Source organism: Lysinibacillus sp. Bpr_S20, from assembly GCF_023337835.1.
In the GTDB taxonomy this organism is placed as follows: Bacteria; Bacillota; Bacilli; order Bacillales_A; family Planococcaceae; genus Lysinibacillus.
The window spans coordinates 1-57,671 of record NZ_JALNLQ010000005.1; the positions used below are offsets into that span (position 1 = coordinate 1).

Consider the following 57,671-nt stretch of genomic DNA (forward strand, 5'->3'; position numbering starts at 1 on the left):
GGTAAATAAGAGAAACCGCTGTTGGTAAAGAAATACACCAACAAGTATGCTCTGTTCCCAAGAATCTCCCACTTCAATCAGGCCGTAAGGTCGATAAGTGGGGGTAGTTCAAGAATAGTATTATTCTACTTTGTACAAGCATGTGCAAAAGTACGTTCGTTTACTTTTAGTATAATGATTAATCTTATAATGACGTCTACCAAAAAGGCTTAGGACAATGTAAAAGCTGTCTTGAGCCTTTTTCTACTGTTATTTACAAAGGCAAAACCTTCACCTAAAATCTGCAGTCTCATGGGTCAATGGGGACAAAGATTGCTACTTTCGTATAAAACTAGTGGGATCATATAAAGATGTTAGCTGGAAAGGGATAGTATGTCGGTATTTGGTAAATACTAGTGTACGTCTTTTTTTCGTCCAATATGCATATAATTAGACTATATTAACTTTTTTCCAACTTAAAACGTCAAAAAGAGGGGTAAATTTTTTTGCAAGAGAGGACTTATGTATGGAAAAAAATATGAAACGCTCTAAGAAAAAGAAGAGCAAGAAGAAAATTTTACTTTGGATAGTAGGTGCTTTATTAACAATTTTTTTAATTTTTATAGGTACTGCTTATTACACTATCCAAAAGACAATGAATAAAATAAATACACCATTAATGGAAACGACAGGTGATGAAAATAAAGAACAAAAAATAGTTACGAAAAAAGACCCGTTTTCTGTGTTAATGCTTGGGGTGGATGAACGTAAAAATGATAGTGGACGTTCAGATACGATGATAGTCATTACGGTGAACCCTGAAAAACATACGATGAAGATGCTTAGTATACCTCGAGATACTCGTACAGAAATTGTTGGCCATGATTCCGTCGATAAAATCAACCATGCCTATGCATTTGGAGGCGTTCCAATGGCGGTGAATACGGTGGAGCATTTTTTAGATATACCTATTGATTATTATGTGTTTATTAATATGGAAGGCTTCCTGCAAATTATCGATACGATTGGTGGGGTAACGATTGATAATGACATGGATTTAACTTACAATTCCTACCATTATCCGAAGGGGGAGATCACTTTAGATGGTGATAAGGCATTGATTTTCTCTCGGATTCGTTATGAAGATCCACGTGGTGATTTCGGTCGTCAAATTCGCCAACGACAAATTATTGAAGCTGTTCTAAAAAAAGCCTCGACGACACCTTCTATATTATTAAAGGCTACAGATTTGCTTGATGTAGTAGGAGAAAATGTTCGTATGAATTTTACGATGAAGGACTTAGTCCAGCTACAAAGTATTTATAAAAAGATGGATAGTAATATCGAGCAGTTGTCATTCAAAGAGGGAAATGGCAAAAAGATTGATCATATATGGTATTTTATTCCAGAAGAGACAGAGCTAGAAAAAATCAAATCGGATTTAAAAGCTCATTTGCAATAAAGACTTTGTGACAATTGCTGAAAATTTTTTGACAATGAAGGGAGGGAGATATATGAATGGGAGGACCCAGGTGCTTAGGTATACAGCTGTAAACAATTGCATGCAATGCTATGTGCCTAAGCGTAAAGTTCAAAAAAATCCTGTCAGTTCAGCTATGCGTCACTTACAATTATTGTGCTTAAAAATTTTCATGTGAAACATAAAAAAATCATTCAGGTAGGGTGCATGCCTAGTTGAATGGTTTTTTTATGTAACTTCCCCCAACGTTAGAAAAGAAATTCTCATGTAAATAGACCGCAAAGCTTTCTTCAAGAAATGCTTTGCGGTCTATTGATGTTTTGTCTTAAGGTTTTTGCACTAGAACCTCGTTTGCTAGTATCTCTTCTTCTCCTAGCTCTCCCTTTTTTTCCGATATTTCTCCTTTTGGATCGTTTTCAAAAGTATCATACATTTTCTCTTTAATGAATAGTGCAGGAATTAACCCCATGAATGCATAAGAGATACCTAAGACAGCTAGTCCAAATCCAATTGATTGTGTAGTAGCGATAATTCCAATAAGGATAGGAGCTATAGCTGCACCTACTCTTCCTGTATTATAAGCCGCACCTACAGCGGTTCCTCTAATATGAGTTGGGAAGCTTTCACTTAAATAAGTAGCATTTACACCATACGGCGCTCCATATACGAAACCTAGAACAGTCATTAAAATAATGATGTTTCCTGGTGTTTGATAAAAATAGATGACGGGTAGCATGACCGCTGTAGATAGTCCTGCAAGCACGAAAACCCCACGACGACCTATTACATTGGCAACCCAACCAGCAAGTGCCTTACCAAGAATCGATGCTGTATATGTGCCAATTAAGTAACCTGTCATTTCTTTGAAATTAAAGCCTAATTCTTTCACAATATACGTTGGTAACCAAGTACCTACTCCATAATATCCGAATTGCAATAGGGAAGACGTTAATATCCATAACAGAAAGATGGTAAAAACTTTTTTATCCCTAAACAACGCCAACCATTCATTGGATTTCTTAACTTTAGATGTTTTAACTTGTTTTTTAGCCAACCTCCAACCAGTTGGTTCGGGTACTTTTACTCGAATATAAATCGCCACAATTACTGGGAAGATTGAGATTAAGAATAATGGTCTCCAACCATAGTCAGGGAGAATAGCGCCCGCTAATAAAACAGCGACTAAATATCCCAATGAATAGGAAGAACCTAATACGCCCATAATAGTTGCTCTATGTTTAACTTTTACATATTCAGCCATTACCATTGTGGCTAATGAATATTCAGCGCCCATACCAATTGCTGATATGAAACGAACAATAATAAATTGTTCATATGTCTGTACAAAAGCTAAGAGAGCGGTTCCAATTGAGAATAATATCATCATATAGGTCATCATTTTAACGCGACCAAAGCGGTCAGATAACCAACCACCTAATATCCCACCAAGTGCCATCCCTAATAGAGAGAAAGTACTGATCCAGCCAGCAGCCTTAGTGTCTAAGACGAATTCGTCCATTAAGCTCGGCATTGTTAATGACAGCATTTGGATATCCATACCATCCACTGTTAAACCTATAAAACTAGCTACAAATACAATTTTCCATAGATTTGAGTTCTTTTCCATAACATATCTCCTCCGCATTCCTAGGTTGTTTTAAAAGAATTACACATGAAGATTCTGTATAGAATGTTTTGGTAGATGGATTTAATAGTTTCGTTTTCTAGTATATAAATGTCAAGTAGAGGCCAATACATAGGGGGCGATGATACTTTTGAAGATTTGCATCTCCTACTTGTTAACCGCGAATTATAATTCTAAATGTATAGCAATGAAACCAAAACATTTATTACCTTATTTTACTAATTATACATTTTATTGAGTTCTTTTCAAATAATTTAGAATATTCAACTTGTTAGAGTGGTTGGAATCACGGGTTTTAGATTGCAGGTTTTGTTATTCAACAAACTGTAAAGGAGAGGATTGTTAAAGGGGAATGTATACAGAAAGTTTGTTCATAGTTTAAAGATTTGTCCGTATTCTAAAGCGTCCTTTTTATATTAGCAACGTAAGGATTCCTTCCGTAGTGTTTGAAAAATCAGAAAATTGATGTATAATTTTATTAGAAATGGTTGAGGGAGTGATTGTGATGATTATAGGCACAATTTTGATTGCTGTTGCATTACGTACAGGTATTGTTTTAGCAATAGACTTATTTAATAGCAGCATCACTCTACTACACAAAGTAACCATTCATACTCGAAAAACAAAAGAATAGGATGCACCTAGGCAAAGCTATAAAGTAGCTTTGTCTATTTTTGTGGCTGTTGAAACGGATCAGCAACGCGTTTTTTGTGACCAAGAGCTACTCTTTGAACACCTTCAGAAAAGCGCCTAGTTGGAACGAAAATACCTCACGTTAGGGTGATTAACCATTTTTGTGAACTTGAAACAATTTATGTGATTAATTCGTCAATATACTGCAGAAAATGTTATACTATAAAAAAACAGTATCGGGGAATGAGCATGCAAGAAGAGAGAACAAGTAGTTTCAAAAAAGAATTAATATCCTATCTTAAAATCATTGTCATTACAGCTATTGTTGTTTTAGGCTGTAAGCAATTTTTATTTGCGCCGATTAAAGTGCAAGGGGCTTCTATGTACCCAACTTATCATGATAAAGATATTATTATTGTAAGTAAAATGAGTAAAATTGAACGCTTTGATCAAATAGTCTTCCAATCACCAACAGAAGATGAATTATATATTAAACGAGTGATTGGTCTTCCAGGTGATACAGTTGAAATGAAGGACGATGTTTTGTATGTAAACGGCAAAGCATATAAAGAAGATTATGTGAATCGTCAAACAGATGATCCGAATCAATTACGTATTACAGAAAATTTCACGTTAGAGCAATTAGTAAAAGAAAAAAAGGTTCCTGAGGATATGTATTTTGTACTTGGTGATAACCGTTTAAAAAGTTCCGATAGCCGCCACTATGGTTTAATTTCTAAAGATGCCATCTATGGTGAAGCTAAACTAACATTATATCCGTTTAATCGTTTCCATATTGGTCCAAAATAAGTGAAAAAAGAGGCTACGATGAGTGAGGGTACTGAAAAACTTACGGTTTTATAATAGCGAACTTTTTCAGATAAAAATAAGGCACTTCTTGTTCAATTTTGAACAGGAAGTGCCTTATTTCTGTCTTTATTTTTTCGTTTAGTAGCTTTAATATACGTAGATAGCCATGTATGGACTTAAGTTAAGAGTTTCTTGATTTGAAATCATCAGAGGACCACCTGCACAATTCTTTTAAAGGAAAGCGCGACTAAAATAACAGTATGATACATTGCGTTGTTTGGAGAAGCATCGCTCGACTCCTGCGGGAAAGCGAGACAGACGAGACCCCGCACGAAGCGAAGCGTAGGAGGAGGCTCGGCGCTCGCCCGCGGAAAGCGAGCGGAATGCTTCGGAAAACAACAGTAGAGTCATAATGCCATATGAAAAAAGCGAGGTATTCGACGATTAACCGCTGAATACCTCGCAATGTGAGAAAATATGGACTTTTTCAGTGCCCTCCGATGAGTAGCTTCTTTTTTCATTTTTTGTTTGCTGGTAATGCTGTGCAAACTTTATAAGTGGGGTAATAGACACAAACTGTTGAATTTTCAACCGTTTCTTTTATGGGGATTTGCTGTTTGCTCACACTAGGAGAATTGATTGCTTGTTTATCGATTGAGAGCCCTTCTGTTACTGGTTCTACACCATAAAACAACAATAAAAAATAGCATACTAAACCTACTATACGCAAACAATCACCTCGCAATGTTCTGTTATATTAGTATGTATGGTCAAACGTAAAAAAATATAAGTAAAATCTGAAATTTCTCTCTTTTGCAATGGATTTTTTTTATTGGGTAAACTTTACATTTTTGTATGTGAACTAATTTTATGGATGATCAGGAAGAGAGAGGTGAGACAAATAAAAAAATCTTGTCATGCAAAATTCAATATGCTAATATAGCTAACGTAAATATTTGATCTGTATAACCTCAATGATATGGATTGAGGGTCTCTACCAGGAACCATAAAATCCTGACTACAAAAATTTGCTTCATTTTTGTAGTCAGGATTTTTTTATTTAAATCTCCCTACAAAAATGAAAGTGTAAAAGAAGGGTGATTATTATGAATTGGAGAGTGTATATTCTTGCCGTTACTACTTTTGCGGTAGGATTGGTGGAATTAATTGTCGGTGGTATATTACCAACAATTGCGGAGGATTTAAATGTGTCCTTAGCAACAGCGGGACAATTGATTACACTATTTGCTCTTGTCTATGCAGTATCTGCGCCTGTCCTTTTATCATTAACCGCAAAAGTGGAAAGGAAGCGCCTTTATCTTATTTCTTTATTTATCTTTACTTTAGGTAATCTTATGACGTATTTTAGTACGACATTCTTGATCGTTATGATTGCTAGAATTTTTACAGCGATGAGTACTGCATTGGTCATCGTCTTATCTTTAACGATTGCCACAAAAATTGTTGAACCAAGACATCGTGCAAAAGCTTTAGGACTTGTTTTCATAGGTGTAAGTTCTGCACTTGTCATCGGTGTGCCTGTGGGGATATTTGTGTCAGAAGCATTTGGATGGCGAGCGATATTCTTGGGAATAGCCCTTCTTTCAACAGTATCTATGATTCTTATTGCGTTATTGCTTGAAAAAATGCCAGTTGTAGAAGTTGTCCCATTAAAGGCTCAAATTAAATCATTAGCGAATTTAAAAATCTTAAGTGCACAATTAACAACACTGTTTATGCTGGCTGGCCATTATATGCTTTATGCATATTTAACGCCATTTTTAGTAGAAGCATTTGATATGAGTGCTTCTTGGATTAGTATTTGTTATCTAATCTTCGGAATAGCGTCTGTCAGTGGAAATGCTCTTGGTGGTTGGCTAAGTGACAAAATTGGTACGGGTAAGGCGATTCTAATTGTTGTATCTACATTTGCCGTTGTATTATTTAGTATTCCTTACACAATTGTTGCTTTTCCACTCTTTTTAGTCGTGACGGTTTTATGGGGTGCGCTTAGCTGGGCACTTACACCTCCGTTACAAAATTATTTAATACAAACTGATCCAAAAACGTCTGACATTCAACAAAGTTTAAACACTGCTGCATTACAAATCGGTATATCCATCGGCTCAGCTCTTGGTGGAGCTATGTTTACTATTACAGGATCTGCTAAGCATTTAGCTGGCTTTGGTGCCATTTTAGTTTTATGTGCTCTAGGCTGTGCTATTTTCTCTCTAAAAAGATCACCTGTTTCACATGGGACTGACTTAGGGATGAAATCCGCTCACAACAACTCATAGTTTATCGTCGCCAATAACGAAAGACACTAAAACAATAAAATAATTGCAAGCTGGCCTATAGGGGTCTAGGCATGTGACGAAGGGCATTTGGAGTAGCCATATTCCAAATGCCTTTTTTTGTGCTCATGGCTAGTATGAGGATATTATTTGTGAGGATGAAGAAAACCCACTGATTCTTATAGTATATTTTCACCTATAAACAAATATTTAATTTCTATATCGATTATTATCATACTGGAATAGGACAAGGAATAGATTGTTGTAGTTAAAGTATTTTAGGGACTCGAGTAGATAGAGAGTCTAATGATTCAATACTATTTTTAGGATATATAAGTTTCTCTCTGCCTAAGATAGATAATTCAAAGGAGTCTACTGATGGGAATCTAACGTATTAACTAATAACAACACTTTCACCTGAATTAGTCCAATGAAAAAGAATTCGGGATAAGGTGGCTGCTGTGGGTTACTTAATAATTTCAAATGGAGGGGGAATCGAATGTCAGACTATCATCAACAATCATCAGCTGAAGTGATGAAAACTTTGAACGTGACAGATCAAGGATTGAGTGATTATGACGTTCAAAAGAGGCAAGAAGTATACGGCTATAATGTATTAAAGGAAGGAAAAAAAACAAGTGCATTTGCCGTTTTCTTTGGGCAGTTTAAAGATTTATTAGTCATTATTTTAATCATCGCTGCTTTCGTTTCATTCCTATTAGGTGAAGTAGGAAGTACGGTTGTCATTATGATTGTCGTTATATTAAACGCTATCCTAGGCACTGTGCAGCATGTCAAGGCAGAACAGTCTTTGGATAATTTAAAAGCCCTGACCTCTCCAATTGCCAAAGTAATGCGGAACAATCAGCTCATAGAGATTTCTTCGGAAGATATAGTGATTGGAGATCTTCTTTATTTAGAGGCTGGCGATTATATAAATGCAGATGGGCGGTTATTAGAAAGCCATAATTTGCATATTAATGAAAGCTCGCTAACAGGTGAATCTATCGCTGTAGCGAAGAGTATCGATCCTATCAAGGAAAGCAATGTAACTGTTGGTGATAAAAAGAATATGGTGTATTCTGGAAGTTTTGTGACAACTGGTCGTGGTATTGTCATGGTAACAGCTATCGGAATGCAGACTGAAATCGGCAAAATTGCAAACTTACTAGATACCGCGAAAGAGAAGAAAACACCGTTACAAGTAAGCTTAGATCATTTCGGAGAAAAATTAGCTTTAGGGATTACATTAATCTGTTTAGCGATTTTCGTGATTGACCTTATTAGAGGACGTGCGCTTGTAGAATCGTTTATGTTTGCTGTTTCACTTGCTGTTGCAGCAATTCCAGAAGCACTAAGTTCGATTGTTACCATTGTGCTTGCTTTTGGGACGCAAAAAATGGCAAAGCAAAATGCCATTATTCGAAAGCTATATGCTGTTGAAAGTCTTGGAAGTGTATCTGTTATTTGCTCAGATAAAACAGGAACATTAACTGAAAATAAAATGGTTATACAAGAAGTATATGTGGATGAAAAAGTTATTCCACATAATCAACTACGCACCGAAAATGCACTTGAGAAAGATTTGATGTTAAAGGCAATACTATGTAGTGATGCTGTGGCAAGGGACGGTAAGGAAATCGGGGATCCTACGGAGGTTGCACTCGTAAAATTAGGGAAGCAATATGATTTTGATGAACTGCTAGTAAGAAATCATTATCCAAGAGTGGCCGAAATCCCATTTGATTCAGATCGAAAGCTTATGAGTACTGTCAATACTATTAATCAGCAATCTATCATGATTACAAAAGGAGCACTAGATGTCCTTCTTCCTAAAATTATCAAAATAGAAACTTCAAAAGGTGTATTTAATATTACAAAACAACAGCGCCAAAAAATTGAAGAAGTAAATCGCGAATTTTCTATGAATGGGTTAAGGGTGCTAGCTGTTGCCTACAAAGAGGTAAGAGAAAATCAAGCAATCGATGTAAAGGCTGAAAAAGATTTAATCTTTGTTGGTTTAGTCGCAATGATGGATCCTCCAAGGCAAGAATCTAAAGGTGCGGTTGAAAAATGTATAAAAGCTGGTATCAAACCGGTGATGATTACAGGGGACCATAAAATCACGGCAACGGCTATTGCCAATCAAATCGGCATTTTAAATGATCCCTCTGAAGCAATTGAAGGGCATGAAATTGAAGGCCTAACAGATCAACAGCTTCAAGAAAAGGTTAATGATTTTTCAGTTTATGCCCGAGTAACACCAGTTCAAAAAATCCGTATTGTTAAAGCATGGCAGGAAAAAGGACATGTTGTCGCTATGACAGGAGATGGTGTTAATGATGGCCCTGCCTTAAAACAGGCCGATATCGGTGTGGCAATGGGTGTTACTGGCACAGAGGTCGCTAAGGATGCCTCCTCTATGATACTTACGGATGATAATTTTTCAACAATTGTGAAGGCTATTGCAAACGGTAGGAGTATCTATACGAATATAAAAAATGCAATTTTGTTCTTATTATCTGGGAATGCAGGTGCCATTTTCGTTGTTTTATATGCAACAATATTAGGTTTACCAGTTCCTTTTGCGGCTGTGCATTTATTATTTATTAACTTACTAACGGATAGTTTACCGGCGATTGCAATCGGTCTAGAGCCGAACAATAAAAAAACAATGAAAGACAAGCCACGAAATATTCATACACCATTATTAAATAAAGCATTTATTACTCAAGTGGTGCTTGAAGGATTACTAATTGCCATTTCTACAACTGTTGCTTTTGAGATTGGATTGTCAACAGGAGATACTTTAACGGCGAGCACTATGGCGTTTACAACATTATGCCTGTCACGATTAGTGCATGGTTTCAACTCCAGAGCTAAAGAATCGATCTTCGCCATTGGACTATTTTCGAATAAATATACTTGGCTTGCATTTTTAATCGGTTTCTTAAGTTTACACGCAGTATTGTTTATTCCGATGCTTACAAGTGTATTTGAAGTTGCCACATTAAGTCCCGCACAATTAGGCTTTATGTATAGCTTGTCTGTACTACCGTTCCTTGTGAATCAGTGGTACAAGCTGTTGTTTGTGAGAAGGCGCTAATGAGTAAAAAAAGATGCTGAAAGTTAAGATATCATATTAAATAGGGTATAGTCTTCGGCAAAATGAGGGGGTGATTTCCGTTCCGACTGGGCGCTTTGTTGCTGCCGCTTCGCTTTCGCTACAGAAAACATTTGTAGCTGCCGCTTCGCTTTCGCTACAGAAAACATTTGTAGCTGCCGCTTCGCTTTCGCTACAGAAAACATTTGTAGCTGCCGCTTTGCTTTCGCTACAGAAAACATTTGTAGCTGCCGCTTCGCTTTCGCACAGATAAAACATTTGTAGCTGCCGCTTCGCTTTCGCTACAGAAAACATTTGTAGCTGCCGCTTTGCTTTCGCTACAGAAAACATTTGTAGCTGCCGCTTCGCTTTCGCACAGATAATACATTGCCGCTGCCGCTTCGCTTTCGCGCAGAGCAGAGCTTCCTGGGGGCGTCCGATGAGCCGCTTGGGCCAACAGATGTTTTTTTGCGCGAAAGCGTAGTGTTAACGCAGCGGCAGCAGCACGATGTTGGTCACGAAGGCGTTATCACAGGGATGTGATGGCTTTAGCCTTCGTTCCCCTATAGGCTCGCTCCAGGGTCTCGGGCCAACAGATGTTTTTTGCGCGAAAGCGTAGTGCTAACGTAGCGACAGCAGCACCGATGTTGGTCACGAAGGCGTTATCACAGGGATGTGATGGTTTTAGCCTCCGTTCCTCTATTGCTAATCCCCAAGGAGTCGCCCAGTCTCCACTCCAATCAACCTCTTCACAGAGCCTGTGCTTTCTAGCATGTCACTCTAATTTATAGTGATTAAACAAAACTTTTGCATGAGGTTTGTCTGAAAAAGCGAAGCAACAATAAAAGCTCTCGTTTTGTTGAAACGAGAGCTTCTTAACATTACTTTGTAGCAGGGGCCAGTAGCCAGCCTTTGTCATTACTAAGCCGTACTAGCTTTGCGCCAAGTATGGCATACCTCATATGAAGTTCTCCATATTTTGCAGTATGCTTCTTCTTAACAGACATTTCTAAAGCCTGACTAACTGAAATAAGTGACGACGCTATATTCATCGATAAAATGCTGCTGATTTCTGCATCATTAATAGCCTTTTTTCTTCGGGGATTGCTCATCTTTAACTTACTGTAATCGATTGATGTAGTAGGGGCAAGCACCCCATTTTCCTCTAATACCGCCATTAGCTGTTTATTTTCATCTTTTAAACATTGCACAAAATCCACGATAATAGTCTTCAACTTTTTATTAACAACGTGCTTGAAAAATGCATGATTTGAAGCTATATAGCCATTATTAACGCCAAGCTGCGCCCAAATCTCAAAAATTCCCTTATAACGTAATGATGTTAGATTTCCATTTACCAATTCCATAGTGACACATCCTAACTCTCGTTCATTAATTATGAGATTAGGGTGTGTTAATAAATGGATTTCTAATCATTTTTTACATTGATAAAAACTGAAATTGTTCCGATAAAACGAGAAAATATTCCGATAAAAGCTAAAATTGTTCTGATAAAATGAGATTTTGTTCCGATAAATCTTCAAAGAATTCATTTGAAAATGAATTCATCACAATACGTATTCCTGCCAGATTGCAGACAAACGTTACTTCTGATTGACGTTTTAATAAAAATTATAATGCCATTTCGCTTATGATGAAGAGCTGTTGATTTTTCACGGAGAGTGGCGACTCCTGCGGGATGAGCTTGAGCTGAAAGCCCCGCAGGAACGGAGTGACGAGGAGATTGAAGCCAAGCCCGCGGAAAGCGCCAGCTCGTAGTGAAAATCAACCTTTGTTGATTGTTTTACATTATTTGTAGATAAGCTGAAAGGTTTATTCCTTTAATTTCTTTCTTTTAAAACTATTAATGGTTGTTTTTAAGGCAGCAAAGTTGCCAATAGCTGCGTAACCATAAAAAAAGCCCATAAATATTCCTGCAATAAGATTGTGTTTATGGCTAATGAAGATAGAAATAATCAAGCCAATAGCAAGGGCGATCGCGGGAACATATTTAGGCTGAACATGCAAAAATACCTTAATGAGCTGTGTAATAATTAACACAGCTGGAACGGCTATTAGAGCATCCCAAAAATTCGTATGGATCACTGGAAATAATTCCATTTTTTACACCTCTTTTAGTAATAACGAAGCTATGACTTTAATATATAGATTTTCCGTTTTATTTATTTTTATGCGATGAAAGGTGTAGCGCTTATGATGTTGGATCATACATTCGATTGCGATTTTCGTTTTTTGACTATGCTTAATAATAAGAGCCATAAGGATTTATATATGGATAGCGATATGGCGGATAGGGATTCATAAATTGTGAAGGTCTATACTTATTTTTATGTTTATGATGAGGATCTTTTTGATCTTTTTTCTTCTCAGCAGTTGATTTTACACGGTTGCAGTCTTTAGGTGGACCAATATATGTTGATGGCACAATAGGCTCAATTGTTTTCTTCCACTGAGCTTCATCTAAACAATACGTGTGAGCCATCACATTGGAAGGTGTAAATTTCAATATATCTGAGCCTAAAATAACTTCGGGAGTTGGCGCATCAAAAATAGCTAGTAAATGCGTGTCATTCTCAGTAGCAATTTCATAATGCCACCATCCTTGCGGTACATTGGCGACTTGGCCAGGCTCGATAGGATAGTTTTTAATCTCTTTTGTAAAGGGATTAAATATAGAAACAATGGCAGCACCGGAAATACAATAAACAAGTTCTGATGCATTTTGATGATAGTGAGGCTCTATCACCTTATTCCTACTTAGAAAAATATCAAGCAAAGATATATTTTCTAACGTATTTAATTGTTCTATACCTAGAACATTAATAAAATTTCGATCATCTTTTTTAAAAAGAGTACTGTCATTTACATCAGAGGTGAACTGTGTTGACGGTGAAGTATAGTCAATATTTGAGCTAATACTTACATCCTTTCTCTCATTATTTTTCAATACATGTCTTAAGCACAGAATATGTATAAAGGTATTTTAGGCTTACACAAATGCCCATCATCTTCATTCAGTGAATGTTTTTGCAATTACGGCAAGGCGTAATTGATTTGTATGGAGCCACTCAAGCCCTCCCTTAAAAATTAACTAAAATTCCCTCTTCTAATTAAGAACGTACGTGCGTATAATAAGTTTACGAACGTTCGTTCTGTTTTTGAGGGATAGCCCTGTTGAGGTCAGTGCATATAACAGAGTGAAAAGGAGCAACTAGGATGAAAGAACAGTTAATAAAAGCAATGCAGCGCCAACAAGTAGTTAGCATGATGTATGTAGCCAAGTCGGGTGTCATTACGAAAAGGCGTGTAAAAATCATAAAGATCGTTGGTGATTCCTTTACGGCATTTTGCTTTACGAGGCAGGCAAAGCGTACGTTTATTATTAACAATGTTCTAGCAATATTGCCTGTTACACATCGGAAGCGTGAGGTGATATGAATTACGACAATCTGCCGCACAAGGACATTTTTTGTATTGACATGAAGTGCTTTTACGCAAGCTGTATGGCAATGCTAGAAGGTTTAGATGTCTTGAAAGACCCTATTGCAGTCATTGGCAATTTCGAGCAACCCGGTAGTGTCGTACTAGCAGCCTCGCCGGTGATGAAGGAAAAATTTAAAATCAAAACGGGAAACCGCCGTTATGAGATACCTAAGCACCCAGATATTAAGCTTTTTGAACCTAAAATGTCATTTTTTCTTGACATGTCTATGGCGATCACTCGCCTTATAGCTCAGTATGTACCTACTGAGGCGATTCATGTTTATAGCGTCGATGAAAGCTTTGTGGATTTGACAGGTACAGAACAACTTTGGGGTCCGCCAGAGGAAACGGCCAAAATGATTCAACAGGCGATTTACGAACAATTCCGTATTTCTTCTGCAATTGGTATGGGACCAAACATGCTAATAGCTAAATTAGCGTTAGATTTAGATGCGAAAAAAACGGGCTTTGCTAAATGGACATATGAAGATGTTCCTAAAAAACTTTGGCCGGTACGACCTCTGTCTGAAATGTGGGGCATCGGCAAACAGATGGAAGCGAACTTAAAAGCAATGGGCATACAAACAGTTGGTGGATTGGCTAATGCGGATTTAGAAGAATTAGAAAAGCGCTTCGGTATTATGGGCAATCAATTATATTACCATGCATGGGGGATTGATCTTTCCACATTAGGAGAGCCTTTAGTGACGAATTCAGCGTTAAGCTTCGGTAAAGGGCAAATGTTAATGAGAGATTATCACACTCGAAAAGAAATTGCTGTCGTACTACTTGAAATGTGTGAGGACGTTATGAGGCGAACGCGTGAAGCGGGGTATGTTGGTCGTACAATCAGCTTAGGACTTTCCTATAGTCGAAATGCTATGACAAAAGGATTCCACCGCTCTAGAACGATTGCAGTGCCAACAAGTGAAACGCTAGTTATGTATAAAACTTGTCTAGAATTACTGGATGAGCACTTTGCTGGCGAGCCAGCACGTCAATTGTCAGTTAGGATAACGAACCTAGAACCGGCGTGCAGCATCCAGTTGGATTTATTTGATGAGCGCAAGGAGCAACGACAAATAATTGGCCACGTTATGGATGCCATTCGAAGAAAATATGGAGCAGTGTCATTACTAAGGGCGGCTTCTTATACAAAGGCTGGCACAGCAATTACACGTAATCGCTTAGTAGGCGGGCATTTAGCGTAAGGGGGAATGAGATAAGACGAGATAGAGGAACGATTAAGAATTCGAGGAGTGTTGACATGATACGTGACCGTGGATCAATGAAGTGGACGGCGATGATGCTTCCTGAGCATCTTGGCCTCATTAGAGAGTGGAAGCAAGAGCAGTTTTACGATAAAAAGAGAGAATTAACCGAGTGGGAGTTAGAGGAAATAGAACAGACGATACAACGTGCTTTTAAAATGCAAAAACGGATTACGTTAACGCTGTGGAGCAACAATCATTTACAAGACGAGACAGGGCTAGTTACAGGAACTGATACAGTCAAAAAGGAATTGTTACTAGAGACGGATGTAGCTATCAAACGTATTGCACTTGATGAAATCCAAGACGCAAAGATGGTGGATGTTGATGATTAATGGTGGGGATCGCAGTGTATTGTATGAGTTTATTAAATTAGATATGGCCATCAGGTCATTACAGCAAGACTATTCATCACTTGAAAAGTTAAAAATGTCCAAAGTCTACATCCGTATTGTAGAAGATTTATTAAAAGATATAAGAAATGATTTTTACAATAAAAGACGATTTCTAGCTAATAAAAATATTGCTGTTGTGAAATGGGTTAAAATTGATGAATATTTCAGCGATGTAATCGTCAAAACAGCAGGCGAAGATGAAGTGCTTCGTTATGCCAATCAAGCTCTAAAAGCACAGGTAGAGGAGCTTATTCATAGCCGTATAAACAAATTCTTGTAGAATATCAAATTTGCATGCAAAGAATTTTATGCCATTTGACTATAAGTGAAAATAAAAAAGTAGCTTTAAATAATTAAATATACAAAAAAGCTGTGAAGAGATTTTTCTTTATAGCTTTTTTGCATTTAAACATGAATACATATGGTTACTATTTGTTTGTAGTGTTTATTCATGATTTAAAGGTTCTAGAAGATTACATCTACTTTAGAAGAAACGATAGTTCATTCTATTAATCTAAATAATCAGATTATTATTGCAACACGGAAAATTTCGTGATAGTATTAATAAAACGTTTTACTAAAACGTTTTATTAAAGAAGGGAATGAAAAAATTGAGAAATAAACGAATTGCAACGATAGGTGATGCAATGGTCGTTTTTAATCCATCTAAAACAGGTCCTCTACGATTCGTTCCTTCCTTTGAGCGAGCGGTAGGTGGTGCAGAATTAAATTTTGCAATAGGTATTACACGTTTAGATATGGAAGCAAAATGGATTAGTTGTATTGGAGACGATGAATTTGGCAAGCTGATTTATAATTTTGCCCGTGGCGAAGGTGTTGATGTATCACATGTAAGACAAACACCACATATACCAACTTCTATTTACTTCAAAGAAATTAGGGAAGGAGGTGCAGGTAAATCGTTTTATTATCGCAATCCATCACCTTTACTTGAGTTAACGGAAGAACATTTAGATGAGACAGTACTGGATGATGTGGATTTATTACATATTAGTGGTGTGTATTTAGCGGTCTGTGAACATAACATTAACGTCGCATTGAAATTAATTGGTTTAGCTCAGGCAAAAAATATTCCTATATCCTTTGATCCGAATTTACGATTAAAGTTATGGACTATAGAAGATGCCCGTGCAGTATACGAAAAAGTGTACCCATCAATCAATCTCCTTCTAGCAGGACAGGATGAATTTGAACTTTTATTTGAAGGGCGTACAGTCAAAGACGTTCAAGAGAGTTACAAAATAGATGAAATTATTATTAAAAAAGGTGAACATGGAGCCTCAGTTTATACAACTACTGAACAGTATGAGCGAGAAGCATTTTCCGTTCATGCGATTGATACCGTTGGAGCAGGGGATGCGTTTGATTCAGCTTATGTATATAGCTATTTAAATGGTTATGATATTCCGGAAAGGCTGCGTTTAGCAAATGGTGCGGGAGCACTTGTAGCGATGATTAAAGGAGATAATGAGGGTCTTCCATCATTACGAGAATTAAAGCAATTTATCGGTGATGAAAAACTAATTGAGCGTTAGGAGTTGTCAGGAATGCAAAAAATCGAAATTTTGAAAGCGTTATCAGATGCAAAAGTTGTAGCCGTCGTTCGAGGAAGCTCACCTGAAGAAGCAACAGAAATTTCAAAAGGTGCAATTGCAGGTGGCATTCGAGCAATTGAAATAACGTATACCACGCCTTTTGTAGGAGAAACATTTAAAGCGTTACGTAATTGTGATGCATTAATTGGTGCTGGGACGGTATTGGATGTTGAGACTGCGCGCCACGCGATTTTAAACGGTGCGAAGTTTGTTGTTAGTCCAAGCTACAATGCTGCCATTGCAACAATTTGTAATCGCTATAGCATACCGTATTTACCAGGTTGTATGACGATTACAGAGATGGTGACAGCTCTTGAAGGTGGAAGCGACATCATTAAATTATTCCCGGGAAATCAATTTGAGCCAAACTTTATTAAGACCGTTAAGGGGCCGTTACCACATGTAACGATTATGCCTACGGGCGGTGTTGGTTTGGCTAATATGAACGAATGGTTAGAAGCGGGGGCAGTCGCGGTTGGTATTGGTAGTGATTTAAATAAAGCATATAAGAAAGATGGTTATGCGGGCGTTGTTGAACGTGCAAATGCATATATAGAAAAATTATCAAACTAGGAGGTAATTAATATGAATATGACGTTTAGATGGTATGGTCGTGGCAATGATACAGTGACATTAGAAGAAGTGAAGCAAATTCCGAATGTGAAAGGAATTGTATGGGCACTACATCACCTACCAGCCGGAGAAGTATGGACAAAAGGTGCCATTCAACAAGAAGTCAATTATATTCAATCTTTCGGATTCCATACAGATGTTGTGGAAAGTGTTAACGTACATGAAGACATTAAATTAGGACTACCGACTCGTGATAAATATATTGAGAACTATAAGCAATCGATTCGTAATCTTGGCGAGAATGGCGTGAAAGTAATCTGTTATAATTTCATGCCAGTATTCGATTGGACGCGTACAGACTTATTCCATCCTTTAGAAGATAGCTCAACTGCCCTTTATTTCGATAAGGAAAAAGTAATGAATTTAGATCCTCAGGAACTTGTGAATGAAGTAAGTGCTTCTTCGGATTTAACGCTTCCAGGATGGGAACCAGAACGATTAGCCCGACTTTCAGAATTATTCGAGCAGTACAAAGAAGTAGATGAAACCAAGCTTTGGCAGAACTTAGCCTACTTTTTACAAGCAATTTTACCAGTAGCAGAAGAATCAGGTATTCAAATGGCGATTCACCCAGATGATCCACCGTATTCAATCTTTGGTTTGCCACGAATTATTACGGGAGCAGAAAGCTATGAAAAGTTAATCAGAATTTCAGATTCAATGGCGAATAGTTTTACGTTCTGCTCAGGTTCAATGGGTGCAGATCCACAAAATGATATGGTAGCTATTGCTGAAAAATATGCATACCGTGCTCCATTCGCCCATATTAGAAATGTGAAAATCTTGGAGAATGGTAGTTTCTTTGAAACTTCACATTTTACATCGGATGGTTCAATAGATATTAAAAATATTGTCCGTACATTAAATCAGCAAAACTTTGAAGGCTATGTACGCCCAGATCATGGTCGTCATATTTGGGGAGAGCAGTGTCGTCCAGGTTACGGCTTATATGACCGAGCACTTGGCATTATGTATTTAAATGGTCTTTGGGATGCTTATGAAAATCTAAAGAAATAGGTGAAGTGTATGAAAGCATTACAAGTAATCAAACCTTTTGAAATGACTTTAATTGATGTAGCAGAACCAGTGATAACAAAGCAATCAGATGTCCTTGTCCAAACAGAATATGTTGGCATTTGTGGCTCAGATATGCATATTTATCACGGCTCGAATCCATTAGCGACTTTGCCTCGTGTACCAGGGCATGAAGTTGTTGGACGCGTGTTAGACATTGGCCAAGGGGTTCAAGGATTAAAAGTTGGCGACAAAGTCGTTGTTGAACCAATCCGTTATTGTGGTGAATGTTATGCTTGCCGCAAGGGACGACCAAATGTCTGTGAAAAATTATCTGTTTTTGGTGTGCATGAAGATGGCGGTATGCGTGAGCGTTTTGTTGTTTCTGAAAAGCAACTACATAAAGTAGCAGACCGAACATCTTTTGAAGAGGCGGTATTAATCGAGCCGTATACAATTGGCGCACAAGCAGTATATCGTGGTGAATTGCAGGCCGGTGAGACGCTATTAATTCAAGGAGCAGGACCGATTGGCATTTGTATTTTAAAGATGGCTAAATTAATGGATGCTCGTGTCATGATCTCGGATTTAGATGATTCTAAGCTTACTTATGCAAAGGAACTTGGTGCGGATGAAATTGTTAATGTGAAAGAACAAGATTTATTAGAAGCTGTTGATAGATGGACAGATGGAGAAGGGGTTAATGTATCAATTGATGCGGTATGTATTCCACTAACGTTTAAGCAGTCTATTGATGCAGCTTCAGTTGCTGGAAGAGTGGTTGTACTTAGTTTTGCAGAAGAATCAACTGAGCTCACGCCACTACCAATTACGAAAAAAGAATTGTCGATAAAAGGATCACGTTTGCAAACGTTCCAATTTGAAAACGTAGTGCAGCTTGTAGATACTGGAAAGCTACAACAACAAGGTTTAATTACACATACTTTTTCATTACATGAAGCAAAAGAAGCCTTTCAATTTATCGAGAAAAATCCAAATGAAATACGTAAAGTCATTTTAAAAGTAGGTGAGTAGGGTGCATGAAGCTTTACAAAATAAAGTAGCTGTTGTTACAGGTGGTAGTGGTGTTCTTTGTTCTGAGATGGCAAAGGAGTTGGCAAAACAAGGAATGCGAGTGGCTATTTTAAATCGTACAGCCCAAAAAGGAGAAGCAATCGTCCAATCGATTAAAGAAAATGGTGGAGAAGCGATTAATTTTCCTGCTGATGTTTTGAATAAAGAGTCATTAATAGCAGCACGACAAGCAATTTTACAGCAATATGGTCAAATTGATGTGCTAATTAATGGAGCGGGGGGCAATCATCCAGATGCCATTACTGCTGATGAAGTATATAAAGAAGAATCTATTACACCAAATTTCTTTGAATTAACGCCAAGCGGTTTTGAAAGCGTATTCTCGAATAATTTTACAGGAACATTTTTAGCCGTCCAAGTTTTTGGTGAAGCATTGCTGAAAACGAAGGGGACAATTATTAATATTTCATCCATGAGTTCCTTTGCACCTATGACAAAAGTGCCTGCATATAGTGCGGCAAAGGCAGCGATTAATAACTTTACACAATGGATGGCTGTTCATTTTGCAGAAGCGGGTTTACGTGTTAATGCTATTGCACCTGGATTTTTTATTACCGAACAGAACCGTAATCTTTTGCTTACAGAGGATGGCTCATTAACAGCACGTTCAGAAAAAATCATTGCAGCTACACCACAAAAGCGTTTCGGAAAACCACAAGATTTATTAGGAACATTATTATTTTTAGCTGATGATACATACTCAGCATTTGTCACTGGTGTAACGATTCCTGTAGATGGTGGATTTATGGCCTACTCAGGGGTTTAACGAAGGGAAATATTACAAATATTAGGGGTGAAATATATGAAACAACAAGGTATTTTTGGGGATGGCAAAACTGTTGTTATTATTATGTTGTTTTTAGCTGGTGTCATTAACTATTTAGACCGCTCGGCATTATCGATTGCGGCACCATTTATTCAAGAAGATATTCATCTAACTTCGACACAATTAGGAATTATCTTTAGTAGTTTCTCTGTTGGATATGCGATTTTTAACTTTTTAGGTGGGATGGCATCCGATAGATTTGGTGCAAAGTTAACCTTATTTGTAGCGATGATTGTATGGTCTTTATTCAGTGGAGCAATGGTATTAGTCGTTGGATTCGCTTCATTGATAATTGTTCGTATCGTCTTTGGTATGGCGGAAGGGCCATTATCATCAACCATTAATAAAATGGTGAATAACTGGTTTCCCGCAGATAAGCGTGCTTCTGTAGTGGGATTAGCCAATAGTGGTACGCCACTTGGTGGAGCCATTGCAGGTCCAATTGTTGGCTATATTGCATTAGCATATGGCTGGAAATATTCATTTATTGCGATTATGATCCTCGGATTTGTTTGGGCAATTGTATGGTTTAAAGTGGTAAAAGAAAAGCCAAAAAACGTGGACATTGAAGAACCAATAGCCAATTTAGAAATTGCAGCAGATGAAATCAATCATAGTCGTGGCCTATCTTACTATTTAAAACAATCAACAGTATTATTTACGGCCTTTGCGTTTTTTGCCTATAACTATATCCTATTCTTTTTCTTAACTTGGTTCCCAAGTTATTTAGTAGAGGCTCGTGGCATGGCTGTTAAAGATATGAGTATCGTGACTGTTATTCCGTGGATTTTAGGATTTTTAGGTTTAGCATTGAGTGGAATTGTATCGGATTTCATTTATAAACGCTTTATGAGTAAGGGTGTTTTATTCTCTCGTAAAGTTGTGCTAGTTACATGTTTATTCTTAGCAGCTGTATCCATTGGTTGTGCAGGTATTGTAACAACAACAGTTAGTGCTGTTGCGCTTGTTGCTACCTCTGTTTTCTTCTTATATTTAACAGGTGCTATTTACTGGGCAATTATTAATGACGTTGTGGAATCAAAATATGTTGGATCTGTTGGTGGCTTTATGCATTTCTTAGCAAACACAGCTGGTATTATTGGGCCAACTTTGACAGGTTTCCTAGTAGATAAAACAGGAACATTCTCTGCAGCATTCTTGCTTGCAGGCGGTTTAGCAGTCATCGCGTCATTAGCAGTTATTAAATTCGTTACACCAATTGTTCATAATGAAATAGCTTATAAATAGAAAGGGTGGATTCAAATGAACAATCAATCATTTATTAAAATTCATCCGATGGACAATGTTGCCATAGCCTTGAGTGATCTTCCTCAAGGCTTTTTACTTCCATTGGATGGGACAGAAATAACTTTACAGCAACAAGTACAACGTGGGCATAAAATTGCCATCACTACTCTTTCTAATGATGAACATATCATGAAATATGGTTTCCCAATCGGTCATGCAACAAAAGAAATTCCAGCGGGTAGTTGGGTTCACTCACATAATATGAAAACCAATTTATCGGGTGAATTAAGCTATGAATTTAAACCGAAAGCACATCCCGTAGCTACATCTCGTCATGCACAACGCACGTTTAAGGGTTATCGTAGAACAGATGGACAGGTGGGTGTACGAAATGAAATCTGGCTTATTAATACAGTCGGGTGCATTAACAAAGTAGCTGAAAACTTGGCAAAGCTAGGCAATCAATTATTGAACGCTGACAATTTTGACGGTGTACAGCATTTTGCTCATCCATATGGTTGTTCTCAACTCGGCGATGATTTAACGTATACACAAAAAATCTTAGCTAATTTAATTCACCACCCAAATGCAGGGGCAGTTATTGTATTAGGGCTGGGGTGTGAGAACAATTATATTGAATTATTTAAGAAAACAATCGGTCATTATGATGAACATCGCGTAGCGTTTTTAAATATTCAAGAATCAGCAGATGAAATGGAAGAGGGTCAACGATTGCTTGAAAAAGCATTTGAATATGCGACGACATTTGAACGACAAGAGGTATCCATTTCGGAGTTGAAAATCGGATTGAAATGTGGTGGTAGTGATGGTTTCTCTGGTATTACAGCTAATCCAATGATTGGAGTATTTTCTGACCAGTTGATTTCTGCAGGTGGAGCAACCGTGTTGACGGAAGTTCCAGAAATGTTTGGTGCTGAACAGATTTTAATGGAACGTGCAAAAGATGCATCTGTTTTTAGGGATATCGTGCATTTAGTAAATGACTTTAAACAGTATTTTATTAAATATAACCAACCTATATATGAAAACCCATCTCCAGGAAACAAAGAAGGTGGTATTACAACATTAGAAGAAAAGTCACTTGGCTGTATTCAAAAAGGGGGATTCCAAGAAGTAAAAGAAGTGCTTGATTATGGCGACCGTATGACAACAAAGGGGCTACATTTACTAAATGGCCCAGGTAATGATCTTGTATCAACAACGGCTCTTGCCTCAACAGGTTGCCAAATTGTTCTTTTCTCAACAGGGAGGGGAACGCCGTTTGGAGGACCAACACCAACTGTCAAAATTTCAACAAATACACCCCTTTATGAACGCAAAAAAAATTGGATTGACTTTAACGCAGGGCAATTAGTGGAAGGTAAACCGATAAATGTATTAGTCGATGAATTTATGGATTATATATTAGCGCTAGCTTCAGGAGAAGTGCATACGAATAATGAAAAATATGGATTTAAAGAAATCGCTATTTTTAAAGATGGCGTTACTATGTAGGAGAGAAATAAGATGAAGCATCCTATTAAAATTATGCAAATAGGTGACGGAAATTTTATGAGAGGCTTTTTTGACTTAGCAATTGAAAAACTACAAGTCCCTTTTAGTATCGTTTCAGTCGCAGCAACAGAAAGAGGAAAAACGGTAAGGCAGTTAGAAGAACAACAGTTGCAATTTACAGTGAAGGAACGAGGGTTAAAAGATGGTGAGGTGGTAGAAGAAGAAACTATCGTTAAAGCTATTCAAGATACCATTAATCCATATAAAAATTGGCATGGATTTTTACAATATGCACAATCTGAAACACTAGAAATGATTGTTTCTAATACGACTGAGGCAGGAATTTATTACGAGAATATCCCTTTTCCTACTGCTTGTCCAACAAGCTATGCAGCAAAATTAACGGTATTCCTAAAACATTATTACGATCATTTTCAAGGTGAAAAACAATTGGCCATCGTTCCTCTTGAATTGATCGAACAAAATGGTAAAACATTAAAAAATATATGTCTGCAACATGCCAAAGACTGGGCTTTCCCTACAGCATTTCTTGAATGGCTTGCTACTTTAGCTTTTTGTAATACACTAGTAGACCGTATCGTAACAGGTTATCCGCTAGATTATAAGGGGGAAGATGCCCTATATACGGTTTGTGAACCCTATTTTTTATTTGTGATTGATCAGAAAGAACCTTTTAAACATTGGCCAACAAGTCTTGAATTACCTTTTGTCTTTGATGATTTAGACATGTATCGCAAACGCAAGGTCGCCATTTTAAATGGTAGTCACATTTTACTTTCTGCATTTGGCAAGATTTATAATTATAAAACTGTAAGAGAGGCATTTTCTAATGCAGGTATTCGAGCCTTTATCGAAAAAGTAACAAATGATTTTACACAACGATTTCAAGTGGATGAAGACTATCAGCAAGATGTTTTTGAACGTTTTTTAAATCCATTTATAGAGCATCACTTATATGACATTCAATTAAATGAGTTATCAAAGTGGCAAGCACGTATTGCACCATTTGCTGAGACGGAAATATATTATCAAGCTTTAGCAATAGGTATATTTACAATGAATCCAACACGTTTTTCCATTCGTGAATCTGATAATGTTATTGAAAAATTGACAGAAATCCATGAACAATTTGAGCAAGGACAAGCAGAGCAAATGCAACAATTTATCGAGCAGTATTTCCAATGTGATGCAGCAGAAGTTATTAAACAATTATCAACAATTAATAGATTATTGGAGGAAATAGCATGCGACAATTGATAATAAATGAACCGTTTAAAATGATACAACGTGAGGTAGACAAGCCAAGTATTGAAAAAAGCCATGATGTTCTATTGAAGATAACACATATCGGTATATGTGGAACAGATACACATGCTTTTGCAGGTGAACAGCCATTCTTTAGCTACCCACGTGTTTTAGGTCATGAACTGGCAGCTATTGTGGAAGAAGTCGGAGAAGCAGTTAATGATATTCAAGTAGGGGATCGTGCAACAGTTATTCCGTACATCTATTGTGATGAGTGTGTTGCATGTCGCCGAGGTCAAACGAACTGCTGTAAATCGCTGAAAGTATTAGGCGTACATATGGATGGTGGTATGGGTGAGTATATCGTAGTCGATGAAAGTATTGTGATTACTGATAATGCAGTGTCAGGCGATCAATTAGCCATTGTTGAACCTTTAGCTATCGGTGCTCATGCGGTACGTCGTTCAGAGCTAACAGAGAATGATATGGTACTAGTCATTGGTGCAGGTCCAATTGGGTTAGGAGCGGCACGCTTTGCTAAATTACGTGGAGCAAAAACAATTTTAATGGACTTGAATGAGGAACGTCTCAAAGAAGGTCAGGGATGGTCGAAAGCGGATGACGTGATTGTTGTAAATAATGAAGTAATGGCTCAGCTTTATGAAAAATTTAATGGTGAATTGCCAACCGTTGTATTTGATGCAACAGGCAATCAACAATCAATGGAATCTTCGTTCCAGTACGTAGAAAATAGCGGAACACTAGTGTTTATTGGCTTAATGAAGAAGACGATTACATTTAACGATCCTGAATTTCATTCAAAAGAGTTAACATTAAAAAGTAGTCGTAATGCAACATTAGAAGATTTTAAGACAGTTATGAACTATATACGATCAGGAGACATAAAGAAAGGCTATGTAACGAAAAAAATTGGATTTGATGAAGCGATTTCTTACTTTGAGGCAAAACAATACAACATGAATAAAGCACAAATTTATTTTAAGTAATGAGGAGGATTTCAATGAATATTTCCGTACCAGCATTAAAAAAATTAGTTGTTCGAAAGTTTACAGCTCAAGGTGTTGACATAGAAACAGCTGCACAAGTAGCGGATGTTTTGATTTATGCAGATTTACGGGGTGTAAGTTCTCATGGTGTAATGCGTGTGGAGCATTATATAACACGTTTGAAAGCAGGCGGAATTACGAAAAGCCCCAATTTTTCAGTCGAAAAACGAGGCACAAATCATCTTATTTTTAAAGGGGGTCATGGTTTCGGACATGTCATTTGTAAGGAAGCAATGGATGAAACCATTAAAATAGCAAAAGAACATGGCTCATGTACAACCATTATTCAAGAAAGTAGCCATTGTGGGGCGCTCGGCTATTTCCTTGAACAAGCAACAAGTGAAAATTTAATTGCTATTATGTGCTCTCAAACAGACTCAGCAGTTGTACCTTTTGGTGGAAAAGAGCCGTATTTTGGAACAAATCCAATAGCTTTCGGTTTTCCAACTGACGAAAAGCCAATCATTCTGGACATGGCGACAAGTAATGTAGCACTCGGTAAAATTTTATATGCACGTGAAAAAGGTGAGGCGATTCCGAATACATGGGGAGTTGACGCACAGGGGGCACCAACCACAGACCCTCACCAAGTAAAATCTTTAACACCGTTTGCAGGACCAAAAGGATATGGTTTGGCACTAGTAGTAGACGTACTTTCTGGCATTTTAGCAAGTGCAGCTTTTGGTCCGCATATTTCAAAAATGTATGGCGATTACGAGCAAAAACGTAATCTAGGACAATATTTATATGTATTAGATCCAACTATTTTTTGTGATGTAAAACAATTTAAGGCAAGTGTCTCACAAATGGTTCATGAATTACATGATGCTCCAACGGCACTAAATTTTGACCAAGTACTTGTTCCAGGTGAGATTGAACAAAAACGTAGTGCAAATACAATAGAAAAGGGTATTGATTTACCAGAACAAGTGTATAACTATTTGAATTGTTAATTTAACTACTAAAATATGTTATGCTACATAATACCAAGGAGAGTTTTCATATTTATAGGTAGGAGATTGATTTTAGTGAAAAAAACAACAATTGCCGATGTTGCGCAATATGCAAACGTTTCCAATAGCACCGTATCGCAATATCTGAATAAGCGATATGAATATATGAGTGTAGAAACTCGTAAAAAAATTGAAGAAGCTATTGAAGCATTGCAATATCGTCCTAATTTAATGGCTCGTAGTTTAAAACAGAAATCCACCTTTACTATTGGTGTTATCGTAGCAAATATTATTCATGATTTTTCTACAAAAATTATAAATGCACTTGAAGCAGAGTTTGATAAAGAAGGCTTCCATATGATTGTTTGTAACTCTGCGGATAATCCACAAAAAGAGAAGAAACATGTCGAAACTTTACTTGAAAAACAAGTAGATGGCATGATTGTTTTCCCAACGGGAGAAAATAAGAATCTATATGTAAGACTTCATCAACAAGCAATGCCAATCGTTTTTATCGACCGTTTTTTAGAAGGAGTAGACATTCCTGCTGTTTTGCTTGATAATTTTTCTGCAATGGATATGGCAGTTGAGACATTTCGAAAACAACCATTGGCTATTGTAACAACATCTTTAACCTTACCGATTACTCCTCGTGTCGAACGTCTAGAAGGATTTCGTCAAGCTTTAAGAAATAGAAACCTCTTCATTGATGAACGCTATATTAAAAATGGCGAGCCTGCTAAAATGGAAGAGGTTTTCAATCAATTATTTGCATTGGAACAACCGCCTAAAGGAATAATTGCGGCGAATGATCGTATTTTTCAAGAATTAATGATCTATATAAAAAAGCGAAACTTGCACGTACCTAACGATTTACAAGTGATAGCGGTTGATGATGTGCCATATGCAAAGTTTACACATCCTTCTATCACAACATTGGAACAACCTATTTTACCAATGGCTCAAAAATCGGCTTCAATTCTCTTAGCAAAAATCAAAAAAGAACATATAGCCAATGATCAAAAATTATATCGCTTTAATCCGATATTAATTCAACGAGATTCGACTAACTAAAAAAGGCAATCCAAAAGCTATAGAAAATAGCTAGGAGTAACTTTTGTACGGATGAAATGGCAGCTCGTAAAAAAGGAGAAGTGTAACATTGGAGACATAGGAAGAGAACTAACTTATCTCCATTCTTTTTAATGATGATGATTTGTCAAATTAAGGAAACAACTGCTCATTACAAGCCTCATTTGCAGTTTTCCAACCAAGACATTTTCTTGGTGTACCAATGTTAAATCTCCCCCTTAAACAAATAAAATGGCAGAAGAACACCTTATGGCGATGGGGGATATACGTTTAAAGGTTGAATATCGAATTAAAACAAAAAACACTCTTTTACGCCAATAATCGAATGTTGATTGCAGAACTTTGTAAATTAATTGTGCATGCACACATGTTATCACTATTCCGAGAATATAATAGAACAAATGCCATGTGCAAGTTACGCTTTTAATTACAATTATTAAAAAATTAGGATGGATACGAAGGAGTGTAAAATTGTCGATTTTAAATCCTCAATACGCATTTTTAAAGGCTGATTTTCATAATCCTAATTTAACTCAAGCAGAACAGCAAGTTGAGAATATTTCTGAAGGGGTACGGAAAAATAATGAACTCGTAGGAAATACAAAAATAGCATTGAACATAATACCACCTAATGTATATATAAAATTACACTGGATAATAGGATGCCTCTTATTGATACCAATAGATATTTATTGTGTTACGGCTTTGGTGGTAACTAAATTCTTATCATAATACAATCAAGTAAATCTCCATCAACATCGTATATGTTACCACATATACCTCGCACCGCTATAAAGCAAAGGCGCGGTTGGAGTTAGTATAGAGACTAATGTAGAACGAATTCCTATTATGGGAATTCGCTTTTTTAGTTTTTGAACTTATGGAGCAGCGACAGCGTTCTTTTAGAAGGTAATAAAAATATTATGTAAACTATATAAGGAAATAGGGGCAGACAGAAAAAATCACCCATGTCATGACGAGTGATTTCTAAAAAAAAAACTATTAGATGGCTAGATTCATTACAAGCTGCTCGCCAATACGACCCATTCTTCTTTCCCCGTTATCGACAAAGCCCACTTTTAAATATAAATTTTGAGCCGGAATATTTTTATGATTAACGACTAAAACGACTTCATTACAATCTTTAAAATGGCTTTTTATAAATTCAGGCAGTGCCAACATCCCTTTTTTGGCATACCCATGTCCTTGTTGTTTATGGTCAATAGATAATGCAGTCAGTAACATTGCTTTTGGATTAGTAGAGTACTCTTTTACTCTTTCCGTTGCGTGCAGGACAAAAAATCCAACAGGAACATGGTCACTCAAAATAACAATCGGATATTGTCCAACCATTTCTATAGAAATCTCTTTTGGAAGGGCAGTAAATTGACTTTGTTCTTCCGGAAGGTCAAAGTCATTCAAACTATCCACATACTCTTCAGAGAAATGTACTAATTCAATGGTGCTCGTTTTTTGCATAAAATTGCCTCCTTTTTTTATTATTCTAATACCGGAACAAATGTTCGTCAAGAGGCTTGGTTTATAAATGATATGATTCAGCTTTAATTTCATAGTGGAAGATGGTAAGCAACTCGTAATGACTGGTATGTCAATACTAAACTGGAGGAGTGCTGTTCCTTGAATCCCACTGAATTCATTCTTAACAAATTTTACAAAGAGGGGCCGCCACCTTTGTAGGGATAGTTTTATATCGATTGGTTGCTATTAACATCAAGCGTTAATCATCTTACTCTTAAGACTTTAAGATTTTTATAGTAAGAAAGAATTATTTTATAAAGAACAAATTTCAACTTTAATGTATACTTAATGGTATATATTAACTTTTAATATTCATACTAAAAACAGTGGTATCTTACAATGATTTAACTATTTTTTTATACATATATTTAATAGCATTATTTCAAACGTTTGTTCTTGCTTTATTAAGTGGACTTTAGGAGGAATGTATATGGCTGATTGTAGAACACAATTCAGTAAGTTTCACGAGAATATAAAACTTAAAAAAGAAAATGAGATTTTACAGCAAACAGATTACGAATTCAGCGTTTTTAACCAGGGTTCTTATGCTATGCATACCGAAAGTCTCTTTCTAGGAGAATTGCGATGAAAGTAGATTGTTTAATTGTTGATGATGAGATTGCTTTAGCTGAAACAACTTGTGAATATTTTAATATGTTCGAAGTCAAAACGGCTTTTGTGGCAAGTGCAGAGGATTGCGAGTTATTTTTGAAAGAACATGAACCATCATTGATTCTTCTAGACATCAATCTCGGTAGTGAATCGGGGTTTGATTTATGTAAAAAATTACGTAAAATTACGCAGATTCCGATTTTATTTATAAGTGCTCGTTCCAGCGATGACGACGTTCTAATCGCACTTAACATAGGTGGGGACGATTACATTCAAAAACCATATACACTAAGCATATTATTAGCCAAAGTAAAAGCAGTACTCAAAAGATATGGCAGTGGTTCTACCCAACAGGAGGTTTTAGAATTTGGTCAAATTCAGATTGATACAAAACTTCATCGTGTTCGAGTAAAGGGTATTGATATTCAGCTAAAAACAATGGAATATAAGCTTCTGTATTATTTGGTAAATAATAAAAACCGTATCATTACTAAAGATGAATTGTTTCAACATGTATGGGGAGATTCTTTTGTAGGGGATGGGACACTGAATGTGCACATTCGGCATTTACGTGAAAAGATTGAAGAAAATCCAAAGGACCCGCAATTTATAAAAACGGTTTGGGGAACAGGATATGTGTTAGAGGACACGAAGCGATGAGAATAAAATTGCTTAGTGCCTTGTTTTTGGTTATTTTTGTTGCAGGAATTACTGCCCCAATAATGATGATTAACAATAAAGATATTTCAGAAGTGAATATTGTAGCCATTAATGATTTAGTTAAAACCGTCGAAAAAAATTGGGGACAAATTAATAATGAAACACTTAATAACAGCGGCTTTCAACAACCATTCATAATTATAGATAATTTAGAAAATGTCATTTATCAAACACCGGGTATTCAGTTTATTAATATCTATGATGCCATCAAAAATAGAGATTCGATTATTGATGTGATGCAAAATGATGAGGTTGCAGGGAAAATTATTATCCGCAATAACGAAAAAGACATAGTGCAAGAAATGAAAAAGGAACTGGTTACATCTTTCAGTTTAATAGTTGGTTTATTAATGATTATTAGTATTATTTACAATGTCTATATTTACAGAACGTTATTGAAACCTTTTATGCAGCTTAAGCATTTCGCTGCGGATGTTGCTAGGGGTAATCTAGATGTTCCTTTAAATATGAATAAAAATAATTATTTTGGTGCATTCACGGAAAGCTTTGATCTATTACGTGAAGAGCTTTATGCTGCCCGTCAAAGAGAGTATGAATCCAACCGTAGTAAGAAAGAGCTTGTGGCCACATTAAGTCATGATATTAAGACGCCTGTTGCTTCAATAAAGGCAGTAAGTGAATTGATGCTTCTGCAGGCAAGGGATGAAAAAGTCATGAAGCAAGTGAATACAATCTATTCGAAAGCAGAGCAAATTGACTTACTTGTTACCGATATGTTTCATGCCACTTTGGAAGAACTGCAACAGTTACAAATAACGGTCATCGAAGAATCGAGTGAAGTACTTGTTGATATGATTGAAAATGTAAATTACGATAATCAAATCATCTATGATTCAATTCCACAATGTATTATTTTAACGGATTCTGTACGTATGCAGCAGGTAATAGACAATATTATCAGTAATTCGTATAAATATGCAGGAACGAAGGTCACTATTCAGTCCCAAATCCAGCAGGGATATCTTGAACTTCACATCATGGACTTCGGGTCCGGAATTAGCGAAGAAGAATTACCTCTACTGTTCAATAAATATTACCGAGGAACAAATATCGGAGGCAAGAATGGTTCAGGACTGGGTCTCTATATATCGAAGTATTTCATGGAAAATATGTGTGGCCAAATTAGCTGTTACAATGGGCATGATGGCTTTATCGTAGTATTGAAAATCAAGCTTGCATGATAATTAAGAATTAGTTAATAATTGCACAAAGATTTCATAAGAATTCATTTTGTATGATAAGACTGTAATCTTCATTACGGTCTTTTTTCTTTGATTTGCAAATTCAAACATGAGCTTAATAAAGGGAGAGTGCTAAACAACATGACAAAGACAATTATCAAAACGGAGAAGTTGTGTAAAACCTTTTCCAGCGGTGGAATTCAACAGCATGTATTGAAAAATCTAGATATCAGTTTAATAGAAGGGGATTTTACAATCATAATGGGTAGTTCAGGGTCTGGGAAGTCCACTCTACTTTACGCAATGAGTGGAATGGATAAACCGACATTAGGCGAAATCGATTTTGCTGGTAAAAATTTAGCTAAATTAAACAATGACCAGCTAGCGATATTTAGAAGGAATAATTGTGGCTTTGTATTTCAACAAATTTATTTACTGGATAATATGAGCGTACTCGATAATGTACTGGCAAGTGGTCTTTTAGTAAATAAAAATAAGCGTGAACTCGTAAAAAAAGCGAAAGAACTATTAAAACAAGTAGGGATTCATGAAAACGCATGGTCTAAATTTCCGACACAGCTTTCTGGTGGGGAGGCTCAACGAGTTGGAATTGTTCGAGCATTAATTAACAATCCGAGAATACTTTTTGCCGATGAACCAACTGGTGCATTAAACTCTGCATCTAGTGATAGTGTGTTAGATGTTTTAACAGATGTAAATCGAAATGGGCAAAGCATCGTCATGGTCACGCATGATATGAAAACAGCATTGCGGGGAAATCGAATTTTATATTTGCGAGATGGCGTAATTTGCGGTGACTTGCAGTTAGGCGCGTTCAGTGAGAAAGAGCATGTCGAGCGTCATGAAAAGCTCGGGGCTTTCCTTGCAGAAATGGGGTGGTAAGGTGAAAATCATGAATTTAGCCCTTGCAAATATTAGGAAAAGTAAATCTGCAACAGCTTCCTTATTTACATTTATTTTAGTGGCTGCGCTACTACTGAATATAGGTCTAATGGTCATTACTCAAATCAATACATTTTTTGATAGTAAAGTTGAACAATTAAAAGATCCTCACGCAATAATTGTGATGGATTATCCAAGTTATAATTCAAGCTATGGAGAATTTATAACGAAATATCCTGGGGTGACAGAGTCAGAAACAGAAGAAATTATTAATATGGACATTGCCAAATTTAATTTTGGTGATAGTGTATTAGCTAATCGTATCGCTATTTTTAATGCAGATAGTCATCGTAATATCGGGGCGTTGAAGTTGGTTGAAAAACTAAACACTGCAAGTGCTAATGATATTTTTATTCCTTACATACTTAAAACAAATGGTGGTTATGAGTTAGGTGAAGACTTTACCATCACCTATCAAAACAAGCACTATAAATATCGAATTGCTGGATTCTTTGAAACAACAATGATGGGTACGAGTAACATTGGAATCATGGAATTCATGCTACCAGCCAGGGCTTATCAAACGTTAGCTAATGAAGTAGACAAAGGATTGATCATATCTGCAGTGATGGAAGACAAAACACAATCTACAAAGTTACTAAATGATTTTAGTAAGGAGTTTCCTCAATCAACAGAAGCGACTTCATCTATTGGGGCGTTAGATATTGAAAAGGTGAAAAGTGTAAGCACATTAACCATTAACATCATCGCTATGATATTAGTAGCTTTTGCAGCCATTATCGTGCTTGTTTCACTGATTGTCATTAAGTTTCGTATATCAAATAGCATTGAAGACGACATGACGAATATAGGCGTACTGAAAGCAATTGGTTATACAAGTAGACAAATTCTATCGTCAATTATTTTACAGTTTGTTTTAATTGCTTTTAGTGCAAGTATTGTAGGGGTTGCATTGTCATATTGTCTTATGCCTATCATAGGGAGCATTATTTCATCTTTATCTGGATTAATATGGTATCAGGGATTCAATATGACGATTAATGTAGTCAATATATTCATTATTGCTTTTTGTGTTGTCATTGTTGCATTAATTTCTGCCTTCCATGTTCGAAAAATTCAACCTATTATGGCACTTCGAGGAGGCATTCAAACGCACAGTTTTAGAAAAAATTATTTTCCATTGGAGAATACGGGAGGTGGGCTTCATTTTTTACTTGCTATTAAATCGATGCTGTCAAATGTAAAACAAAACATCATGATACTGTTAATTATGATCGCATTAACATTTGCATCCGTTTTTTCAGTGGTGCTTTTTTACAACATTGCTTCAGACAAAACCGCATTTATTAACCTATTTGGCGCAGAACCGGCAAATGTGATGATAACGGTTAGGCCAGATGCTGATACAACAGAACTTTTGAGTAACATTAAACAAATGGACCAAGTAAATAAGGTCACTATTTTTGATAAAATTACAACAAAAATTGATCATCAAACGGTAGATACGTATGTTACGAAAAATTATAATCAGTTAGAAAATAATATTGTTTACGAAGGTCGTCAGCCAAAATATGATAATGAAATAGCCATCTCCTGGGTTGTATCAAATCAAATTAATAAAGGCATTGGCGATACAGTTGAAGTAGAATATGGGACTAAAACAGCTAGTTTTCTAGTAACAGGCCTCAGCCAATCGATCGGTAATTTAGGACAAATAACCTCATTAACGATGGATGGCATTCAGCAATTACAGTCGGATTATAAGGGCACGACCCTTTATGTATATCTAGATGGACTATCAAATCAACACTTTATTGAAGACGTTCAAGAACAGTACGGAGATAATATAGTAGAGACGTTAGACATAGATAAAATTATAGAGAGCCAAACAGGTATGTATACAGCTGCAGTGTTTGCAGTTATGATAATGGTTCTGACAATTACCGTTCTCGTTGTTGTAATGATTCTGTATCTGATCATCAAAACGATGATTATTAAGCGTAAGAAAGAGTTGGGCGTAATGAAAGCAATAGGCTACTCAACCATTCAATTGATGCATCAAATTTCCATTAGCTTTGTGCCCGTGATTATTACGGGAGTGGCCATTGGTGGTATATTAGGATATTTTTATACAAACCCTATGCTTTCTGTATTACTTTCAAGTGCAGGTGTGAAACGTTTAGATTTTATCGTCCATTTACCGACTATTCTAATGCTTTGTGTCGGCATTCTTATTTTAGCCTACATTGTCTCAATGCTCGTATCCTTAAAAATTAAGAAAGTTTCTGCATACGGTTTAATTTCAGAATAATTATGCATAGGTTCTAATGAATAGGGGGATATGAGAATGAGCTTAAGGGTGGAAAAATTGGATTTGCAAAAGGCGGATATATCAGGGTCTAAGTGGCAGGAGGTTAGAGGTGAGGAGCTTGATATTGATAATGTCAGCTTGGCAAAAACGAAAATTAATAACGTAAATATGAGTGAAATGACTTTGAATGATGTTAATATGAGTGGAATTAAAATCTCGGACGCAAACTTTAGCCACGCTATTATTGCCACGTCCATCTGTTTGGAACAGAGTTTCATAATGTGGTTCTTCCTATGGAGGGGGACGGAAATTATCATCCTGATGGGCAATATAAACCAGTAAGTTTTCAAAACTGTAACCTTTCTAATGGGCAATTAAGAAATTGCGATTTATCAAATGTTGAGATTACTGATTGTGACATTACTGGATTGAAAATAAACGGTATCTTAATTTCAGATTTAATCAAGGACAAATAAAGGAAGTGCGGCTGCTTAAGCAGCCGTTTTTTATTTAATACAAGAAAAGAGACTTATATTAAAGTTAGGTGATAAATTTAAAAAGTTGGGTGATAAATTAGAAAAGTTAGGTGATAAACTCACCAAGAGGCTGAGACAAAACTGCCTAGAACCCTAAAAAGCACTAGAAATCAATTTTTGACGTTGATTTCTAGTGCTTTTCTTTTGTAGATATACGGAGCGGAAGCACATGAGCTCCGCTGATTGATTGGATAAAAATATTATGTAAACTACATAGAGAAAATTTAAAGAATCCAATTAGAATATACAGAAGAGTATGTAATCCGTACCATTTCATACTTTCTTTAAACATATGATTGTCAATAAAAATCATATGTTTAGGCTCCAATCCCTTCTGGTGCCATCAGAGAAAAAATCACTCATAACATGACGAGTGATTTTTGAAAATTTATATTTATAATGTTTAGATAGTTAAGATCCCTCGAATTGTGACGGTAGCGGCTCCTGCAACTTTGATGACTGGTTCTGATTCGTTTGGAATAACAGTCACATAAAGAGTTCCAGGTCTTCCTATCGCATTGCCTTGAGCGATTGTAAGATAGGTGATTTCACCTTGAGGAATAATGCCTTCTAAATAGAGGAAGCCTGCTAATGCACCATTTGCTGCACCAGTTACAGGATCCTCTGGTATGCCAATCCCTGGTGCAAAATCTCTTGTATATAGTTCATATTCTTGCAAGTTAGTAAAAGTATAAAGATGTGTCGTGCTGATTTTATGCTCTTTATTATGTTTTCCTAACGCCGTTAAGTCAGGTACTGCATTGTCGATATCGATTTGATCTTTTATTGGAACGAGTAAATGCCAGACACCAGTATTCGCCAGTTTGATTGGGTAAGTTAAATCAATGCTTTCGGTATGGACGCCGATCAGTTGACTAAGCTCTTCCATATCAATATTGATATCTTGTGTTTTTGGTGTTACTTGCGTCATTTCCACATTAATAACTTTTCCGTTTTCCTTATGCCATACAACCGGTACTCTACCGATATTCGTTTCTAGCACTATACCTTCCTTTTCCTCAGCAAGACTAAACTCAGTAGCCAAAAGCCATGTTAATCCAACAGTTGCATGTCCGCAAAAGTTGACTTCTTCAGTAGGAGTGAAATATCTTACTTTATAATCTATCTCTTCATTATTGGAAGGTAGTATAAATACGGTTTCCGGTAAATTTAATTCTTTTGCGATACTTTGCATCTCAACTTCGGATAATGTATCAGCATCCGGCACGACGCCAGCAGTATTACCGCCAAATTTTTCTGTTGTAAATGCATCTACATGATAAACTCTAATATCTCTCATCTTATAAACTCCTTGCTAAACTATTATTATTCCATCCGTAAGGTGTTTTCGCTTAAAGTTTCTGAATTTTTAAATTTGTTATAATATAAGAATACTACAGAATGCGATTTAGTAAAGGGTGAATTTTTTTATTAATTGTAGAATTCTAATCTGAATTAACGTCATAGCTTAAAACAGTCTCTTACGGCTTTTATCTGAGGAACAACATTATCAGAGTTATTTAAAAAAATCAAAGCAAAAAAGCTAATATTAAATAAAAATATTATGTAGACTAGAGGCTTGGTATATAAATGCTATGTAGATAGTGAAATATAGTCAGCAACAAGAATAAATTTAAGGAAATGACAAATAAATTGGGAGGAATGAAAAATGGTTTTACTGAAATATGAAGTCGAGGAAAACGAGCTAACGATGTTAAAAGAAGTTTATCAATCAGTAGGGTGGATGAAACATGACGAACAGATCATAAAAAAAGTTTTCAATGCAAGTACGCATCAAGTTTTCGCAGTAAAAGATCATCAAATAATAGGTTTTGCGAGGGCACTTTCAGATGGTGTCTTTAATGCTGCAATTTATGATGTTGTCGTACATAAAGACTATCAAGGAAGAGGCATTGCCAGAACGCTTTTAGAGGACATCATTCAGCGATTAGAGGATGTTTCTTGTATTCAGTTAATTGCAACAACAGGAAATGAACCTTTTTATGAAAAGATTGGCTTTAAAAAATTGAAAACGGGTATGGCTATTTACAAAAATCCGCAACTAGCCGAGGAATACTTGGAAAGTGATAATAAAATGACAAAAAAGCTGTAGCGTACGGTATCGCTACAGCTCATTTACTTAGGTTAGTCAGTAACAAGATTATATCATATTATTGTGAAAACTAAAAATAACAGCAGCAATATTGGCGCATAAAGATATTAAATAACTTTTGGGATGTCAATCACAAAAGAAGTAATTTGAACCAAGATGGAAGAAGGGGAGTTTATAATGCTTTATCCGTATAGAAATGACGCTAGAAAAACGCTAATTCCTTATTTAAAATCGCTAGATGAAAAATTTTGGTTTATACAATCCGATACTTATCCAAACACACTTGCTTGGAATATTGCTCATATTGCAAGTAGTGAGGATTATTGGATAAATGAAATTGCCATGAAAAATACATGTATGTTAAACCTAAACGAAAAAAATTCAGCCAAGGAAATATTGGATGGTTATATTCAGATAAGGCATTATACTGATGAAATTTTACATTCGATAAGCCTATCTGAGCTAAATACATTAATTGACGTACCAAACTTTAATGATGGATGGAAACCTCCTTCAGAACCAACGTTGAACTGGGTATTTAATCATGTATATATGCATGAAACTTATCATATCGGACAAATTGCACTTATAGCTCATCTTAATGGATTTCAAAAACCATTATTTTAGAGATGTAGAATAATAATGAATAATGTAACCAGAAGTAAGAATACTGCTGAATTTGTAGTAGAGGCAGAGGTTTTAAATGTAGGTTTTTTACCAATCGATTGAACTTCATGCCACAAATTTTTTTGTAACAAAAGTACAACGGTAATTACAAATGAAATTATTCAATAAATTTGTCCTTGAATCTCTAGTAGCGTCACCTTTTATGATGAATTTAGTTACTCAATTCAAAAGGTAACAATCAAAAAAAGCTATTGGAGGAACAGCACAATGAAAAAAGAGAGTTTATTAAATAGAGGATTGGCAAGTTTAATGCATCTGTTCTCACTATTATTAACCTTTATTTTACCAATATTGGTATACTTAGTATCGAGGAATAAGAATAATTATTTTGCTGACCATGCAAAAGAAGGGATGAACCTTCACTTTACTTTCTTCCCGTTTTTTTTGTTATTAACTTTTATTTCTAAAAAATGGAGCGCAGTTTCAATGGTTTCTTTTGCCCTTATTATTCTTGAAACAATCCTAATTTTAATTGCTGCAATTTATACTTTAAATGGAAAAAAGTTTTCTTATCCCGTTATACGTTACTTTAAAGTCAATCATTAAGGAGAGAATAATGTGGGGAAAGGTATATTTACGATAGGTGAACTTGTACAAAAGTCTGGCGTAAGTATTAGAACACTACGCTATTATGACAGTATAGACCTACTGAAACCAAGTGATTATACAGAGGGTGGACATAGACTATATACTGCAGAGGACCTATCTACTTTACAAAACATTAAGTCATTACAGTTTCTAGGCTTGTCTCTAAAGGAAATTAAAGACATGATGCAAAAAAACAAGATTAAAGGTGAAATTATCTTAAAATCTTTAAACGATCAAAAAAAGTTGTTTGAAGCAAAAAAACTTGAAATCAACAATATATTATCTGATTTAAACCATCTTATTGAAACAGTGAAATATGAGGAAATCATTAATATCGAGATATTTTGTGCCATGCTACAAAAATTAATGTTTGCTGAAAACACCAAAACATGGTTTAAAGAACACTTTTCAAAAGATATAACTGATGAATTATTTAGTATAAATAAATCTGAGGAAATCGATTTAGATAGAAAATGGACTAAAGTTTTATCGGAAATTAAACATTTAACGTATACAAACGCTATACCTTCTTCAAAAGAAGCTCAAGAAACAGTTAGAACACTACTACATCTTATGAATGAAACCTTGAAAGGAAATTTAGATTTAGTTGAAAAAAAGCTGCCATTTACAGAAACATTCAAATTTCCAAATCCTTTTACAGAACAGGAGCAGATATTTTTAAAAGAAGCAATAAGTATATATCAAAATAATTGTCAGGAAACGGTGAAGAATTAAAGTATAACAAGCATGAAAACTTAGGTTAAAACATGGATAGTATGGGAATTGCACCTCAATTGTGACTATCAATTGGGGTGCAGACCATTATTAGTTATCTGCTTTATTCTTTCTTCTGTTATCTAGTAAAAAATAACTCTCAAACTTTCATCATACTTTTCCACAATCGCACTTAACATCATATCCTCTCGTACATACATATACCCAAGTACTCAGTGACACACATAAGAATACAATTTAAGACATATAAATAAAGGTGGCTTAATAAACTCTAAAAGCAAAATTTAGAAAATCTTCACTTTTTGCTAAGAAAAAAATTAACTTCGTTATATATACTTATAGAAAAAGGAAATAATTGAAACCGTTTGAATATTTGAAACGTATTGATAGTAGGAAAGAATATTGAAGTAGGTGAGGAAATGGCATACACCATTTACATAGTATTAACAAAAACAGGTACATTATTATCAAAAGCAATAGGCATGTATACTGGAAAAGAGATGAACCATGCGTCCATTGCTTTTGATGAGGAGCTCTTTGAAATGTATAGCTTTGGACGTAGACAGCTAAACAATCCTTTAAGTGGAGGCTTTTTGCAAGAAGATGCAGACAGAGGGCTATTTGAAACAGCTGATTGTGTCATTTATCGTTGTAAAATATCTCACTATCAATACTTAGAAATGATGAAAATCGTACGTTATATGTATTGGAATCGTGATCGCTATAAATATAATTTTATTGGACTCTTTGGCGTTATGATGCAAAGGGAGGTTCGAAGAGAGCGTGCTTACTTTTGCTCGCAATTTGTGGCGACGCTTTTAAAGGTTGGGGGGCTGAAAGTTTATCAAAACCCAGCATTAATGACACCTCATTGTATCGGACAATTACCATATTTAGAAAAAGTATATGCTGGAAAGTTAGCAGACTATTTACAAAGTGTGCGATCGCCAGCAATGTTATACGGTTAGGGAGAAACCTCGAATCATTCTAATTATTATTAACTTCTTTCAGTGGGTACTCAAACACCTGCTGAAAGAAGTTAAAGCCAATTTCGGACGCAATTATGCCAAGGCATAATTGATCCCTCGCTATCTATCTAGATATCCTCCAAGGCTTAGTACTTTACGGTCTTTCTAGGTTGATGTTTATACAGAATGACATTGTATATGATACTTAAGTCTCGATAATTTACTCGATGTCCATCACCGAATAATGAATATAAAACTATTCTGTTATAAAATTAAAGGTAGTCAAGTTGGGTATTATTCTCTTTGGAGTATATTATATACTTTAAAGTAGAATCTGAAGTGCGAAAGCAAAGCGGCAGCTACAGATGTTTTGTGTAGCGAAAGCAAAGCGGCAGCTACAGAAGTCTTCCACCACTTTAGATGGAGAGGTGAAGGCAGGTTTGAGTTACTTATCGGCGGGTGTGCAAACTGCAAATAAAGAAGTTGAAAAAATACATAGGGGGCGTTATGGATGAGTGAGGAATTAAATACAACTGGCTGGGATGCGATTGATCAGGAACTGTTAAAAGTTTACGGAGATCAGGAGCCAAAGCATTATGGAACCGTTATTCCTTATTTATTAGGGGGCGAAGATCCGCTTGAAGGAATTAGTGCCTATAAGAGTGAGACACCAGTTCCACACTGGCATTTTGTCACTTATGGATTTTCTGAGTTATATGAAAAAGAATCAGAGGACGCTGACTACAGCGGATATGGGTTTGAGTTATCATTTCGTCTTGTTCGAAGTGAAGATGAGGAGGAGCCACCAGCATGGGCGTTAAACTTGCTACAAAACATGGGCAGATATGTGTTTAATAGTGGCAATGTTTTCAGATCAGGTGATTATTTGGATGCGAATGGTCCAATCTGCCAAGGAGCCGACACACGTTTAACGGCGCTGGCATTTACATTAGATCCTGAATTGCCTGCTATTGATACACCAAATGGACAATTGGAGTTTATTCAAATGGTAGGGATTACAGGCGACGAGCTTGAGGCGATGCAAACTTGGAATACTATTGGGGTGCTAAATGCAGGTCTTGAGTATATCCCTAGCTATGTTACTGATTTGTCTCGTACATCTCTTTTACAAACTCCATCCATTGCCGAAGTGGTAGAGAAAGGAATGGCGGAAGAAGGCTCTAATACTGGCTATTTGTTCGTGGACCAATTGACTTGGGAACAAGGGAAAAAGGGATGGTTCAGCAAAGAGTCTAATAAGTTGACGCTGGGGGCAAAGCAAGCGGAAATAATCGGCAAACTATTACGCGGACGGATATTAAAAGGGAAAAGCCTGACGCTAGTTGGTCGAGAAATACGAATTGTATTTGAGCCAGCTGAACAATGTGGGTATAACGTGGAGGAAGCGGATGTAACCATCACTTTAAATGACAAGGCCGTTATGGAACTGAATCAAAGCTTGCTACCGCAAGAACAAGAGTTTGAAGTATCCTCTATACCGGGGCTTTCCATCCAAATTGCAAAAACGTATATTAAAGATCAGCAAGGAAACGTTGTGGAAACAATCGGATGATAAGATATCGTCTCCCACTAAAACGAACAGTATATCCAAATGATGTACTTTGGGTTCGTTTTTAAAGTGGGGGATTTTTTATTTAATGGAATAAGATAGGTTTAATTATAGGAGGATATGAATGGATTGGGCAGAAGTTAGTAAATTTAAGGATATAGAGGTGGTACGGGTGGCCGTGAACCAGCTTAACCCAAATGAACGCGATTCTAGAGGAAGAACGCCGATAATGCTTTTTGTAACGAATCGAATGCCGGTTGAAGGTATTAAGCTTCTCCTAGAGAGAAACGTAGATTTAGAGGTTGAGGATAAGTTAGGAAATACGGTCCTAAAAAAGCGGTCAAGTTCAAGCAAGTGAAAATGATTAAGCTACTACTTGAATATGAAGTGGAGTTGAATTCCCCTAAAGGTATTTTAGCGACAGCTTGGAATGCAGCAAGAATGAACAATGCCATCGCTGATTTGTTGTTGAAGACTAAAGGGGCTATCCGACTTACTTTAAATTCAGAAGAACAACGTGAAGTAGACAATATTTTATATGAAGAATCTCAAGATAAGATGTGCAGCATGATTAGAGTGCTGTCGTCTTCGGTGATTTTGCACGCTATTGTAAATGGCTATAACTGGGATGATGGACCGGAGCCAATGTTTGCAGCTCTTGAAAATCAGGCATGTGCGGAGATTACTCTACTTGACATGTATGAGCTAATGGAAGGCGATTATTGGTTGGAGCAGGATGAGGAAGAATTGTCGGACTCCTCGTGGAAAATATGTTGGAGAAGATTAGCAGAAAAGCTAACGAAGAAAATCAATGGATTAAATTGTGAAATTTAGTACAGAAGCAAGAGAAGAGATTGGAAATGAGTAAAAGAATTTATTGAATGTAGGAGATTTATGCGTATGAGGGTAGATGCTGAACTTCGCGGGCAGTTAAAACAATTGAAGACTATAAGTGAGATGGCTGAAGAGTGGGTAGATGTTGAAATATTTAATCCAGTACTTTTAGAGCGTGAGCAGTTAGGATATAGCATGGATCTTGAGGGTAACTCTCTTTAAAGGTTCATGGCAAGCTGATTGGCTTGTTATTGGGCATAGAAAACTGACTGGCGATCCGATTATTATAGAGACAGCCGAGCCTGGGCAACCAGTAGCTGTTCTCATGCATGGCATGGGGGATTGGCATGCAGGACGTTATCTAGCTAGTTCAGTTTTACATTTTCAAATAGCGATACAGCAATTTATAGAACTTATTGCTCAGAAAAATGATAATCAATCGACTTGGAAAATAACTTGTATGGAGCTTGAACAAGTAATGGCAAGGATTGTGTCAGCAGATGAATACGCAGATAAAGATTTATGGGAGTCTTTATTAGACCCTGCTTTTCAAGCGGCTCAAGGCATGGAGGCTCATTTAATCAAACAAGTGTCGGAAATGAGTAAGTGTGGAATGATGATTAAAGAAATTGCTGGCAAGTTAAATCTACCATTGAAGGAAGCCTATGGTTATTTGAAAAAGGTCAAAAGCCTTCAAGGTTGAAATTGAATTGTGAGATGACGGGGTACCGATTTCAATAGCAACATGGGGAGGTAAAGATAGCTACTCACATGAAAAAGCAAAAGTATTATTTTGAATGGGGTGTCCTAAATGAAGAATCATACAAAAAGAGCATTGAAAATCGTTGATATTGCCAAAGAGCCTTTAGAGAAATTACCATACATAACTGCAGCATCAAAAGGAGCGGGTATTTCCTATGAGTGGCTTCCTATATATTGGGGAGAGGTGCTTGGATTACCGGAGGAGTTGGATGCGCTAATTGTTGCTTCTGATTTACAAGGAATCTCGGGTCATAAACACAAGCAGGCAGAAGAAATTCCGAAGTTATTGGGGGAGGAACTTGCGGAGGTGCTTTCCCTGTTGTTTCAAATCCATTTACCAGATGTGGACCCTGCCAAAGTGATGGTGTGCTTATGCGGAGATTTATACACTGATCTAACGAAAAGAGGGGCAAGCGGTAATCCTTTGCCTGTATGGAGAGCTTTTCAGAGTCATTTTGGATTTGTCACAGGCATCTCAGGAAATCACGACCTATTGACGAATAAGGAACAAACTGAATTGGATTCTACCTCAGGTATTTATTATTTCTCTGATGGCGGGGCGATAATGCACGCAAACCTTGCAGTAGCAGGACTCGGAGGAATCATCGGGAGGGTGGACAAACCGAATCGTATGAGAGAAGTCGATTATTTGGAAAAACTTAGAGGTATTTTAAGGCAAGCTCCCGACATTCTGCTACTTCATGAAAGTCCAGAAATTTGCCCTCAAGGTCTGCATGGAAATCCACTTATTTGGAATGAATTACAGAATGCTGCAGAACTTTTGGTCTGCTGTGGTCATGTTCATTGGGAGATACCATTAGTTGAAACTAGTGAAGGGCTACAAATTTTAAATGCAGATAGTCGTGCCTTTATCTTTACAGCTGCAACTCTAGATTAGAAATGATACGCTAAACGGACGATACTTGGCGGTTGTCAGTGTCTTGATGGATGACAGGTTACGACCCGACTTATCCATTAACTTCAATAATGATCACTTGGAGGTAGGAAGTTGAAAATCATAGTGTCTACTTTGAAGGAGATAATTTGTCTATATTTCTTAATCCTGTCACTTCTTTACCTAATAATAAGAATCACAATGGTTGTCCTAACTAAAGCATTCGATTTTGTCACCCTTTCAAGAACATTGGAATCGAACTTGGGGATCTAGCATGGTCTACAGATATCATAATGGGCTTTATATGCTTTTTTGCTTCAACGTTATATTTTAAAAATAGGATACTTTCTTTTAGCATTTTTTTAGTGACAATGTTTTTCGATGTCAATATTGCTATTTATGATGTTGGGTTCGACAAGCCTAATGCCTATTTCAGACCCATCATTCAAAGGAAAATAGTACCATGACACAGTAATATTGGACGTTACAGTTTACAAGGAGTCATATCATTTACTTTATAAAGCAACCAATTCAACAAGTAAAAGTATTTCTAAAGACGATATCGAAACAATCACCCTTTTTAACAATGCAGATTATAAAATAAGTGCTGATGGAAAAACGTTGTCTTACAGTAAAGTAAAATCTCTTTAGAATAAGATTACTTCGATAAACTGCGTTGTTCTTTATTTTAGCTTGAGAAACTGCCCTGGTATCTCAAATTATTTAGCAATATTCTTTATTTATCCAAAAACTCCGAGCAGATCATTTCGCCTGTTCGATAGGATAAACATTTAGCACTGTAGGAAGATCGGTATAAAATCTCTTTACTTTTGATTAAAACTTTTACCAGAAACCAAACCATTATAGTCCAATCTTTTCTGCTATAATGAATGATTGTAGAGATAGGGGTGATAAAAATGCATATCGTCGTAATTGAAGGCGTACCATATGATTGGTTGAAGCAATTACAGGAAATTCATGCACATGTATTTGATGGGGCGAATTTACCACTAGAAAAACTTGAAAGTAAAGAAGGACTCATTTGTTTATTAGCTGTAGAAAATGAAGATATCATAGGCTTTAAACTAGGCTATACACATCCTGATGGCGTTTTTTACAGTTGGTTAGGCGGTGTCTGTGAAAAGCAACGTGGTCAAGGAATCGCCAGTCAATTAATGAGGCGACAGCATGAACATCTACAGGCACTTGGATTTAAAAAAGTTCGTACATATGGTAGAAATGAGCGAAAAGCAATGCTCATCACAAATCTTAAACACGGATTTGATATTGTTTCCACTTTTGTGGATAAGAAAAATCGACATAAAATAGTGTTTGAAAAAACGTTGGAATAGGAGTTTTATGATGAAGGCATACTTAGCAAATGGATTATTTTCTTTAGGAGATCGTTTAGTCAATGAGCAGCTCGCTGCATCAATAAGAGAGGCGGTACCTGGAATCGAATTATATGTCCCACAGGAAAATGACGCGATCAATGACAAAACAGCCTATGCAGATAGTTTGGCGATTGCACAAGCAGACTTAGAGATGCTGCAAAATAGTGATGTCTTAGTAGCTGTTTTAGACGGTGTAGAGATTGATTCAGGTGTAGCAGCAGAAATTGGTGCTTTTGCAATGCTGAATCGACCAATCGTAGGTGTCTTTACAGATGTTCGTCAACAAGGTCGGGACAATATGATGAAAATTGAAGCACTTGTGCGGGACGGAATTGAAAATCAGTTTGTTTATCGTAATTTATTTGTTATTGGCTTAATTAAGCGTACGGGCGTAATCACAACTTCCATCGCTGAAGCTGTCCAAGCCGTTCAAAAATATAAAAAATAGGAGGAATTTTATATGTTACTTTCAACAACAGATAATTTGGTTGGAAAAGAAATTGTAGAAACACTTGGCTTAGTAAAAGGTAACTCCGTACAATCAAGAAATATTGGTCGCGATATGATGGCGGGACTTCGTAATATTGTTGGTGGAGAGATGAAGGAGTATGCAGAAATGCTCGTTCGCTCCCGAGAAGTTGCCACGCAAGATATGGAGGAAGAGGCAAGACGATTAGGGGCAAATGCTATTGTTGGAGTAAGGTTTTCTACTTCCTCAGTCATGGATGGTACATCAGAGGTATTAGCATACGGAACAGCGGTAAGAGTAAGGGAATAATCCACTAAAGACTTCAAGCAACAAAATTTTTGAGAATGGTCAATGAAATTTTGTGAATGTGATTTAAATGAGAGTAATTTTCGTCTAGGCTACACATTTTTGCATAAATACTCATTTTACTGAAGTTTCGTATCTGTAGCGAAAGCGAAGCGCCAGCTACAAAGCGCTCAGTCGGAACGGAAATCAACCCCTCGCTTTGCCGAAAAGTAACTGACATTTGTAATTTCATTGACATAATAATAAAGGACTTCAATCACTAAGATTGAGGTCTTTTTTATCCGCTCATACGGAATTAATTGTAAAAATAAAGTGAATTATTACAAAAGTATAGTCTGTTCATAGTGTTTTGTTGATAATTAGTATATGCCAATTATATCAATAGTAAAGAAATTTTGTAGTTAAAAGGACTACTAATGTCCACCTTATTTTGTATAATAATCAAGTAAATATGAAGAGAGAGTGGGATATATGGTAGATTCACAACAAAACAAAGGCTATCGAGTCATTTCAATGTTTGACAGACTAATGGATGGTCAAGGGATTAATAAAAAGCAAGAAGCATTTACACATAATGTTGGTGAAAAAACCATACAACGGGATTTGAATGAAATTCGAGCGTATCTAGAAAAAGCAAAATTGGATTGCCATTTAGAATATGTACGGAAAGAAAAAGTGTACAGGCTGACGAATACAGGAGAAAGAATTTTAACGAAGGAGCAAGTTTTAGCGATTGTTAAAATTCTTATCGAGTCAAGGGCGCTGCTAAAATCAGAAATGAGCGATATTATAGATAAGCTTATTTCGATTGTTGCGGCCGATAAGCAGGAATTCATTCATAAAATTATTTTAAACGAAAAATATTTGTACGTAGATTTAAATCATAAAAAGTCTCTATTGCATTTAATTTGGGCTCTTTCAGAGGCGATTCAAAAAAAGAAAATTATTAAGATTGATTATTTATGTGAAGGTGAAATAATTCCTACAGAAAAGATTTTGAAACCTCTCGCCGTCATTTTCTCAGAATACTACTTTTATTTAATAGCATATGATAATAAGCAGGAAAAGGATTTACCCATTGTCTATCGAGTCGACCGTATACAACATTTTCAAGAGCTCGATAAAAAGTTTCAAATACCATATACCAAGCGTTTTCAAGAAGGGGAATTTCGTAAACGCATTCAGTTTATGCATGCTGGTGAACTGATGCGGATCAAATTTATCTTTAAAGGAACAGCCCCGCAAGCCGTGTTAGATCGCTTACCAACAGCAAAAATAGTATCAAAAAGGGATCGACAGTATTTATTTGAAGCAGAAGTTTTTGGACATGGTATTAAAATGTGGCTACTAAGCCAAGGAGCAAATATTGAAGTGCTAGAACCAATTGAGCTAAGAGAAGAGATCATTGACACGATTCAATCGATGCAGCAAAATTATCGCTATATAATATAAAGGCAAAAGCTATCTTAAAATAAAAAGTAAAAAATCCGCAAAGAATTCTATCGAAGCGGATTTTTTTATGTTTAAGAATCAATTTAATAAAACCCTTTAACTTTTAAATTCAAAAAATTCTTACATATGTATATTTCTGCGCGCTATAATTGGGCATATACTGAATTGATAAAGGATGACAATCATATGACACATAATCATGAAGAAAAAGAGATATTTTATCCAGATGGAACATTGATGTATCGCGGCGGTGTAAAGAAAAATGACTTTGGTCATGACATTTATGATGGAAAAGGTACATTATTTGACCAAGAAGGTGAGCTGTTATTCGAGGGAGAATTCGTCAATCATATGAAGCAAGGGAACGGCGTCATGTATCTAAAAGGACAAATGATTTATAAGGGAGAATTCATTCAAAATAAAAAACAAGGGAATGGTATTTTATATAAGGATGGTCACGTATATTATGAGGGGCACTTTCGTAATGATTTAATGGAAGGTTACGGAATCTTATATTATGAGGAAGGTGGAATTGCTCCATTTGAAGAGCTTCGTGCACAGTATCCGCATTTAAATCAGCCACAATATGAGGGTGATTTTGTTCATGGTATGAAGAAGGGCAAGGGAAAACAATACTATCCAAGTGGTTTTTTACAATATGAAGGTGATTTTATATGGAATCATATGCAAGGTGCAGGAAAGCTTTACTATGCGCCAGAGTCTCCAAGTGCTAAGGAGCTTGCAAATGGTGTAACAACGCTTCAGTATGAGGGTTATTTCTTTGAGGATATGAAGCATGGGAAAGGTAAGAATTATTCCAGACAAGGTGTGCTACTATCGGACGGTCAATTTAAAGAGGATGCTATGACAGGACAGGGTACGCTTTATTACGCAAATGGACAGGCTTCTTATATAGGGGAACTTGTAAATGGAGAAAAGCACGGTCGAGGAGATTATTATAATGAAGAAGGAAAAATTATTTATAGCGGTGAATTTATTAACGGTGAACGTTTACGAATTACACCAAAAATAGAGCGAGAGATTGAAAAATTACAGAAGCAGCTTGATGGACTTGTAGGACTTCCGAATGCCAAGAAGGAATTACATAATCTGATCAATTTCATTAAAATTCAAAGCTTACGTGTTGATCATGGCTTAACCAGCTTCCCAATCACCTATCATCTTGTATTCTCTGGAAATCCAGGTACAGGAAAAACAACAGTGGCGCGTATCATAGGCCAAATATATAAGCACCTAGGTGTACTCTCGAGTGGCCATTTTGTAGAAACTGATCGAGCAGGCTTAGTAGCAGGATATGTTGGCCAGACGGCTTTGAAAGTTCAAGAAGTTGTGAATAAAGCAAAGGGTGGCGTACTTTTTATAGACGAAGCCTATTCACTAATCAATGATAAACAGGATGCATTTGGGAAAGAAGCGATTGATAGCCTCTTAAAGGCGATGGAGGATTTACGCGATGATTTAGTTATTATCGTTGCTGGTTATACAGAGCTCATGGAGGAATTTTTGCTGGCCAATCCAGGTTTTAAATCCCGTTTTAATCATTTTGTACAGTTTGATAATTTTAGCACGGATGAGCTATATGATATTTTTGCCATGCTTTGTAAAAATAATGATTATCAATATGGTGAAATCTTTGCACACCATATGAAGGAGCAATTGCATCAAATTCCAGTCGAATCCATTCCGAACTTTTCGAACGGTCGTTATATCCGAAACTTATTTGAAAAGCTCGTGACTATTCAATCCAACCGTCTAATTCAACAGCAAGACATTACAAGAGACGAATTAATGGAGTTTACAGAGAAAGATATTTTACTAGGCATAGCAGAAAGTCTATTTGATAACACATTTTAACTTTATAGCCGATTCCGGATGCAATGAGGCCAGGGATTTATAAAACCTGGCCTCAGCTGTGGACCTAAGAATAAATAGAATCAATAAAATGAAAAAAGGAGATTAAAGATGAAAAAACTTTTAGCTATTATATTAGTAGGGGCATGTATTTTACCAAGAGTAATGACTATAAATGTAACGATCAGCAATAACATTAAAGTTCCTAAAAAAGCAGATTGAAAAATTGACAAAAAATGAAAGTAGTAGTAATCTAACACAAAAAAATACGATACCGTATCTTATTGGAGAGATGACATGCAATTAACGAGAGAAGATTGGATAAAGGCAGGATTGCAACAATTAGCAGATGAAGGAATACATAAAGTTCGGATCGAAGCACTTGCTAGATTACTAAAAATAAGTAAAGGGAGCTTTTATCACTATTTTCGTGACCATCAAGAGCTGTTAGATTCAATGCTCGACTATTGGGAAGTACATGCCACAAAGTTGATTGTTCAAAGTATGGAGCAACAGGAGGCCTCCTTAGAACAGCTATTACAAATTAGTTTTAATCGAGATAAAAAAATGGAGATTGGTATTTATACTTGGGCCAAATATGATCCTGTTGTTGCAGCGCGCTTAGTGGATATTGAAGAACAAAGAATTTCTTGTGTTGCGAAATTGTATCAAAAAAAAGGCATAAACAATGCTGAATCAATAGATAGAGCGAGACTTGCCTATTTAACGTATGTGGGATGGATGACAAGGTTTGAAGAAAATCCTAATTTTGATATTGATAAAATGGTTGAGCTTTTAACTTCTTTCTGCGGTTAACCAAATGTAAAGACGCCGGAGGATGTTACGGAATTATGCCTAGGCAAAATTAATTACATGATATAAACGTCCCTAATATGGTTATAAAACCTGAAGGGGCAAAATTTTTACTGTAACATACGATATCGTATGTTTTGCGGTTACAACATTGGAGGGAACTATATGAGATCAATTTTACCATTATTAGCTGTAGGGTTTTTGTGGTTTATCGGTTTTTTGCATATGTATTGGGCTTTTGGAGGTCGATGGGGTTCTACCGCTGTTCTTCCAGTAAGAGAGGGAGAACATACACCTGCTTTTACTCCGAGAAAATGGGGAACATTATTTGTAGCCACTCTTATTCTATTTGCTAGTTTTATTATCATTGTTCAAGGTGATTATTTGCAGAGCTTTCAAGCAAATAGTCTATCTAAAATCGGAAGTATTGTCTGTGCTATAATTTTTACTATTCGAGCGATTGGTGATTTTAATTATGTTGGATTTTTTAAAAAAATAAAACATTCACAGTTTGCTAAATATGATACTTGGATCTACAGTCCATTATGTTTGTTTTTTGGATTTGTCTATATATTACTAGTGTTTTAAAATGAGTGACAGTAAGGGAGAAATAATAGGGGGAAACACTAATGAATCAAACGATTTACTTACTACGTCATGGTGAAACGGAATTTAATACACAAGGACGATACCAAGGAGAGCTTGATTCTCCATTAACAGAAGTGGGTGTACATCAAGTACAACAAAATGCTCTATTGCTAAAAAGTTTAATTGGAAATCCTAATGAATGGAAAATTTTTTCGAGTCCATTAGGAAGAGCCATGCAAAGCACTGAGATAATTTGTGAAACAATTGGATATGATTTGAAGAATGTTGAAAAAGATAATCGTTTAACCGAGGTTGCTGTAGGACAGTGGGCTGGGTTAACCACGAAGGAAATTGAAAGTTCCTGGCCTAATCTTTTCCATAACACAGACGTCTATAACTGGTATTTTAATGCGCCTAATGGAGAAGCTTATGACTCAGTGGTGAACAGATTAAGTGCTTGGCTAAAAGACATTCAACAGATTCCGAAAGTTATTGCGATTTCACATGGTCTAACAGGTCGTATTTTACGGGGAGTATATGCAGATTTAAAAAAGGAAGATGCACTGAAGTTAGAAGTATCTCAGGATGTATTTTTTAAATTAGCGAATAAAACCATATCGAGAATTTGTTCGGATTTCGATGATTTTTATTAATAAAAAATCAGCCTTAAGATTTTCTTCATAAATTACCTACAGGAATATTCATAAATGCCTCCTATTATAATGTGTGGGGGGCGTTTTTTTTATGAAAAAATTTGTCTTATTTTGTTTTATATGTGCAGCCACATTTTTTTATTATTACACAAATCACACAACAACGGACCAAACGCAAATAGAGCTACCTTCGTTGCATAGTAAAAATGCACTGTTGCTGAATGAAAAAGGAGATGTATTATACGAAAAAAATGCAGACGACATTATTTTTCCTGCGTCATTAACTAAAATTATGACAGCAATTGTTGCCATTGAAATGACTACTGATCTGCAAAAGCAAACAATTGTTAAACCACAAACAATTTCAAAATTTACTGCTCAAAATGCTTCCATGGCGGGCTTTAAGGCAGGAGATTTTGTGACGATAGAGGATTTATTACATGGCACACTGCTTGCTTCTGGAGCGGATGCTACAGGAACACTGACGGAAGCGATGGCAGGTAGCGAAGAAGCATTTGTGACATTAATGAATAATAAAGCGCATGAATTAGGGTTGAACGATACTCATTTTGTCAATGCCAGCGGATTACATGATCCCGCTCATGTCTCTAGTGTCCGCGATATTAGTAAGCTCTTTCGTTATGCTATTGAAAATCCTACCTTTTATCAAATTTTGACTTCAAAAAGCTATAGTACCCATGTACCTAATGAATTAACAATCACAAGCTCACTTTTAACGAAAATACCAGGAGGGGAAGGGACAATATTGGGAGGAAAAACGGGCTACACACCTGAAGCGGGCCTATGCTTAGCCTCGATTATTGAAAAAGATGATAGAAAATATATTTTCGTGACGACTAATGCGAATGGGCAGGCGTGGACACCACCATTTCATATTGAAGATGCCCTTACAGCGTACGATGCGCTCTAGGAGGGAAAAAAATGAAAAATTTCTAACTTTTTAATTGTTTCATTCGTCTTCATATTAGGGTGCGCTCCACAAGCACCCTAAAAAGGCGTCGCGGAGCCTTTGACAAAAGCTAACAGGTATTCATGCTTGGGAATACAGTCGATTAAATCATTAAGGTAGGAGGTGTTACACCCAATAAATAAATGATAATAAATGATTTTCATCATCTATTGCTTACGCTACCACAGGGAAATTTTGATGAAGAAAGTTGAAAGATTTTTTAGAAAAGAAATTTTTATTCACAAAAACTAGTTGATTCCTACTATTTCCTGGAAGAATCTATTGTTCTATAATTAGAGTCGAATCCTATACTTTTATGGAAAAAACATACGAAAAAGACATCTATGAAAAGGCGGTGTAGAACAATGAAGAAATTTTTACCCTATGCTATTATTTTGACATTTTTAATCAGTTTTGTGTTTGTAGATAATGCTTCTGCAAATGCTAAGAGTACACCCGTAATTCAATCAGTAGCCAAAGACACAGCAGTTTATATAGAACCTTCCGTAGAAAGTGCCGTAATCGGTCAAATAGCGAAGGGTAGTTATGTAACCGCTACATCTGTAAATGGAGAATGGACTCGAATTAAAGTAAAACAGCTAGAGGGATATGTTGAAACGGCTGCATTAGTAAGCGTTAAATCTGAAAAATATGTAGTGAAACAAAAAGGTGGAACAACTTTATTTACATATCCAAGTCCAAGTGCACAAAAAGCGGGGCAGCTTTATGAAAACAGTATGATCTTTGTATATGGTTCTGCACCTGGAGGTTGGTCATTTGTCCAATACGGTTATCAAACAGGTTATGTTGCAACGAATTCTTTAAAGAAACCTGTTGCAACAAAGAAACGAGTTAATGCTGCTAAAGGGGCTGAGCTTCATTTAACAGCTAGTCCAAGTGGCGAGGTTCTTGGTACACTTGCCAATAAAACAGTAGTTCAGCAATATACAACGGTAGCAGGCTGGGCTTATGTAGAAGCAGGCGAACAAAAGGGCTATGTTAAAGTGTCGGAGCTGGCAAATATTCAAATAGCCGGTAATAAAGTATACAATAAAGGCGTGCCGGTAGCGAAAGGGCAAAAGAAGCGTGTGGCTTTAACATTTGATGATGGGCCCAATGCAAAAGTTACGCCACAAATTTTAGCGACTTTAAAGAAATATGATGCAAAGGCTACATTTTTTATGGTTGGGCCAAATGCCTCTAAAAATTCAGCAGTCGTAAAACAAGTTTATGAGGCTGGCCATGAAATAGGCAATCATACATGGAACCATCCTAAATTAACAGCTTTATCGACAACAACTGTTAAACAAGAGGTTGATCGAACTAACAATGCTATTTATGCAGCAATCGGTCAATATCCAACGGTTTTCCGTCCACCATATGGTGCAACGAATGATAAAGTTCGTTCCGTCATGACGATACCTTCTATTCTATGGTCAATCGATACATTAGATTGGAAGCATCGCAATGCTGATAAAATATTAACGTATGTGAAAGAATCAGTGAAAGATGGCAGCATTATTTTAATGCACGATATTCATCAAACGACAGCAAATGGTTTGGAAAACGTAATTCTATACTTGAAAAAGCAAGGCTACGAATTTGTAACTGTTAGTGAAATATTACAATAAGCTATAACTGATAAAATGAGCCGTGTAATTGTCCATATTAAGACATTGCACGGCTCATTGATTATTTAAATAGATTAATAGTCGTAATGATAATTGGAATACCGAATACATCGATTAAAAATGCTCCTACAATTGGTACGACAAGAAATGCTTTTTGAGATGGACCGAAACGTTGGACAACCGCTGACATATTGGCCATCGCATTTGGCGTTGCCCCTAAACCATGTCCAGCAAAACCAGCAACCATAACGGCAGCATCGTAATTTTTTCCAAGTAACTTAAATAATACAAAGATACTGAATACGACAATGAAGAATACTTGCGCGAAAACAATGATGAATAGCGGAAGTGCTAAATCAGCAATTTCCCATAGTTTAACACTCATTAGTGCCATTGAAAGGAAAATCCCTAAAGTGACATCGCCGATTAAAGAAATGCTTTTCATATTAATCGCTTCAGGTTTTACTTTATCCATAATATTGCGCACTAGTACAGCTACAAACATTGCACCTACATAACCAGGTAGTACGAAGCCAGTAGCTTCAGAGAATAATGTTCCAACGTAAGTACCTAAAGCCATACAAAATGTAATGAATAATACTTGTGTAAAGAATGATTCGGAAGTAATTTGTTCATTTCTATTTTCAAAATCAACTTCCTCCGTTTCTTGTACATCTGGCGTTAAATTATATTTACCCACTAAATATTTAACAATAGGACCACCGATTAAGCCACCAGCAACTAAACCACATGTAGCCGCAGCTGCACCGATTGTCATAGCTGATGAAATACCTAAGTCTTCTAACGTTTGTCCAAATGCTGCAGCGGCACCATGGCCACCTTCCATAGATACTGCACCAGCCATCATACCGATTAAAGGATGAATGCCCATTAGTGATGCAAGTGATACACCGATTACATTTTGCATTAATGCTAGGAAACCACAAGCCAACCAATAAATAATTAATAATTTTCCACCAAGCTTTACAAGTTTAAAGCTTGCCCCTAAACCTATTGTTGTGAAGAAAGTAATCATAAATAAGCTTTGTAATGACGTATCAAGTGAAAATTCTACTACGTCAGTGGTCTTTAGAATAGTTGCCAATGCGGCGAATAGTAAGCCACCGACAACGGGTGCTGGAATACAAAAACGCTTTAAAAAACTGATTTTATTGATAAGCCAGCTACCCAATGCGAATAGCGCAACTGCTAGAAATACTGTTGTAATTTGATTAAATTCAATCATTAACCTTGCCCCCTAAGTAAGTTATTAAGTGCCTCATAAACAAAATAAGCACCTAATTTAACTGTGCGTCCGTTCTCATCCAGTGAAGGATTGACCTCACAAATATCAAAAGAATGTGTATTTGGGTGCGAAGTTACTTTTTGAATGATTGTGCGTACTGTTTTTGGATCGAGTCCAAATGGTGATGGGGCACTAACTCCCGGTGCAAATGCAGCGTTTAGCACATCCGTACAAAGCGTTAAGAGAATATAATCATGATCATCCATATATTGCTGAAGATCTTGCATGATGTGCGCATTATTTTCTGGCGTCATATTTTCTTCTAACACATAATTCACATGCAATTCGTCGGCTTTGTCAAATAGCTCTTTTGTATTGCCAAAACGTTGTATGCCTAGTACAAAGTAATCGGTATGTGGATCCTGTTCTAAAATCTGACGGAACATTGTGCCAGACGACGGTTGCTCATCATATGGTCGTAAATCGAAATGTGCGTCGATATTGACGATCCCAAGCTTCGCATCTTTAGGTAACGCAGCACGAACACCTAAATAATGTCCGTATAGTGTTTCATGTCCACCGCCAAGTATGACACATTGTATTTTTTTATTTAGCAATGTTTTGACAATTCCGCCTAGTTCACGCTGTGCTTCTTCTAGAGCATGGTTTAGACAAAGAACGTTACCGACATCAATAATTTGTTGTTCCTCTTCAAATGTCCAAGGTAAGCTAGACAATGCTTCACGCAGTGCGTTAGGTGCACTTGCTGCTCCTAAACGTCCTTGATTACGACGTACACCTTCATCACAAATAAAGCCAACAATTCCGGCATGCTGATTATCTGAAACGCTTACATCATTTATAGGAATTCTTTTTACTTTTTGATGTAGACGAAAACTACTCGCATTAGTAGTTGAATCTATACGGCCTCTCCATTGTTTTTGATCTGTCATTGTATACATATCTTTATCAACTCCATTTACAATATTATTGTAGTGAAAATATTGTTTATGAGTTGATTATATATTCGCATAATTATAATTTCTAATATATAATTATTATCAATCTATAGCTTAAAACTATAAATGGGGGAGATGTTGTTGTGGATTTTAAACAATTACAATATTTTATAGCAGTTGTGGGGCAAATGAATTTCTCGAAGGCGGCTGAAAAAATGCATATTTCTCAGCCTTCTCTAAGTAATGCTATAAAAAAATTAGAGCAAGAAGTTGGATCTCCTTTACTTGAAAGGAATACGAGAAATCTGCAATTAACAGAAGCCGGCGAGCTATTATATGAACGGGCAAAAATAATATTGAAAAACATGGAAGTTTTAAAAATAGAAATGGATGAGGTCATTGTACGAGGTACAAGCGAAATAACGATAGGGATTATGGAATCCATTAAACATTGGCTCCCAAAAGTCATAACAGAGTATAAAAAGGAATATCCGCAAATGATGATCCATTTAGTAGATATTTTAGGAAGTAAACGTGTCGAAAAATCGCTCAAAAGCTATAAAACACATTTAATTATTACGAATCAGATAATGGATGATGAAGAACTAGAAGTTAACTGCTTATATGAAGAGCGACTTGTCGCCGTTTTACCCTTAAATCACCCGTTAGCGAATAAGGAGAAACTAACAATTGCCGATTTAAGTGATGAGCCATTTATTATTAGTACAGAGGGTTTTCAAACGAGACATGACATTTTAGATGCGTTTGAAAAGGCTGACAAGAACATTAATATCCAATTTGAAATTGAACGTTTTGAAACGGCAGTATCACTCGTTCGTGAAAATTTAGGCATTACCATTTTACCAGAAAATTATTTAAAAGG

General features: G+C 36.4%; 59 protein-coding genes and 1 riboswitch (1 of these 60 running past the window's edge). Of the genes, 49 read left to right on the forward strand and 10 right to left on the reverse strand.

Annotated elements, in window-relative coordinates; genetic code table 11:
- Nucleotides 1-505 precede the first annotated feature (505 nt).
- On the forward strand, nucleotides 506-1,441 hold the full coding sequence (locus tag MWJ95_RS13685) for an LCP family glycopolymer transferase (protein WP_249074495.1): 936 nt from the start codon (nucleotides 506-508) through the stop codon (nucleotides 1,439-1,441).
- 343 nt (nucleotides 1,442-1,784) lie between these two features.
- On the opposite strand, the gene MWJ95_RS13690 is transcribed toward MWJ95_RS13685, so the two are convergent.
- The gene (locus MWJ95_RS13690) at nucleotides 1,785-3,086 is read right to left on the reverse strand and encodes an MFS transporter (RefSeq protein WP_249074496.1); all 1,302 of its coding nucleotides are present in this window, start codon (nucleotides 3,084-3,086) and stop codon (nucleotides 1,785-1,787) included.
- A 523-nt stretch (nucleotides 3,087-3,609) separates the two neighbouring features.
- Here MWJ95_RS13690 and MWJ95_RS24500 point away from each other — a divergent pair.
- Complete coding sequence (locus MWJ95_RS24500; RefSeq protein ID WP_283164702.1) at nucleotides 3,610-3,738, forward strand: hypothetical protein; 129 nt, start codon at nucleotides 3,610-3,612, stop codon at nucleotides 3,736-3,738.
- A gap of 248 nt (nucleotides 3,739-3,986) precedes the next feature.
- Nucleotides 3,987-4,547, forward strand: coding sequence for a signal peptidase I (lepB, locus tag MWJ95_RS13695; protein ID WP_249074497.1), 561 nt, complete (start codon nucleotides 3,987-3,989; stop codon nucleotides 4,545-4,547).
- Nucleotides 4,548-5,064: 517 nt separating this feature from the next.
- Here lepB and MWJ95_RS13700 read toward each other — a convergent pair.
- The gene (locus MWJ95_RS13700; RefSeq protein WP_249074498.1) at nucleotides 5,065-5,277 is read right to left on the reverse strand and encodes a hypothetical protein; all 213 of its coding nucleotides are present in this window, start codon (nucleotides 5,275-5,277) and stop codon (nucleotides 5,065-5,067) included.
- Nucleotides 5,278-5,488: 211 nt separating this feature from the next.
- A riboswitch (purine riboswitch) is annotated at nucleotides 5,489-5,588 on the forward strand.
- A 65-nt stretch (nucleotides 5,589-5,653) separates the two neighbouring features.
- On the opposite strand from MWJ95_RS13700, the gene MWJ95_RS13705 reads away from it, so the two are divergent.
- Complete coding sequence (locus MWJ95_RS13705) at nucleotides 5,654-6,844, forward strand: MFS transporter (RefSeq protein ID WP_249074499.1); 1,191 nt, start codon at nucleotides 5,654-5,656, stop codon at nucleotides 6,842-6,844.
- 496 nt (nucleotides 6,845-7,340) lie between these two features.
- Entirely contained in the window at nucleotides 7,341-9,947 is a 2,607-nt protein-coding gene (locus MWJ95_RS13710) for a cation-translocating P-type ATPase (RefSeq protein ID WP_249106086.1), read from the forward strand.
- A gap of 36 nt (nucleotides 9,948-9,983) precedes the next feature.
- On the opposite strand, the gene MWJ95_RS13715 is transcribed toward MWJ95_RS13710, so the two are convergent.
- The 4 genes from MWJ95_RS13715 to MWJ95_RS13730 form a co-directional block, all read right to left on the reverse strand.
- Complete coding sequence (locus MWJ95_RS13715) at nucleotides 9,984-10,295, reverse strand: hypothetical protein (protein WP_249106089.1); 312 nt, start codon at nucleotides 10,293-10,295, stop codon at nucleotides 9,984-9,986.
- Between the two features lie 530 nt (nucleotides 10,296-10,825).
- Complete coding sequence (locus tag MWJ95_RS13720) at nucleotides 10,826-11,311, reverse strand: DUF3231 family protein (protein ID WP_249074501.1); 486 nt, start codon at nucleotides 11,309-11,311, stop codon at nucleotides 10,826-10,828.
- 466 nt (nucleotides 11,312-11,777) lie between these two features.
- Nucleotides 11,778-12,065 carry a hypothetical protein gene (locus MWJ95_RS13725; protein ID WP_249074502.1) on the reverse strand — a complete coding sequence of 96 codons (288 nt, stop codon included), beginning with the start codon at nucleotides 12,063-12,065 and terminating at the stop codon, nucleotides 11,778-11,780.
- Between the two features lie 142 nt (nucleotides 12,066-12,207).
- Entirely contained in the window at nucleotides 12,208-12,882 is a 675-nt protein-coding gene (locus MWJ95_RS13730; protein WP_249074721.1) for a cupin domain-containing protein, read from the reverse strand.
- Between the two features lie 299 nt (nucleotides 12,883-13,181).
- Between MWJ95_RS13730 and MWJ95_RS13735 the strand changes: the two genes are divergently transcribed.
- The 16 genes from MWJ95_RS13735 (at nucleotide 13,182) to MWJ95_RS13810 (ending at nucleotide 28,171) form a co-directional block, all read left to right on the forward strand.
- Nucleotides 13,182-13,403, forward strand: coding sequence for a transcriptional regulator (locus MWJ95_RS13735; protein ID WP_249074503.1), 222 nt, complete (start codon nucleotides 13,182-13,184; stop codon nucleotides 13,401-13,403).
- Complete coding sequence (locus MWJ95_RS13740; RefSeq protein ID WP_249074504.1) at nucleotides 13,400-14,659, forward strand: Y-family DNA polymerase; 1,260 nt, start codon at nucleotides 13,400-13,402, stop codon at nucleotides 14,657-14,659. Before MWJ95_RS13735 ends, MWJ95_RS13740 begins: the two co-directional genes overlap by 4 nt.
- Nucleotides 14,660-14,715: 56 nt before the next feature.
- A complete protein-coding gene (locus tag MWJ95_RS13745) occupies nucleotides 14,716-15,054 on the forward strand; it encodes a YolD-like family protein (protein WP_249074505.1) in 339 nt (112 codons plus the stop codon).
- Nucleotides 15,047-15,394 (forward strand): YhjD family protein, encoded by a 348-nt coding sequence (locus tag MWJ95_RS13750; RefSeq protein WP_249074506.1) that lies wholly within the window; start codon nucleotides 15,047-15,049, stop codon nucleotides 15,392-15,394. Before MWJ95_RS13745 ends, MWJ95_RS13750 begins: the two co-directional genes overlap by 8 nt.
- A gap of 322 nt (nucleotides 15,395-15,716) precedes the next feature.
- Nucleotides 15,717-16,670: a sugar kinase gene (locus tag MWJ95_RS13755; protein ID WP_308221930.1), complete on the forward strand. Its 954-nt coding sequence runs from the start codon at nucleotides 15,717-15,719 to the stop codon at nucleotides 16,668-16,670.
- A gap of 12 nt (nucleotides 16,671-16,682) precedes the next feature.
- Nucleotides 16,683-17,303 (forward strand): bifunctional 2-keto-4-hydroxyglutarate aldolase/2-keto-3-deoxy-6-phosphogluconate aldolase, encoded by a 621-nt coding sequence (locus MWJ95_RS13760; RefSeq protein ID WP_249074508.1) that lies wholly within the window; start codon nucleotides 16,683-16,685, stop codon nucleotides 17,301-17,303.
- A gap of 12 nt (nucleotides 17,304-17,315) precedes the next feature.
- Nucleotides 17,316-18,380, forward strand: coding sequence for a mannonate dehydratase (uxuA, locus tag MWJ95_RS13765; RefSeq protein ID WP_249074509.1), 1,065 nt, complete (start codon nucleotides 17,316-17,318; stop codon nucleotides 18,378-18,380).
- 9 nt (nucleotides 18,381-18,389) lie between these two features.
- Nucleotides 18,390-19,412, forward strand: a complete 1,023-nt coding sequence (locus tag MWJ95_RS13770) for a zinc-binding alcohol dehydrogenase family protein (protein ID WP_249074510.1) — start codon at nucleotides 18,390-18,392, stop codon at nucleotides 19,410-19,412.
- Entirely contained in the window at nucleotides 19,405-20,238 is an 834-nt protein-coding gene (locus MWJ95_RS13775; RefSeq protein WP_249074511.1) for an SDR family oxidoreductase, read from the forward strand. Before MWJ95_RS13770 ends, MWJ95_RS13775 begins: the two co-directional genes overlap by 8 nt.
- A 36-nt stretch (nucleotides 20,239-20,274) precedes the next feature.
- A complete protein-coding gene (locus MWJ95_RS13780) occupies nucleotides 20,275-21,546 on the forward strand; it encodes an MFS transporter (RefSeq protein WP_249106092.1) in 1,272 nt (423 codons plus the stop codon).
- 15 nt (nucleotides 21,547-21,561) lie between these two features.
- Nucleotides 21,562-23,061 carry a UxaA family hydrolase gene (locus tag MWJ95_RS13785; RefSeq protein WP_249074512.1) on the forward strand — a complete coding sequence of 500 codons (1,500 nt, stop codon included), beginning with the start codon at nucleotides 21,562-21,564 and terminating at the stop codon, nucleotides 23,059-23,061.
- Between the two features lie 12 nt (nucleotides 23,062-23,073).
- A complete protein-coding gene (locus MWJ95_RS13790) occupies nucleotides 23,074-24,339 on the forward strand; it encodes a mannitol dehydrogenase family protein (protein WP_249074513.1) in 1,266 nt (421 codons plus the stop codon).
- Nucleotides 24,327-25,334 (forward strand): zinc-binding alcohol dehydrogenase family protein, encoded by a 1,008-nt coding sequence (locus tag MWJ95_RS13795; RefSeq protein WP_249106095.1) that lies wholly within the window; start codon nucleotides 24,327-24,329, stop codon nucleotides 25,332-25,334. The genes MWJ95_RS13790 and MWJ95_RS13795 overlap by 13 nt, the downstream gene beginning before the upstream one ends.
- Nucleotides 25,335-25,348: 14 nt before the next feature.
- Entirely contained in the window at nucleotides 25,349-26,347 is a 999-nt protein-coding gene (gene allD / locus MWJ95_RS13800) for an ureidoglycolate dehydrogenase (protein ID WP_249106098.1), read from the forward strand.
- A gap of 75 nt (nucleotides 26,348-26,422) precedes the next feature.
- The gene (locus MWJ95_RS13805; protein WP_249106100.1) at nucleotides 26,423-27,421 is read left to right on the forward strand and encodes a LacI family DNA-binding transcriptional regulator; all 999 of its coding nucleotides are present in this window, start codon (nucleotides 26,423-26,425) and stop codon (nucleotides 27,419-27,421) included.
- Between the two features lie 489 nt (nucleotides 27,422-27,910).
- Entirely contained in the window at nucleotides 27,911-28,171 is a 261-nt protein-coding gene (locus MWJ95_RS13810; protein WP_249074517.1) for a hypothetical protein, read from the forward strand.
- A gap of 270 nt (nucleotides 28,172-28,441) precedes the next feature.
- Here the strand turns inward: MWJ95_RS13810 and MWJ95_RS13815 are convergent, their stop codons facing one another.
- Nucleotides 28,442-28,918 carry a GNAT family N-acetyltransferase gene (locus MWJ95_RS13815; RefSeq protein ID WP_249074518.1) on the reverse strand — a complete coding sequence of 159 codons (477 nt, stop codon included), beginning with the start codon at nucleotides 28,916-28,918 and terminating at the stop codon, nucleotides 28,442-28,444.
- 645 nt (nucleotides 28,919-29,563) lie between these two features.
- Here MWJ95_RS13815 and MWJ95_RS13820 point away from each other — a divergent pair.
- The 6 genes from MWJ95_RS13820 to MWJ95_RS13845 all read left to right on the forward strand — a co-directional run bounded on the left by MWJ95_RS13820 (nucleotide 29,564) and on the right by MWJ95_RS13845 (nucleotide 35,223).
- Nucleotides 29,564-30,250, forward strand: coding sequence for a response regulator transcription factor (locus MWJ95_RS13820; RefSeq protein ID WP_249074519.1), 687 nt, complete (start codon nucleotides 29,564-29,566; stop codon nucleotides 30,248-30,250).
- Complete coding sequence (locus MWJ95_RS13825; protein WP_249074520.1) at nucleotides 30,247-31,512, forward strand: HAMP domain-containing sensor histidine kinase; 1,266 nt, start codon at nucleotides 30,247-30,249, stop codon at nucleotides 31,510-31,512. The genes MWJ95_RS13820 and MWJ95_RS13825 overlap by 4 nt, the downstream gene beginning before the upstream one ends.
- 141 nt (nucleotides 31,513-31,653) lie before the next feature.
- The gene (locus MWJ95_RS13830) at nucleotides 31,654-32,415 is read left to right on the forward strand and encodes an ABC transporter ATP-binding protein (protein ID WP_249074521.1); all 762 of its coding nucleotides are present in this window, start codon (nucleotides 31,654-31,656) and stop codon (nucleotides 32,413-32,415) included.
- A gap of 10 nt (nucleotides 32,416-32,425) precedes the next feature.
- Nucleotides 32,426-34,747 (forward strand): ABC transporter permease, encoded by a 2,322-nt coding sequence (locus tag MWJ95_RS13835; protein WP_249106549.1) that lies wholly within the window; start codon nucleotides 32,426-32,428, stop codon nucleotides 34,745-34,747.
- A gap of 36 nt (nucleotides 34,748-34,783) precedes the next feature.
- Nucleotides 34,784-35,089, forward strand: a complete 306-nt coding sequence (locus tag MWJ95_RS13840; RefSeq protein WP_249106102.1) for a pentapeptide repeat-containing protein — start codon at nucleotides 34,784-34,786, stop codon at nucleotides 35,087-35,089.
- Nucleotides 35,041-35,223 (forward strand): pentapeptide repeat-containing protein, encoded by a 183-nt coding sequence (locus tag MWJ95_RS13845; RefSeq protein ID WP_249106105.1) that lies wholly within the window; start codon nucleotides 35,041-35,043, stop codon nucleotides 35,221-35,223. Before MWJ95_RS13840 ends, MWJ95_RS13845 begins: the two co-directional genes overlap by 49 nt.
- 463 nt (nucleotides 35,224-35,686) lie before the next feature.
- On the opposite strand, the gene MWJ95_RS13850 is transcribed toward MWJ95_RS13845, so the two are convergent.
- Complete coding sequence (locus tag MWJ95_RS13850; protein ID WP_249106108.1) at nucleotides 35,687-36,583, reverse strand: PhzF family phenazine biosynthesis protein; 897 nt, start codon at nucleotides 36,581-36,583, stop codon at nucleotides 35,687-35,689.
- Between the two features lie 369 nt (nucleotides 36,584-36,952).
- Here MWJ95_RS13850 and MWJ95_RS13855 point away from each other — a divergent pair, with 369 nt between their 5' ends.
- From MWJ95_RS13855 to MWJ95_RS13955, 21 genes are all read left to right on the forward strand, one after another.
- Nucleotides 36,953-37,396: a GNAT family N-acetyltransferase gene (locus MWJ95_RS13855; RefSeq protein WP_249106110.1), complete on the forward strand. Its 444-nt coding sequence runs from the start codon at nucleotides 36,953-36,955 to the stop codon at nucleotides 37,394-37,396.
- 177 nt (nucleotides 37,397-37,573) lie between these two features.
- Nucleotides 37,574-38,023: a DinB family protein gene (locus tag MWJ95_RS13860; RefSeq protein WP_249074525.1), complete on the forward strand. Its 450-nt coding sequence runs from the start codon at nucleotides 37,574-37,576 to the stop codon at nucleotides 38,021-38,023.
- Nucleotides 38,024-38,290: 267 nt separating this feature from the next.
- Entirely contained in the window at nucleotides 38,291-38,629 is a 339-nt protein-coding gene (locus tag MWJ95_RS13865; RefSeq protein WP_249074526.1) for a magnetosome magnetite crystal formation protein family, read from the forward strand.
- A gap of 12 nt (nucleotides 38,630-38,641) precedes the next feature.
- The gene (locus MWJ95_RS13870; RefSeq protein ID WP_249074527.1) at nucleotides 38,642-39,406 is read left to right on the forward strand and encodes a MerR family transcriptional regulator; all 765 of its coding nucleotides are present in this window, start codon (nucleotides 38,642-38,644) and stop codon (nucleotides 39,404-39,406) included.
- Nucleotides 39,407-39,825: 419 nt separating this feature from the next.
- Nucleotides 39,826-40,374, forward strand: a complete 549-nt coding sequence (locus MWJ95_RS13875) for a hypothetical protein (RefSeq protein WP_249074528.1) — start codon at nucleotides 39,826-39,828, stop codon at nucleotides 40,372-40,374.
- A 511-nt stretch (nucleotides 40,375-40,885) separates the two neighbouring features.
- Complete coding sequence (locus MWJ95_RS13880) at nucleotides 40,886-41,947, forward strand: suppressor of fused domain protein (protein WP_249074529.1); 1,062 nt, start codon at nucleotides 40,886-40,888, stop codon at nucleotides 41,945-41,947.
- Between the two features lie 121 nt (nucleotides 41,948-42,068).
- The gene (locus tag MWJ95_RS13885; protein ID WP_249106112.1) at nucleotides 42,069-42,302 is read left to right on the forward strand and encodes an ankyrin repeat domain-containing protein; all 234 of its coding nucleotides are present in this window, start codon (nucleotides 42,069-42,071) and stop codon (nucleotides 42,300-42,302) included.
- A 2-nt stretch (nucleotides 42,303-42,304) separates the two neighbouring features.
- Nucleotides 42,305-42,778: a DUF4274 domain-containing protein gene (locus MWJ95_RS13890; RefSeq protein ID WP_249106114.1), complete on the forward strand. Its 474-nt coding sequence runs from the start codon at nucleotides 42,305-42,307 to the stop codon at nucleotides 42,776-42,778.
- A 66-nt stretch (nucleotides 42,779-42,844) separates the two neighbouring features.
- Nucleotides 42,845-43,000 carry a hypothetical protein gene (locus MWJ95_RS13895; protein ID WP_249106116.1) on the forward strand — a complete coding sequence of 52 codons (156 nt, stop codon included), beginning with the start codon at nucleotides 42,845-42,847 and terminating at the stop codon, nucleotides 42,998-43,000.
- Nucleotides 42,981-43,481: a hypothetical protein gene (locus MWJ95_RS13900; RefSeq protein WP_249106118.1), complete on the forward strand. Its 501-nt coding sequence runs from the start codon at nucleotides 42,981-42,983 to the stop codon at nucleotides 43,479-43,481. Before MWJ95_RS13895 ends, MWJ95_RS13900 begins: the two co-directional genes overlap by 20 nt.
- A gap of 108 nt (nucleotides 43,482-43,589) precedes the next feature.
- Nucleotides 43,590-44,438 (forward strand): metallophosphoesterase family protein, encoded by an 849-nt coding sequence (locus MWJ95_RS13905; protein WP_249074532.1) that lies wholly within the window; start codon nucleotides 43,590-43,592, stop codon nucleotides 44,436-44,438.
- A 914-nt stretch (nucleotides 44,439-45,352) separates the two neighbouring features.
- On the forward strand, nucleotides 45,353-45,787 hold the full coding sequence (locus tag MWJ95_RS13910) for a GNAT family N-acetyltransferase (protein ID WP_249074533.1): 435 nt from the start codon (nucleotides 45,353-45,355) through the stop codon (nucleotides 45,785-45,787).
- A gap of 7 nt (nucleotides 45,788-45,794) precedes the next feature.
- Nucleotides 45,795-46,277 carry a nucleoside 2-deoxyribosyltransferase gene (locus MWJ95_RS13915; protein ID WP_249106120.1) on the forward strand — a complete coding sequence of 161 codons (483 nt, stop codon included), beginning with the start codon at nucleotides 45,795-45,797 and terminating at the stop codon, nucleotides 46,275-46,277.
- Nucleotides 46,278-46,289: 12 nt separating this feature from the next.
- The gene (locus MWJ95_RS13920; RefSeq protein ID WP_249074535.1) at nucleotides 46,290-46,607 is read left to right on the forward strand and encodes a YbjQ family protein; all 318 of its coding nucleotides are present in this window, start codon (nucleotides 46,290-46,292) and stop codon (nucleotides 46,605-46,607) included.
- A gap of 468 nt (nucleotides 46,608-47,075) precedes the next feature.
- Complete coding sequence (locus MWJ95_RS13925) at nucleotides 47,076-48,056, forward strand: helix-turn-helix transcriptional regulator (protein WP_249074536.1); 981 nt, start codon at nucleotides 47,076-47,078, stop codon at nucleotides 48,054-48,056.
- A 186-nt stretch (nucleotides 48,057-48,242) separates the two neighbouring features.
- Nucleotides 48,243-49,931 (forward strand): AAA family ATPase, encoded by a 1,689-nt coding sequence (locus tag MWJ95_RS13930; protein WP_249106122.1) that lies wholly within the window; start codon nucleotides 48,243-48,245, stop codon nucleotides 49,929-49,931.
- Between the two features lie 294 nt (nucleotides 49,932-50,225).
- Nucleotides 50,226-50,744 (forward strand): TetR/AcrR family transcriptional regulator, encoded by a 519-nt coding sequence (locus tag MWJ95_RS13935; RefSeq protein WP_249074538.1) that lies wholly within the window; start codon nucleotides 50,226-50,228, stop codon nucleotides 50,742-50,744.
- Nucleotides 50,745-50,906: 162 nt separating this feature from the next.
- Complete coding sequence (locus tag MWJ95_RS13940) at nucleotides 50,907-51,329, forward strand: DUF3995 domain-containing protein (RefSeq protein WP_249074539.1); 423 nt, start codon at nucleotides 50,907-50,909, stop codon at nucleotides 51,327-51,329.
- Between the two features lie 41 nt (nucleotides 51,330-51,370).
- Nucleotides 51,371-51,982, forward strand: a complete 612-nt coding sequence (locus tag MWJ95_RS13945) for a histidine phosphatase family protein (RefSeq protein ID WP_249074540.1) — start codon at nucleotides 51,371-51,373, stop codon at nucleotides 51,980-51,982.
- A gap of 91 nt (nucleotides 51,983-52,073) precedes the next feature.
- Nucleotides 52,074-52,913, forward strand: coding sequence for a D-alanyl-D-alanine carboxypeptidase family protein (locus tag MWJ95_RS13950; protein ID WP_249106124.1), 840 nt, complete (start codon nucleotides 52,074-52,076; stop codon nucleotides 52,911-52,913).
- Between the two features lie 404 nt (nucleotides 52,914-53,317).
- A complete protein-coding gene (locus MWJ95_RS13955; protein ID WP_249106126.1) occupies nucleotides 53,318-54,583 on the forward strand; it encodes a polysaccharide deacetylase family protein in 1,266 nt (421 codons plus the stop codon).
- A gap of 61 nt (nucleotides 54,584-54,644) precedes the next feature.
- Here the strand turns inward: MWJ95_RS13955 and gltS are convergent, their stop codons facing one another.
- Both gltS and hutG read right to left on the reverse strand, forming a co-directional pair.
- A complete protein-coding gene (gene gltS, locus MWJ95_RS13960) occupies nucleotides 54,645-55,829 on the reverse strand; it encodes a sodium/glutamate symporter (protein WP_249074543.1) in 1,185 nt (394 codons plus the stop codon).
- Entirely contained in the window at nucleotides 55,829-56,791 is a 963-nt protein-coding gene (hutG, locus tag MWJ95_RS13965) for a formimidoylglutamase (RefSeq protein ID WP_249074544.1), read from the reverse strand. The genes gltS and hutG overlap by 1 nt, the downstream gene beginning before the upstream one ends.
- A gap of 140 nt (nucleotides 56,792-56,931) precedes the next feature.
- Here hutG and MWJ95_RS13970 point away from each other — a divergent pair, with 140 nt between their 5' ends.
- Nucleotides 56,932-57,671 carry the 5' portion of a LysR family transcriptional regulator gene (locus MWJ95_RS13970; protein WP_249074545.1) on the forward strand. 148 nt of this gene lie beyond the right edge of the window, so only the first 740 of its 888 coding nucleotides appear in the window; its start codon is at nucleotides 56,932-56,934; its stop codon lies off the right edge, out of view.

Coding starts and splice junctions, on each gene's coding strand:
- MWJ95_RS13685 (WP_249074495.1), top strand. CDS start 506: ATGGAAAAAAATATGAAACGCTCTAAGAAAAAGAAGAGCAAGAAGAAA.
- MWJ95_RS13690 (WP_249074496.1), bottom strand. CDS start 3,086: ATGGAAAAGAACTCAAATCTATGGAAAATTGTATTTGTAGCTAGTTTT.
- MWJ95_RS24500 (WP_283164702.1), top strand. CDS start 3,610: ATGATTATAGGCACAATTTTGATTGCTGTTGCATTACGTACAGGTATT.
- lepB (WP_249074497.1), top strand. CDS start 3,987: ATGCAAGAAGAGAGAACAAGTAGTTTCAAAAAAGAATTAATATCCTAT.
- MWJ95_RS13705 (WP_249074499.1), top strand. CDS start 5,654: ATGAATTGGAGAGTGTATATTCTTGCCGTTACTACTTTTGCGGTAGGA.
- MWJ95_RS13710 (WP_249106086.1), top strand. CDS start 7,341: ATGTCAGACTATCATCAACAATCATCAGCTGAAGTGATGAAAACTTTG.
- MWJ95_RS13715 (WP_249106089.1), bottom strand. CDS start 10,295: ATGTTTTCTGTAGCGAAAGCAAAGCGGCAGCTACAAATGTTTTCTGTA.
- MWJ95_RS13720 (WP_249074501.1), bottom strand. CDS start 11,311: ATGGAATTGGTAAATGGAAATCTAACATCATTACGTTATAAGGGAATT.
- MWJ95_RS13725 (WP_249074502.1), bottom strand. CDS start 12,065: ATGGAATTATTTCCAGTGATCCATACGAATTTTTGGGATGCTCTAATA.
- MWJ95_RS13735 (WP_249074503.1), top strand. CDS start 13,182: ATGAAAGAACAGTTAATAAAAGCAATGCAGCGCCAACAAGTAGTTAGC.
- MWJ95_RS13740 (WP_249074504.1), top strand. CDS start 13,400: ATGAATTACGACAATCTGCCGCACAAGGACATTTTTTGTATTGACATG.
- MWJ95_RS13745 (WP_249074505.1), top strand. CDS start 14,716: ATGATACGTGACCGTGGATCAATGAAGTGGACGGCGATGATGCTTCCT.
- MWJ95_RS13750 (WP_249074506.1), top strand. CDS start 15,047: ATGATTAATGGTGGGGATCGCAGTGTATTGTATGAGTTTATTAAATTA.
- MWJ95_RS13755 (WP_308221930.1), top strand. CDS start 15,717: ATGAAAAAATTGAGAAATAAACGAATTGCAACGATAGGTGATGCAATG.
- MWJ95_RS13760 (WP_249074508.1), top strand. CDS start 16,683: ATGCAAAAAATCGAAATTTTGAAAGCGTTATCAGATGCAAAAGTTGTA.
- uxuA (WP_249074509.1), top strand. CDS start 17,316: ATGAATATGACGTTTAGATGGTATGGTCGTGGCAATGATACAGTGACA.
- MWJ95_RS13770 (WP_249074510.1), top strand. CDS start 18,390: ATGAAAGCATTACAAGTAATCAAACCTTTTGAAATGACTTTAATTGAT.
- MWJ95_RS13780 (WP_249106092.1), top strand. CDS start 20,275: ATGAAACAACAAGGTATTTTTGGGGATGGCAAAACTGTTGTTATTATT.
- MWJ95_RS13785 (WP_249074512.1), top strand. CDS start 21,562: ATGAACAATCAATCATTTATTAAAATTCATCCGATGGACAATGTTGCC.
- MWJ95_RS13790 (WP_249074513.1), top strand. CDS start 23,074: ATGAAGCATCCTATTAAAATTATGCAAATAGGTGACGGAAATTTTATG.
- MWJ95_RS13795 (WP_249106095.1), top strand. CDS start 24,327: ATGCGACAATTGATAATAAATGAACCGTTTAAAATGATACAACGTGAG.
- allD (WP_249106098.1), top strand. CDS start 25,349: ATGAATATTTCCGTACCAGCATTAAAAAAATTAGTTGTTCGAAAGTTT.
- MWJ95_RS13815 (WP_249074518.1), bottom strand. CDS start 28,918: ATGCAAAAAACGAGCACCATTGAATTAGTACATTTCTCTGAAGAGTAT.
- MWJ95_RS13820 (WP_249074519.1), top strand. CDS start 29,564: ATGAAAGTAGATTGTTTAATTGTTGATGATGAGATTGCTTTAGCTGAA.
- MWJ95_RS13825 (WP_249074520.1), top strand. CDS start 30,247: ATGAGAATAAAATTGCTTAGTGCCTTGTTTTTGGTTATTTTTGTTGCA.
- MWJ95_RS13830 (WP_249074521.1), top strand. CDS start 31,654: ATGACAAAGACAATTATCAAAACGGAGAAGTTGTGTAAAACCTTTTCC.
- MWJ95_RS13835 (WP_249106549.1), top strand. CDS start 32,426: ATGAATTTAGCCCTTGCAAATATTAGGAAAAGTAAATCTGCAACAGCT.
- MWJ95_RS13840 (WP_249106102.1), top strand. CDS start 34,784: ATGAGCTTAAGGGTGGAAAAATTGGATTTGCAAAAGGCGGATATATCA.
- MWJ95_RS13845 (WP_249106105.1), top strand. CDS start 35,041: ATGGAGGGGGACGGAAATTATCATCCTGATGGGCAATATAAACCAGTA.
- MWJ95_RS13850 (WP_249106108.1), bottom strand. CDS start 36,583: ATGAGAGATATTAGAGTTTATCATGTAGATGCATTTACAACAGAAAAA.
- MWJ95_RS13855 (WP_249106110.1), top strand. CDS start 36,953: ATGGTTTTACTGAAATATGAAGTCGAGGAAAACGAGCTAACGATGTTA.
- MWJ95_RS13860 (WP_249074525.1), top strand. CDS start 37,574: ATGCTTTATCCGTATAGAAATGACGCTAGAAAAACGCTAATTCCTTAT.
- MWJ95_RS13865 (WP_249074526.1), top strand. CDS start 38,291: ATGAAAAAAGAGAGTTTATTAAATAGAGGATTGGCAAGTTTAATGCAT.
- MWJ95_RS13875 (WP_249074528.1), top strand. CDS start 39,826: ATGGCATACACCATTTACATAGTATTAACAAAAACAGGTACATTATTA.
- MWJ95_RS13880 (WP_249074529.1), top strand. CDS start 40,886: ATGAGTGAGGAATTAAATACAACTGGCTGGGATGCGATTGATCAGGAA.
- MWJ95_RS13885 (WP_249106112.1), top strand. CDS start 42,069: ATGGATTGGGCAGAAGTTAGTAAATTTAAGGATATAGAGGTGGTACGG.
- MWJ95_RS13890 (WP_249106114.1), top strand. CDS start 42,305: ATGATTAAGCTACTACTTGAATATGAAGTGGAGTTGAATTCCCCTAAA.
- MWJ95_RS13895 (WP_249106116.1), top strand. CDS start 42,845: ATGAGGGTAGATGCTGAACTTCGCGGGCAGTTAAAACAATTGAAGACT.
- MWJ95_RS13905 (WP_249074532.1), top strand. CDS start 43,590: ATGAAGAATCATACAAAAAGAGCATTGAAAATCGTTGATATTGCCAAA.
- MWJ95_RS13910 (WP_249074533.1), top strand. CDS start 45,353: ATGCATATCGTCGTAATTGAAGGCGTACCATATGATTGGTTGAAGCAA.
- MWJ95_RS13915 (WP_249106120.1), top strand. CDS start 45,795: ATGATGAAGGCATACTTAGCAAATGGATTATTTTCTTTAGGAGATCGT.
- MWJ95_RS13920 (WP_249074535.1), top strand. CDS start 46,290: ATGTTACTTTCAACAACAGATAATTTGGTTGGAAAAGAAATTGTAGAA.
- MWJ95_RS13925 (WP_249074536.1), top strand. CDS start 47,076: ATGGTAGATTCACAACAAAACAAAGGCTATCGAGTCATTTCAATGTTT.
- MWJ95_RS13930 (WP_249106122.1), top strand. CDS start 48,243: ATGACACATAATCATGAAGAAAAAGAGATATTTTATCCAGATGGAACA.
- MWJ95_RS13935 (WP_249074538.1), top strand. CDS start 50,226: ATGCAATTAACGAGAGAAGATTGGATAAAGGCAGGATTGCAACAATTA.
- MWJ95_RS13940 (WP_249074539.1), top strand. CDS start 50,907: ATGAGATCAATTTTACCATTATTAGCTGTAGGGTTTTTGTGGTTTATC.
- MWJ95_RS13945 (WP_249074540.1), top strand. CDS start 51,371: ATGAATCAAACGATTTACTTACTACGTCATGGTGAAACGGAATTTAAT.
- MWJ95_RS13950 (WP_249106124.1), top strand. CDS start 52,074: ATGAAAAAATTTGTCTTATTTTGTTTTATATGTGCAGCCACATTTTTT.
- MWJ95_RS13955 (WP_249106126.1), top strand. CDS start 53,318: ATGAAGAAATTTTTACCCTATGCTATTATTTTGACATTTTTAATCAGT.
- gltS (WP_249074543.1), bottom strand. CDS start 55,829: ATGATTGAATTTAATCAAATTACAACAGTATTTCTAGCAGTTGCGCTA.
- hutG (WP_249074544.1), bottom strand. CDS start 56,791: ATGTATACAATGACAGATCAAAAACAATGGAGAGGCCGTATAGATTCA.